Below are 57,671 nucleotides of genomic sequence, written 5' to 3'. Positions count from 1 at the left end.
AATGCTCCGACCGTAGCGATAGCGGTCATCAGAATCGGACGCAGCCTTGTTCCGCCTGCTTCAAGCAGCGCGTCGCGCACGCTCATTCCTTCGCGTTCCATATGGATGACGCGGTCGATCAGCACGATCGCATTGGTGACGACGATGCCGATCAGCATGAGCATGCCGATCAGCGCCGTGACGCTGATCGTTTCCTTGGCGACGAGCAGTCCCACCAAGGCGCCGATGACGGTGAACGGAAGCGAGAACAGAATCGTCAGCGGCGTCAGCGCGCCGCCGAATGTAATGACGAGGACGAGGTAGACGACGGCGACCGCAACGGCGATCGCAAGTCCGAGCTGCTTGAAGGATTCTCCGATGTCCTCGGTGACTCCGCCCATCTCGACGTCGACATTGGAAGGAAGCTTGAGCTCGTCGATGACCTTCTGCACATCCTTGGAAGCTTTGCTGATGTCGGATGAGGTGACATCGGCGGTGACGCTGGCGTAGATGCGGTCGCCTTTGCGGGTGACCGTATTCGGCGTGGTGCCTTCCTCGATCGTCGCGACGTCGCCGAGCCTGACGGCGCCTCCCAGCGGAGTCGGAATCAAGGCGTTTTCAAGCGCTGCTTTGTCCGCATAGGATTTGACCTCGGTTTTGACATGCACGTCGAGCTTCTCGCCATCCTTCTCGATGGTCGTCAAGACCGGCTGCTCGCGCACCGGACTGAGCGCCATCGCAAGCTGGCCGGCGGACAGGCCGTGCTGGCTCAGCTTCTTGGTATCGGCGGCGATGCGGTACTGCTCATACGTTTTCGATAGGCTCGTGTCCACGTTCGACAGGTTGGCGACCGACTTCAGCTTGTCGCTGATCTCGGTGACGACCGGCTCCAGCTCCTTCATGTCCGGTCCGTAGGCCGTGACCGTCAGGCTGCTGCCCCCGAGGCCGCCGCCTCCGAAGTCCTGCTGCTTCCACTCGCCTTTGCTCGTGTTTTTCTGCAGCAGCTCGACGACGGCTTTCTTTTCGTCCTCAAAATGCTTGAAGTCGCTGTTGTAGCGGATATTGAACAGCGCTTGCTTGGAAGCGCCCGGGCTGAACGGGTTGCTGCCGCCGATGGAATATTGGACGATCTCGACGCCTTCGCGGCCCATGATCTCCTTCTCCGCTGCCGTCGCGTACCCTTCCACATCCTCGGCCGTTTCTCCCGGAGCCGGATTGTAGGTAACGATCATGGAGTTGTCGCCGCCGCTCGAGATGAAGCTGACTCCGATAAGGGGCGTCAGGAACAAGCTGCCTACGAGAAGCAATACGGCAGCGCCGAACGACAGTCCTTTATGGTCCAGGCACCAGCGCAGGACACGCTTGTATCCGTTGGCCAGACGGCTCGGCTTGTCCTCATGCTTCGTGCCCTTGAGTCCATTGCGGAACATCATATGGGCCAGCATCGGAACGACGGTCACCGCGACGACCAGAGACGCGAGCAGAGAGAATACCATCGTAAGGGCGAACGGCAGGAAAATTTCGCCGATCATGCCCGATACGAATCCTAGCGGAAGGAAAACGGCGATCGTCACGATCGTGGACGCTGCGATCGGGACGAACATTTCCCGGGTCGCTGAGATGATCAGCTCCCGGCCGGTCAGCTTCTCGCTGGACATCGCCATCCGCCGGTATATGTTTTCGATGACGACGATGGAATCGTCCACGACCCGCCCGATCGCCACGGTCATGGCGCCGAGAGTCATGATGTTCAGCGTGATGTCGAACTCCTGCAGCACGAGCACGGCGATCAGCAGCGACAGCGGGATCGAGACGACCGAGATGATCGTCGAACGGATGTCGCGCAGGAAGAGCAGAATGATGAGGATCGCGAATGCCGCACCGAGAATGGCTTTCGTGAGCATCGTCTCCACCGAGTCCTTGATCGGCTTGCCCTGGTCGAGCGTTACCGTGGACGTGATTCCGTCGTATTTGGCCGTCAGCTCATCCATCTTGGATTTGACGGCATCCGTGACGTCGACCGTATTGGCATCGGCCGCTTTGACGATGGACACCCCGATGCTGTCCTTGCCGTTCGTCCGGGAAATGGAGTCGGCCTTGCCCGTAACGGCGACGTCGGCCACCTGGCTCAGCTTGACGGTCGGCAGCGTGATGCCGCCCGCCGCAGCCGCTCCGCCTTGGGAAGCTCCGGCGCCTAGGTCCGGTACGGCTTGGCCCGCGCCGCCGGCTGCGGCGCCAGCTCCTGCACCTGCACCGGCTCCTGCACCGGCTCCTGCACCGGCTGCCGAAGGAATCAACGGAATTTCGATGTTCAAGAGATCGTCCGCCGTCATGATCTGGCCGTCGACGACGATCGACTTCTCCGAGCTGCCGAAGGTGAAGATGCCGAGCGGAACGTTCACGGCAGCCGCTTTGATTGCATTCTGGACCGATTCCGGCGTCAGGCCGTACTTGGCCAGCTCCTCCGTTTTATAGCTGAGCTCCGCGTCTTCGACATGCTGGCCGGAGATTTGGACGGAGGCGACGCCTTCCAAGCCTTTGAGCTCCGGAACGATATCGTCCTCGACCGTTTTGGTCAGCGCGGCCAGATTTTCTTTGCTGCTCGAGATGCTGAGGGATGTCACAGGGAATGCATTGAGGCTCAGCCTCGATACGGAAGGATCCTGGACGCCGTCCTTGAGCTTCAGGCTGCCCAGAGCCTCGCGCACTTCCTGCTGCGCCTTCTCCATGTCTTTGCCGAAACCGTACTCGATGACGATGGAAGAAGCGTTCTCGTAGGAAGTGGAGCTGACCTCCTTCACTCCATCGAGATTGCGGGTCGCCTGCTCGACCGGTTTCGTAACGGATTCAAGCACTTCCTCCGGCGAGGCGCCCGGATAGACCGTCGTAACGCTGACGATCGGCACCGTAATGTCGGGCAGCGTCTCCATCTTCATGTTGGTCCCGGCGTAGACCCCGCCGAACACCACGATCAGCGTCATCAGCCACAGCGCGAATTTGTTGTTGATCGAAAATCGGATTATGCTCTTCAACCTGACTTCACTCCTCTATCGTATGATTTCTCTCTATGCGGTACAGCGGCAGCCAGCCGCGTTACGCCCTCAGCCTGTAGCCGATGCCCCACACCGTCTCGATGAATTTGGGCTCGGAGGGGACCTCCTCGATCTTCTCCCGCAGCCTGCGGACATGCACCGTCAAGGTGGCGATGTCCCCGATGGAGTCAAGGCCCCAGACTCTCTCGAACAGCTCCTCCTTGCCGAATACCCGGCCCGGATGGGAAGCGAGCAGCAGGAGCAGCTCATATTCCTTGTTCGTCAGAGCCGCCTCTTCTCCATTGACGAACACCTGGCGGGCGGACTTGTCGATGAGCAGCCCGCGGATGCGCAGCCTCTCTCCCTCGGCGGCCGTCGCCTTGCCGGTCAGCCGGTCGTAGCGGGACAGATGGGCCTGCACCCTTGCCACCATTTCGCCGGGGCTGAACGGCTTGGTCATATAATCGTCCGCTCCGAGCCCGAGGCCGCGGATTTTATCAATATCCTCTTTCTTGGCGGAAATCATGAGGATAGGGACATCCTTTTCCTTGCGCAGCCGGCGGCATATTTCGAACCCGTCCGCAAACGGAAGCATCAGGTCCAAAATGACGAGATCGTAGGGATGCTGGAGCGCGCGTGCGAGACCGGTGTCTCCCCGCTGCTCGATATCCGCCTCGAATCCGTGGCTCTCCAAATAATCGCGCTGCAATTCCGCAATGGAGCTTTCGTCTTCGATGATCAACACGCGTTTCATGGTTTCGCCTCCTTGGGACCGGCGGTTTCCAGAGGCAGCCGCATCATGAACGCCGCTCCTCCCTCCGCCCTGTTGCGCGCCGCTACGGAGCCTCCGTGTCCTTCTGCGATCTGCCTGACGATAGCGAGCCCGAGGCCGCTGCCGCCCGTTTCCGGATTGCGGGACATCTCCGCGCGGTAGAAGCGGTCGAACACGAAGGGCAGCGCCTCCTCGTCGATTCCGGGTCCGGTATCCTCGATAATGATTTCGGCAGCCTCAGCAGCCGCTTCGAGCCTCAAGACGACCTTTCGCTCATCCGAGCTTGCCAGCGACATGTACTTGGCGCTGTTGTCCAGCATATTGTCCAGCGCTCTGCCGAGCTTTTCCGGATCGGCCATCGCATGCATCGGACTGGGCCCGCCGCCGATATGGGCCGAGAGCAGGATGCCCGATTTCTCGAGCTCGAAGCTTTTTTCCTCCAGGTAATGCCGCAGAAAAGCCTTGAGGTCGATTCGCCGGAACAGAAATTCCTCCTTGTGCAGATCCAGCTTGGAGTAGAGGAAGAGCTCGTCGATCAGCCTGTCCATATCCTTCGCTTTGCGGAATACGGTCCGGAGATATCTCTCCTGCTTCTCCGGCGTGTCGGCGACTCCGTCGAGCATTCCCTCCACATACCCTCTGACGGCCGTAATCGGGGTCTTGAGATCATGGGAGATGTGGGACAGCAGCATCTTGCGGTTCTCCTCATACTGCTGCATCTGCTCGATCGTCAGCTTCAGGCGGCTTCGCATCTCCTCGAAAGCAGTCCCGACCTGGCCGATTTCGTTATTGCCGGACGGCAGCGGAACAGGCTCCAGATTACCTTCCTTGAGCGACAAAGCCGCATTTTTGAGCCGCGACAGCGGCCTGGTGATGGAGCGGGATACGATCAGCGCCATAAAGGCGCTCATCAGGCCGACGGCCAGCAGCAGCAGCATCGTGATCAGCGGCCTCAGATAGACCGGTATGGCTTCGCTGAGCCTGAACATCGCCGCCTTGCCGGGAGTTCCGTCCGGATAAGTGAACCCGGCATGGAACACTTCATAGCTGAAAGAACCGATCGTTAAAGGATCGCGAATATTGCCTTTCTGGCTGAGCAGCTTCTCCGGCTGCCCGCTGTCCAAGGCAAGCGACGAGGAATAAGCGATGGCTCCGTCCTTCTCCAGGACGAAGCCGCTGCGGACCTCGTTCATCCGGCTGTCGATCTGCTTGAGATAGGCATCGTCCAGCAGCTTGCCGGAATCATGCTGGAGCACATACCACAGCTCGCCGAACTGGACGGCTTGCCCGTACTCCTTGTCCCGGTTCTTTTCAAAGAAATCCCGCATATCCTGGTAGCCCATCATATACACCATGAATGACATGGCCGCAGTCACCAGCACGAGAGGAACGGCAGCCATGGCGATGTAGGACAGCAGCAGCTTGAAACGGATCGACATGGTGCTCCTCCCTCCGAGCGCCGTCTGCGGCAGCTTCAATGTCCATTCTAAAGGATAGATCTAAACCATTAGGGTACCATTTCTTACAAAATTATAAACTATGGCTTGGATACATCCCATTATGAACGAAGAATAGAACCGCAAAAAGCCGGGAGCAGCTCCCGGCGAATTCATTTCATGGCCTATCGAAACATGCGGATGCCGCCGCTGTGATCGGCGCGGGCCATGCCGCTCCCTCCGATTCTGGACAGCAGCCATACCCCCAGGGAGAATAGCCAAATGTACAGCAGCCAAGCGGCCGTGCCTTGCCCCTGGATGCCGTAACTCAACTCCGCGGCCATCCGATAGCCCTTGAAGGCGGCAATCAAGACAGCCAGCAGCAGCAGCCCCATCATGGCGGCTGGCAGGCGCTTCCTTTGCGCTCCGGCAGACAGCACTCCCGCGACGAACCAGCCGAAGAGCGCCGCGGAACAGCCGGCTACGAGCCACAGAACAATATTGTCGGCGTTCGGCTCGAAGAGAATCTTGCCTGCCAGGAGCAGAAATCCGGCGGAGGCGGCGGCCGCTGCCGCCCCCCATTTCGGAGCCGGCTTGCTTCTCTTGCGGCGGCGCCCTTCCTTCATGTACCAGCGGATGTAATCCCCGAGCAGCCAAACGCCGGGCAGCAGCAAGCCGAGCAAGGACAGCCCGTACTGCAGCCATTTATACAAGGGAAGCCCCGCTTCGATCCGGTACAGCGAGTGATGCCTCGCTACCAGCCATCCGTTCGTATGCGTCATCCCGTCGACGAAGAGATGCGACCAGAAGCCGATGAACAGGGAGACAAGAAGGAGCGCCCAGCCCGCGGCGCTTGCCGGCGTGTTGTCACGGCGTCCAAGCAGCGTTTCGGCATATCGGTCGACGCCGCCCAGCGACGGCAGAAGCTTCGGCAGGACAGGCTTCAGGATGTTCTCCCAAGCCGATAAGAAAGCCAGGCTCAACGGTATGCCCATCCCAATGAATCCGGTCAGCGAATGTCCGATGCTCCGGTAGGAGTTCATGGCGATGAAATATTCCATGTCCGGAATCATGCTGCCGAGAACGAGCCCGCTCAAGCTCAAGGCGGGCGCAAGCCGGCGCAGCGGCGCGGCGTAGAGCGGATGGGAAAAAGTGAACGGCATGAGCGCCTCCCTTCGGTGATAGCGGATGAAACATTGCTCCTCTTTCCTTTTTGACAAGCAACGGCTCAGGCTTCAGTCCAAAGGTCCTGCCTTGCCGAGCGGCCACAGCCGGAATACGATCTTGCCCTCCAGGCTGCTCATGCGGATCGGCCCCAGATCCCTGCTGTCCTCGCTATGCTCGCGATTGTCTCCCATGACGAATACCGTCCCTTCCGGCACCGTGAACGGAAGCCTCAGGCCTTCCGGGAAGGTCGCCCCCTTGGCGTAAGGCTCCGTCAGCGCGTCCTCGTTGAGATAGACGGTTCCATCCCGGAAATCAAGACGGTCGCCGGGCAGTCCGATTACCCTTTTCACGAGCCTGAGCGGGCTTTCCGGTCCATAGATGATGACGATATCCCCTCGCTGGGGGTTCCCGAACACATAGGCCAGCTTGTTCTCGACCAGCCTTTCGCCTTCCGTAAGAGTCGTCTGCATGCTGATGTTGCGCACTTCGGTCTGCGCAAAAGCGAACTGCTGGAGCAGCAGCGAGGCAAGAGCTGCCGTCAGGAGCGTCAGGAGCATCTCGGCCACGCGCCGGCGCTTGCCGGGCGGCCGCAGATCGCCCTGGGGAACGGACGGAACATCAGGCATATCGGTTCTCCTTCCGGGCTTGCCGTTATGCCCGCAGGCTGGCGGCAAGCGATAGAATCTGATTCATTGACGACAGGGCGGCCCCGAAAGTTTCTTCGATCAGGACGGACGGCCCGTTCCCCGGCCTCTGAATCGAAGGCATGGATCGGGAACAAGATGGCCGTCTGACGGAATCCGGCTTTTTGTCCGATAAAAAAAGCCGCGTCAGCGCGCGGCGGAACAACGGAATGAAGCGGCCGATCGGCCTTGAGGCCATCCGCCATTCAGCCGCGGAGGCTGGCGGAGAGCGGCAAACCCGGACCGGCCTTGTCGCGGCTGCCGGCAAAGAAGAGCAGCGTGCCGATCCATCCGCATGCGGAAGCGATCAGCAGCATGAGCGTGAGCTGGCCCGAGAAGGCGGTGCCGAGCAGCGGTCCGATCGACCCCCGGATGCCGAACAGCATGAGATGGAGGCCGAATACGGTTCCTTCGCGTCCGGGAGCCAGCCGGAACACGAAAGCGAGAATGCCGATATCCCAGATCGCTTCCCCGATTCCCTGCACGGCGTTGCCGACGATGACCGCCTCGTACGTGCCCCATAAGCCGTAAAGCATCGGAACGACCGCGTATGCGCATATGCCGCATAACAGCGTGTGGCGGATATCGAACCGGTCCAGCACCCGGCCGGCGATCAAATAGGTGAGCAGCAGCGCTGCAAAATACGCGACCCGCGCATAGCCCGCTTCGGTGCTCGTCAGATTCAGCACCTGAACCTGCACGATCTGGTACAGCGGATTGGCCAGCATGTTGCCGAAGCCGGCAAACGTCGTCGCGAGCAGGAATACGGCCAGCGGACGGTTCGAGCGCACAAGATCCCACTGGGAGCGGAAGCTGAAGCGCGCCGTAGGCACCGCTCTTGGAGGCTGCTTGCGCAGCTTCATCGTCTTGAAGAGCAGGATGGACGATACGCCCATGACGGAAGCGGCCATAAGCGGGCCGGCTGGCCCCGACGCATCCGCCCAGATGCCGACGAGATAGGCCAGCGGAATGGTGACCGCGCCTGCAGCCATTCGGACGTACCCCATCAGCCGGCCTCTCAGCTCGGAAGGATAGACCTGCGAGATGAGGGAGGCGTAGGCCGGCGCCTGGATGCCCATGAGCAGCTGGAAGATCACAGCCGCCGCGACGTATACGCCGGGCTCCGGGAACAAGGCAGGAAGAAACAGCAGCAGCCTGCCGATCAGGTTGGGCAGCACGACGAAAGGCATCGGCCGGCCGCTTCTCTCGACGAGGGAAGCCCATAACGGGGAGAACACTAGACCGATCGCCGGAGCGGCGGCCAGCAAGCCGGCTTGAAGATCGGATGCTCCCTGCTTGAGGGCGAACAGCAGGTAAAACTGGTTCATGACGACATTGAACAGGCTGAACAGGCAGGCTGCGGTAAGGTCGATCCGGGCATTCAGCCAGACGCGCGGACTCATGACCATGCCGAACTTCAATAGGCGGGCTCTTGAACTTCGCCCTTTTTCTTCCACGATGCACACCTTCGCTTCTCTCTCGGATGCCGGACGGAGGCGATGAAGCGCCTCTGCCATTATGCTCCATTATCCGCGATCTGTGGTCGGGTGTACACCCCTTTTAGAGGCGTTTTTCCTATATCCGGGCGATGAAACGGAGTCCCCCCCACAGGACGGCGCCAGCCGCCAATGCCAGTGCGTCCCGCATCGACAGCCGCAGCTTGAAGGCGGATCTTTTGATGCCGTCTCCCGCCCCGAACCCTTTGGCCTCCAGCGCATCCGCAGCTCTGTCCCCAAGCCTGAGGACCGACAGCATGTACGGCACGGCTGCCCGGTACAGCATGGAAGGAGGCACGCGGCCGGGACGGCTTGCGAACTTCCCTCTGGCGGCCCCGATCAGCGCATAGCGCTGCCATTCCTCGGCCAGCATCGGAATGAAACGGAACAGCAGGCTGATCGGAAGGGTGATCCGGGCTGCAGGCAAGCCGGCCTTGGCCAGCGGAGCCAGCAGCTGGTCCGCGGCCTTCTGCAGCCGGAACGGCGGCAGCAGGGCCAGCAGCGGCAAGCCGAGCAGCATGACCAGCATGAGCCGCAGCATTCTCAGCAGCATGTCCGCTGCAGGCTCCCATTGGAATTGAAGCGGCGCGAGGCCGATGCCCGCGACGGCTGCCAGCGTCAGCACGAACACTCCGTACCCTTTCACGGCTCCCGCGTAGATTCGGAGCGAGGAACGCAGCGGAACTAGGATGGCCAGCGCAATTGCCAGGGACACCCCGATTCCAAGCCAGCTTTTCTGGGAAAGGACGCCTGCGGCGACCATCAGATAGGAGGCGATGAGAGCGCGCGGATCAATCCTTTTCCCTAAGTCCTTGCCTTTCCTCTCTTGATCCGCTTTCCGAATCTCGGTTTGAGCTTTTTTCCCGGCCTCTTCCCGATCGCCGTTACATCCCGCGGCTTGATCTCCCGCTTGATCTTCCCGAGTGCCCGACAAATCTGTACCTTGCCTGCTCTCTCTCTTCCGCTCGGAAGCTCTCCCCGGAGCAACTGCAGGATTGTCGGAAGCAAGCCGGCCGGCCAGCTCCGACGGGCTGAGCCAGGGAACGGCGTCGGCTTCCAGCAGCCCGAAGCAGGCGGCCGCCTGCAAAGCCTGCGGAGCTCCGGCTTCCCGGGCGATCGACCGGGCATAGCGGGATGCCTCCATGACCTCGCAGACAACGCCGCCGTCCATGATGGCGACCTCGTCCGCGATCGGCAGCAGCGCGTCGAGGCTGTGGGCGGCAACGACGGCGCCGCCTCCTGCGGCGCGGTGCGCCTGCAGGATGGAGCACAGCCGCTCCGTGCCCTCGGCATCCAGCCCGGCCGATGGCTCGTCCAGCAGCAGCCACTCCGGCCTTCCTGCAACAATGCAGGCGAGCGCCAGCCTACGCTGCTGCCCGCCGCTGAGAGTCCAAGGATCCCTCTCCAGCAGCTCCATGTCCAGACCGGCCGCCTCCATCGCTTCCCTGATCCTCGAGCTCCTTTCCTCTCCGGCAAGCCTGTAGGGCTTCGCGGAATAATGAAGCTCCTCCACCACGCTTTTGGCGAACCACTGCGTCTCGGCCTGCTGGAGGGCAATCCCGAGCGACAGCAGGACGTCGCGGTTCGGACGCCGGCCGCTCCAGAGCGGCTCTTCTCCGAGCTGAACGACCCCTGACGCCAGCGGCCTGACACCTCCGGAGGTTTCCAGCAGCGTCGATTTGCCCGAACCGTTGCCTCCGACCAGCAGCGTCAGCCTGCCTCCGCGAAAACAGGCCGAGAAGCTGCGGCTTCCGTCCGCTCCGGCAATTCTCGGAACGGCTTCGCTGAGAATCAAGTCCCGGGGAACGGACCGCGGCTTCAGCTGTTCCAGCGAGGAAAAAATCTCCGGGGAGACGGCAGGGGGAGCAGCTCGGAAGGCATGAGAAGCCGTTCCATGCGTGCTCCACCGTTCCGCGAGCTCTTCCGCGTTCAACGGCATGACGCCCATGCCGAAGCCGAGCGCGTTCAATTCCATGGCCGTCCGCGCGGCGAAAGGAGCTTCCAGACCCGCAAGACGACAAGGCGGTTCCCCGGAAGCGAGCGGACTGAAAAAGCGTTCCGAGCTTCCTTCCCATACCATTCGTCCGTCCTTGAGCGCAAAAACCCGGTCTCCGGCTTCGAGCTCGTCCATGTTCTGCGTCACCCATACGATCGCGATGCCTCGCCGCTGCATGGCGCGGGCATGCTTCATCAGCAGGCGGGCCGAGTCGTTGTCCAGCATCGATGCCGCTTCGTCGAACAGCATGGCCGGGGATCCGGCTGCAAGCGCTCCGGCTGCCGCGAGCAGCTGCTTCTGCCCTCCCGAGAGGGTGGACACGGGAGCGTGCATCAAGGCGGACAGGCCAAGCTCGGCCAGCGCCTCCTCCGCCCTCGGAATGATATCGGCACCGTTCATTCCTGCATATTCCAGAGCCATGACGAGGTCTTCCCATGGCGTGGAGCCCGTTATGGCGGCATCTGGCTGCTGGAGGACGACGGGCAGCGGCCTGGCATCAAACGGCGAAGGCAGCATGCGGGTGATGCTCTGCTCCGCCTGCGGGTTTCTGCCGAGGCCGGCGAGGGTGCGCAGCAAGGTCGATTTTCCGCTTCCGTTGGCCCCTACGATATGTACCCATTCCCCTTGCCTGATCTTCATCGTAATGCCTTGCAGGAGCGGCTCCCGCTGCTCGGGAGCCTCGGGGTAGACGACGAGATCGGCGACAGACAGGAGCGTTCTCCCTTCTGCGCCCTGGAGCGTTTCGCTCCTTCCATCGCCTTCTCTCAAGAGCCCGGCTGTCTGCTCTCGATGAACCCTCTCCGGTTCCCGTTTGCCGGCCTCTGCCGGCACGGCCATTTCTTCGGATGCCCTGCTCATCATTTCCCGCCTTCCCAAATTTCCCTTCCCAACGAAGGCAAGCTGTGCTAAAATCCGTTTTGTTAACCTTCTGCGCTTCGTTCATGGTTAACATTATAACTTGATTCCACCGATTTGAGGAGTGAAATGTTTATGATGTCGTCATCCCAATCGCTGCGTCGGGCCGTATTCATCGCCCTGTTCGGAGCCCTGTTCGTCGTGTTCAATTCCATCACCATCAGCACCGGAGTGTCCTCGCTCGTTCCGTTCACCCTGCAGACGATGGCCGTCGCCCTCATCGGCGCGTTCCTCGGAGGCAAGGACGGCTTTCTGAGCATCCTGCTCGTCAACCTGCTCGCCCTGGCGGGCTTGCCCCTGTACCGGGCGCAAGGGGGACTGGCGCATATGACCGGACCTACCGGCGGCTTCATCTGGTTCTTTCCGATCTCGGCGCTGATCATCGGCCTGCTCGTGACGGCCATTCTTCGCAGCAAGGCGGGGCGCCATCCTGTCGCAGCGTTCGCGCTCATTCTCGTCGTCATGGAAACGTTCGGCTCGCTGTTCGTCTATGTAGGCGGCATCCCATGGATGATGCATGTCACGGGCTTCTCTTTTGATAAAGCGATGGCGGTCGGCTGTTATCCGTTCCTGCTGCCCGATCTGCTTAAAAATGTCGCCGCTGCCGCTATTACCGTCGCTCTGCGCTCCTATTTGCCCGTCATGCGGCTGAAGTCCCGCTCCCGCGCCTTTTCAGCCGGCAAGGCGGCCTGACGACCGGCATATCCCGCAGCCGCCGTCCGGACCTGAACAAATGCAAAGAGCCGCGCATCCAGCGCGGCTCTTTGCATTTATAGGCTTAAAGGGACAACCGGTAAATATTCAGGACGTCCTGCTTGTCCAGCTTGCGGAAGTTGCCGATCTGACGGCCTGGCGCCGCCTTGGCCGCCATTTCCTCCAGACGCTCTTCTCCGATGCCGTAATCGGCCAGCTTGGACGGAGCTCCGAGGGAAGTCCAGAACTCCCGCAGCCTGGAGATGCCTTCTTCGGCGATCTCCTTGTCGCTTCTGCCATCCGGCTCCACGCCGAACACATTGACGGCGAACTGACGGAACCGGCCGACGTTGTCGTCCAGCACATAGGTCATCCAGTTCGGGAACAGAATGGCGAGCCCGCCGCCATGCGGAATGTCGTAAACCGCAGACAGCGCATGCTCCATGTCATGGTTCGCCCAGTCTCCGAGCGTACCCATGCCGAGCACGCCGTTCAAAGCCATCGTGCCGCTGTATAGAATCGTCGCCCGATGCTCCAGATTGCCGAGGTCTCCGACCAGCTTGGGAGCAGTGCCCACGACAGCCCGCAGAACGGATTCGCAGAAGCCGTCCTGGACCGGCGTGAGCGGATCGTGATGGAAATACTGCTCGAACACATGGGACATCATGTCGACGATGCCGTATACGGTGTGATCCTTGGGAGCCGTAGCCGTGTAGGCCGGATCCAGCACGGAGAAGCGGGGGAACACATGCGGGCTGCCCCAGCCGTGCTTCTCCTCGGTTTCCTCGTTGGTGATGACGGAGCCGCTGTTCATTTCCGAGCCGGTAGCGGCAAGCGTCAGAACCGTGCCTAGCGGCAGGGCGTCCTGCACTTGAGCCTTGCGGCTGACGATATCCCAGAAGCTGCCGTCGTATTTGGCCGCGGCCGCGATCGCCTTGCCGCAATCCAGCGTACTGCCTCCGCCTGCTGCCAGCACCCAGTCGATGCCGTTCGTCCGGCACAGCTCGGCACCGCGGTGGACGGTCGACAGCCTCGGGTTGGGCTCGACTCCGGCAAGCTCGGTGACCTTGCAGCCGGCTTCGCCGAGCACGGTCATGATCTCGTCGTACAGGCCGTTTTTCTTGATGCTGCCTCCGCCATAGACGAGAAGCACGTTAGGGCCCAATTGAGCCGCTTCCTTGGCCATCTGCTGGAGCTGGCCTTCTCCGAAGTACAGCCGGGTGGGATTATGGTAGACAAAATTCCTCATTGATATCGTCTCCTTTCTATTCGTCGCAGCTTTCGGGATCCTCGGGCTTCGCGCCGTCGAGGGCGATCTTCTCGGCAACCGTATCCTGGATGATCGATACGACCATCTGAAGCAGGTAGTTGATATCGGCCTGGCTTTGCTGGAATTCGCCGACAATCGGAATCCCGTCCAGCTCGTCCTGCAGCTGATCCATTTCGGTTTCGATCTTCTGGACCATGGTCGAATTCTTGAACGTCTGCTCGAAAGCGACAAGCTCCTTTTGCTTCTTCTTGAGGCCGGCCATCAGAGACTGGACCCGGTCGTTGCCCTGGATCTGCTTCTCCGCGCGGCGGAACACCTGGACTTCCTCCGAAGAATAAATCAATCCCGCCAATTCGCGGGCCTTGTTCATGATATCGTCCCGTACGAGCAAATCCCGGGTATCGTACACTTCAACCGGGCAGTTCGGCCCGTGATCGTGAATGCTGGAATGCTTGACTCCCGCCATTGAAGGCGCGGTGCTGTTCTGCTCTGCCATTGCCAATCGCTCCTGTCTCATCCGCCTTGCGGCCAGAGAATTATGGTCCCCCGTGCAGGTTATTCCAAGGTTTTATTATACCAAAGTCGGCACTAAAAAACGACTGCCCTCACGGGCAGCCGCAGCTTCTTCCTTCTAGCCGATGATTTCGGCGGCATCGCCTGTCTGGGCGCCGCTTGCGTTCGCTTCATCGGTATCGATATGCATGTCCAGGGCGAAGCTCGGAGATACACGGGCGATCACGTTTTCGAACACGAGTCCCCGCTCTCCTCCTACCCGCACCTTCAGCTGCTGCTGGTCCTGGATGCCCCATTTCTCGGCGTCGTCGGTATGGAAGTGGATGTGGCGCGCCGCAACGATGACGCCTTCCTCGATTGTCACTTCACCGGCAGGCCCGGTAATCGTCACGCCGGCGGAGCCGCTGATGTTTCCGGACTCGCGCACGGGAGCCTTGATTCCTGTCGCAAAAGCATCCGTACGGGAAATTTCCAGCTGGGTCGCCTTGCGGGCGGGTCCCAAAATGCGGACCTTCGGGAACGAGCCCTTCGGGCCGCTGACCGCGACCGTTTCGTTGGCCGCGAACTGGCCGGGCTGAGACAGCGGCTTGAATTCGGTGAGCTGGTAGCCTTGGCCGAACAAAGCCTCGACATGCTCCTGGGATAAGTGGATATGGCGCGCGGAGACGCCTACAGGTACGGTTTTGCTCATGATCGTCTCATCCTTTCCGGAGGTTCTCTATATAGGGCGTTACCACTCATGGGGCAAGCTCAAGCGAAAAGGCATACGGCTCACGAAGGAGCGTATGCCTGACGTCGCTGATTTCATTATACGGATCGGCGGAAGCCGTGTCGAATGACCTTTTTTACAATTTGCGCAACATTGGGCGAACGGCACGATCCTATCTATACGGCCATTCATAGAATAGAGCATCCGATAGATTAGGAGTGAAGACAGATGCCAACGTTTGACAGCGTCCAGGTGACCGGCAGCTGCACCGTGCAGGGCGCCCTGCTGGTAGGCGGCAATCAGACCGTCCAGAACGACCTGCAGGTAGACGGCAACCAGACGATAGCCCAGGGCCTTCAAGTCAACGGTAGCCAGACCATCCTGAACCACTTGGATGTAGAGGGATCCGCTGCGATCGGCGGTACGGTGTCGGTATTCAGCCGTCTCATCATCGATGCTCTTCCTTCCGCTCCAGGCATCGCTTCCTCCCCGACGGCCGTCAACTATTACAGCTCCGGCTCCGCAGCTCAGCCCGGCCTTGTGCTTCCCGGATCGGACGGATCCGTCTATGTCCTGTTCGTCGACGTATCGGGCGCCGTGCCGGCGCTCGGAATTCAGCGGTTATAAGATCCGCGGGCCGCTGCCCTGCGATCCCGCCTCCTCCGCCGCCTTGCGGAGTTCCTGGAGATAGAGATCGCCATGGCGCTTATCCGGCTCCAGATAGGTTCCCTCCGCCCATTCGTTCCATGCATTGATGAACAGGAAATCGCTCTTGTACACTTCGGCAGCCCGTCTGATCTGACGACTCAAGTACCAGCCGAACTTCTCCGGACTTCCGCCCACGCAGCTTTGGCCTCCGGACTTCAAGCGGGGCGTGTTGTCCCATCCGACGAAGGCTCCCGGCATGATCGGCTCCCCTTCCCTGAGGCGCGACCTGTTCAAGATCAGATTCCAGACCTGGTCGTAGTCGAAGACATGATGATAGCCGTTATTGAAGTCGAATTTTCTCCACTGGATGTTGTTCGGGCTGGTGGCAAAGGTATAATGGGGCTCGAACTCGACGCTGGCGTCGAATCCGTGCTGCTTCGGCACCGGGAATCCGCCCAGCGTACGAATCCAGTACAAGCCTGGGAGCCCGCTTTCCTCTGCCCACCGGTTCCAGCAACGGCGCATCTCCTCCCAGCAAGGCATATTTCCAGGACGGTAAATGAGAAAGACCGGCTTGCCGTCTATTCGGATATATCTCGGATCGAGAAAGAAGTTCAACAAATAGTTGAAATGTTCCTTCCAATCCGATTCGGTCCCGTATTGCTGCTCCACGATGATATCCTTGTCGCCGCCGTCCCATTTCTTCGTCCAGGACTCGTTCGCCCAGGAAAAGCAAAAAGGGAAATTCGGCGTGCCCATCGATAAAATTTCTTCCATCGGCTGCTGCAGCAGCTTTTTCCCCTTGAACCAGTAATGATAATAGCAAAAGCCGTAAATGCCGAACCTCGCCGCCAGGCTAGCTTGCCACTCCCTCGCTTCAGGGGAGGTCAGGTCATAATAATAATCATGCAGCGGCTCCCTGGGTTGCTCATGTCCGGCGTAAAGCGGTTTGGCTTTGCGCGTATTGGTCCATTCGGTGAACCCTTTTCCCCAGCTCCGGTCGTTCTCCGGAATAGGATGGAATTGAGGAAGCAGATAGGCAATCAGCTTCACCTGTACGATCCTCCTAAGCCTGATACGCGGCTTTGAGCAGCTTCAGGGATATTTGCACATACGAATATTCATACCGGCTCCGTTCCAGAGCAGCGGTAGCTACCGCTCGTCTCTTGTCGGGATTGTGCCAGTAATGATGGATCAGCCGCGGCAGCTCTTCCTCCTTGGCGAATGGAATCATGTCTACTCCGGGCGCCATCACGGAAGAAGCGGCATCCGGAAGCCAGATGAATTGCGGCGTGCCGCAAGCCGCCATCTCCAGCATCGTTGCGGTGTCTTCCTCCCAGTTGATTGCCGCGGCGGCTCCGTTATAATAAAGCTCCGATGGAACTCCGGAATCCGCGGTTTCGACGCCCGGACAGCCTTCCCAGCCTTTGCCCATAGCGAGAATTCTGCCGCCTTCCAATGGACCCTGGCGGATAGCGGAGAGGCATTGCCGTCTTGCCGGCGTTGACTGACCTACCAGGAGCAGCCCGGATGCATGCCGTTCGTCCACATGGCGTTGGTAAAACCGCGCTGGATCCGCGCCAAAGGGAAGCACCCCGGCTTTTGTTCCAAGCCTGGACAGTGCCTCCGCATCTTCAACCTGCGGGACAAAGATTGCGGAGAAAGCCTGGAGCAGCCTTTGATCGGCGTGACTCGCGGCTTCGATTGACGTCATCCACCATACCTTCTTGATGTCGCTTCCCCTCAAAAAAGTCGCTGCTAGCGGAGTGAGCGTCTGTTCGCTGCCGGCCATGATCAGCACATCGGGCTGGTAGTCCACGATTTGGGCGCAAAAATCCTTTTCAGAATATTTCATTGGTATGACTTCTTTGGCGAACAGGCGCACATGCTCGGCGAGCAGAGGCTCCACCCTCCATAGGTCGGCAGGCAGCATGGACACGAGGAGAACTCTCATGGATTTATAATCCGGCGGGGACATCGAAAAACGCGGGTATCGGGTCAGGCTTGGGCCTTGTACCGGGGCTGGGCCTTGGAGCAGGCTTGGGCTCTGGAGCTGGCTTGAACCCTGGAGCCGGCTTGGGCGGACAGGGGCTGCAAATGCGTGCGCCTTCGACCTCATCGACTTCATGACTTGACGGACGGTTTTTCGGATCAGCTGATTTTGAAGCTGTCTTTGCCTCCGTTCATCCGCTTTGAGGGAACGTTTTTTTCCGGATCGCTTCATGCTTCAGGCAACCGTCCTTTTTACATTAGGGTATGCCGGGATCAACCCGCTGACTGAGGCAGCCATACCGATAAGAGCAAAAATGCTGAAAAAGCCCGGCCGCCTCCTCAATGGGGAAACGGCCGGGCTGAACGATGACGGACAAGCCTAGACAAAGTCCTTCAAAAGCTTGTCGAACTGCTCGCGGGAGAGCTTGAGGTCCTGATTCGCAAGACCCTGCTCCTGGAATCCGCTGACGAGGTTCTCGTACGAGCGGCGCTTCGTATCCTGGTAGATGAGGCCGGTAACCAAACCGTTCGTCTCCATGATTTTGGTCATGGCGGCGAGGCGGTTGGAAGGATCGTATCCTTCTCCGGCGGCTCCGTCCAGGTTGACGATGTTCTCCTTGAACCAGTCGTAGGTGTTGACTTTGTTGAAGGTTACGCATGGGCTGAACACGTTGATGAGCGAGAAGCCTTCATGCTTGATGCCGGCTTCGATGAGCGCGGTCAGCTGCTTGAGATCGCTGGAGAACGACTGGGCGACGAATGTCGCGCCTGCCGACAGGGCGATTTCGAGCGGCGACAGAACGGATTCGATGGAGCCTTCCGGCGTCGATTTCGTCTTGAAGCCTTCGGCGCTGCGGGGCGACGTCTGCCCCTTCGTCAAGCCGTAGATCTGGTTGTCCATGACGATGTACGTCATGTTGACGTTGCGGCGGATCGCATGGACCGTATGCCCCATGCCGATCGCAAATCCGTCGCCGTCGCCGCCCGAAGCGATGACGGTCAGCTCGCGGTTGGCCAGCTTGACGCCTTGCGCGATCGGGAGCGCCCGGCCATGGATGCCGTGCAGGCCGTAAGCGTTGATGTAGCCCGAGATCCGGCCCGAGCAGCCGATGCCGGAAATGACGGCCAGCTGCTCCGGCTCCAAGCCGACGTTGGCGGCAGCGCGCTGAATCGCAGCCTGGATGGAGAAGTCGCCGCAGCCCGGGCACCAGTTCGGCTTGACGTTGTTGCGGAACTCTTTAAATGTTGCCAACGGGGGTCAACTCCTTTTTAGATGCTTCGTACACTTCGGACGGCAGGAATGGATTGCCGTCGTATTTGAGCACGCTGCGAATTTTGTCCGCGTATCCGCAGTGCAGCTTGATTTGCGAAGCCAGCTGGGCCGTGGCGTTGTTCTCCAGGACGATGACCTGGGATGCCTGGTCCAGATAGGGAGCGAGCTGCTCCGTCGGGAACGGATGGATCTGGCGCACCTGCACATGGTTGGACGTGATGCCGTCCTTCTCCAGGCGCGAGCGGGCTTCATCGATCGTTCCGCCCGTAGACCCCATGCCGACGATCAGCAGGCGCGGCTTCTCATGGGGAGCGTCGACGCGGATGGCTTCCGGAATCTGCAGGGAGACCAGCTTGCCCAGACGTTTGTCCATCATGTTCTTGCGGTTCACGGCGCTCTCCGACGGCCTTCCCGTCTCGTCATGCTCGACGCCGGTCACATGATGCAGGCCGCCTTTGTCGCCAGGCAGCGAGCGCGGAGATACGCCGTCCTCGGTAAGCTCGTAACGCTTGAACAGCTGATGCTGCTCCAGCTCCGGCAGCTCGCGCTGCAGCTTGCCGCGGCGGATCTCGATGCGGTCGTAGTCGATCGGCTCGCAGCTTTGCTTGCCGAGGGACAGCTGCAGATCCGTCATGACGATGACCGGCACCTGGTATTCTTCCGAAATGTTGAAGGCCTCCACCATGTCGTAGAAGCAGTCTTCGATCGAGGCAGGCGCGATGACGACCTTCGGAATCTCGCCATGCGTGCCGTAGACCATGGCGTTGAGGTCGGACTGCTCCTGCTTCGTCGGCAGTCCCGTCGAAGGTCCTCCGCGCTGCGTATCGACGATGACGAGCGGCTGCTCGGTCATTCCGGCGAGGCCGATCGCCTCCATCATGAGGGACAAGCCCGGTCCGGCGGATGCCGTCATCGTGCGCACGCCGGCATAATTGGCGCCGATCGCCATCGTCACGGCCGCGATCTCGTCTTCCGTCTGGACTACCGTGCCGCCGAACTTTGGCAGCTTCTTGATCAGGTATTCCATGATTTCGGATGCCGGAGTGATGGGATAAGCGCTCATGAGCCTGCAGCCCGCGGCAACCGAGCCGAGGCCGATCGCTTCATTGCCGATCATGAACAGCTTCTGCTTGCCGTCGGCCGGCTCGAGAGCGAACTCCTCGAGCGGACCTCCCGCCTGCTCCAGCACGAATTCGGCGCCGCGCTTCACGGCTTCGACGTTCTTCTCGACGATCGCCGGGCCTTTGCGGCCGAATTCTTCTTCGACCGCTTTGTTGAACACCTCGAGCGGAAGGCCGAGCAGCGCCCAGGATGCGCCGGAGGCCACCATGTTTTTCATGAGCGAGGTGCCCAGATCTTCGGCAATCGATGTGATCGGCACGGCGAACAGGCGCGCGTCGCTTCCTTCCGGCAAGGCGGGATTGAATTTCGCGTCCGCCACGACAACGCCGCCGGGACGGAGCTCGGGCGCGTTGAGATCGATGCTTTCCTGGTCGAACGCGACAAGAATATCGAGATCATCCGAGATGGCCCGGATGGGAGATGTGCTGATGCGGATTTTGTTATTGGTATGTCCGCCCTTGATCCGCGAGGAGAAATGACGGTACCCGTATAAATAATAGCCGAGGCGGTTCAGAGCGGTGGAGAAAATCCGGTCGGTGCTCTCCACGCCTTCGCCCTGCTGGCCTCCTATTTTCCAAGACAGCTGACTGATCACTTGCGTCCAACTCCTCATCTGCTATGAGACCTTTTTCACAATCTCCATAAATTTTATGCCTCCACCTTTAAAAATGCAAGGCATTATCGAGAAAAGTTCTCATACAGGATTCCGATGGAACCTATAACAGAAACTGATAGTTGCCCGATGCCTCAGTCCCCCGGCAGCTCGCTCAGAAGGAAGGAAATCGCGTTTCCATTCATAAAAGCCGCGGCTTGCCGCGCTCCGAACTCGCTTACGAGAGCGGATCGCAGCGAGCGGACGTCGCCGGGATGCCGAAGGCCCTCCACGTAAAGCTCGATGCCGTCGAAGTCGGAACCGAGCATGATGTGCTTCTCTCCTCCCAAGGCGCATATATGCTCGATATGGCGAAGGATGTCGTCAATATGCACCTGCTCCGCGCTGCTGACGAAATAAGGCACGTAGGTCATGCCGATCCTTCCTCCCATGGCAATGAGCGCCCGAATCTGATCGTCGGTCAGATTTCTCGGGTGGGCGCAGACAGACTTCGCGTTGGAATGCGAGGCGATGAACGGCCTCTCGGTCCGGTCCGCCAGTTCCCAAAACCCTGTCTCCGTCAAATGCGACACATCCAAAATGATGCCGAGCTCGTTGCAATGCCGGATCAGCTGCCGTCCCTTCTCCGTGAGTCCGCCTTGTCGTTCTTCCATGACTCCGTCGGCCGCCCAGTTCCCATAGTTCCAGGTCAGGCCAAGCAAGCGGACTCCCAGCCTGCGCGCAATGCGCAGCATCGCGAAGTCTCCTTCCAGCCCGTCCGCTCCTTCCAGCGTCAGGAGGGCGGCGATCCGGCGTTCGGCAAGGCTGCGCTCAAGATCCTGCCTGCTCGCGACGAACCGGTAGGCATCATTGGAGACGATCTTTTCGTAAAAGAGGTCGATGCTTCTGAGAACGGCGTCGAATGTCTTCGGCCTGCTTTCCGTCAAATAGATCGCGTAGGCCTGAAGCATATAACCCGCTGCCAGCTGCCGGTCAAGCGTCACGTCGAGCTGCCGGCTGCCGGAGCCGCCAGCCGCTTGGCAGACGTCGAGCTCCGGATGACTCAGCAGCTTGCTGAGCACGTCGCAATGCAGATCCGCGACTCCGAGTACAGGGTGTTTCATGGCGCTGCAGCCTCCTGTTCCGTTTCTTGCTCTTGCATGATATGAATCCATGGCTGTTAATGGACGCAAAAAAACCTGCTTACACCGTAAACAGGTCGAATCGAATAAGTTGTCCGGTCGTCAGCGCGGCTCTACGATCAGCTTGATCGCTGTGCGGTCTTCGCCATCGATGACGATATCGGTGAAAGCGGGAATGCAGATGAGGTCCACCCCGCCGGGAGCGACGAAGCCTCGGGCGATCGCGACCGCCTTGATCGCCTGATTGATGGCTCCAGCCCCGATCGCCTGCAGCTCAGCAGCTCCACGTTCCCTTAGAACTCCAGCCAGTGCCCCTGCGACGGAATTTGGATTGGACTTAGCGGAAACTTTTAATACTTCCATGGAAAGTACCTCCTCGGGAATGATGGGTAGCTGCGGCTCTACACTACTTCCATACCTATTCGAGAGGGGACAAAAAATTCCTGCTTCCATTCCGATAGCCGTCTCCAGGATTCGCCACCGTTCTTATCAGTACATCGCTAGAGAGGTCTCGGTCAATCGAATTTTCTCCAGCTTTGCAGCCTGCCCGGTCGTTTCGTCCATCTGGACGAGCAGTCCGTGCAGATGCCAGTCGCCTTCATCAACGACAAATCTCGACGGAAGGCCGGTCAGGAACTTATGCAGCACAGCGCCCCGCTCCATGCCGAGGATGCCGTCCATCGGCCCGGTCATGCCGACATCGGTCAGATAGGCGGTGCCGCCCGGAAGGATCCGGTCGTCGTTCGTCTGCACATGGGTATGCGTACCGACGACGAGACTCGCTCTGCCGTCAAGATACCAGCCCATCGCGATCTTCTCGGAAGTCGCCTCCGCGTGGAAGTCGACCATGATGCAGCGGGTTTCTTCTTGCAGCAGCTCCAGCTGCTCGTCCGCCACGCGGAACGGATCGTCATTGGGCGGCAGGAATGTCCTGCCCTGCAGGTTCAGGATGCCGAGCTTCTTGCCGTTCGCCTTGATGACCGCCGCTCCGCGGCCGGGCGATTGAGGCGAGAAGTTGGCCGGACGGACGATCCGCTCCTCATCGTCGATCCACTCGAAGATGTCCCGGTTGTCCCAGGTGTGGTTGCCCATCGTAATGCCGTTGACGCCCCAGTCAAAAAACTCCTTGGCGATCGCGGCCGTAATTCCCCTGCCGGCCGCTGCATTCTCGCCGTTCACGATAATGATGTCGGGATTATATTTGGACCGGAGAGCGGGCAGCGCCTTGCGCAGCGCCGTACGGCCGACGTTGCCGACGATATCTCCGATGAACATGACTTTCAGCATGACTTGCCTCCTTCGGATTACAAAGAAAATCCCGCTCCGGAGAGCGGGATGATCCACGGTATTACTTGGCGTATTCGACCGCGCGGGTTTCCCGAATGACCGTGACCTTGATATGTCCCGGATAATCGAGCTCGCCTTCGATCTTTTTCGTGATGTCTCTGGCAAGGCGGAACGCCTCGGTATCGTCGACTTTCTCCGGCTGCACCATGACGCGGACTTCGCGTCCGGCCTGGATCGCGTACGATTTCTCGACGCCGTCGAACGATTCGGAGATGGCCTCCAGCTTCTCCAGACGCTTGATGTACGTCTCCAGCGTCTCGCGGCGTGCGCCTGGGCGCGCTGCAGACAAGGCGTCTGCCGCTCCGACCAGCATTGCGATGACGGAGGTCGCTTCGCAGTCGCCATGATGGGACGCGATGCTGTTGATGACGACCGGATGCTCCTTGTACTTGCGGGCCAGCTCGACGCCGATCTCGACGTGGGAGCCTTCCACTTCGTGGTCAAGAGCCTTGCCGATGTCATGCAGCAGTCCGGCGCGCTTGGCCAGCGTGATGTCCTCGCCAAGCTCGGCGGCCATCAGCCCGGTCAGGTAAGCGACTTCCATGGAGTGCTTGAGCACGTTCTGGCCGTAGCTCGTCCGGTACTTCAGGCGGCCGAGAATCTTGATGAGATCCGGGTGGATGGCGTGCACGCCCACTTCGAAAGTGGCCTGCTCCCCATACTCGCGAATCCGCTCGTCCACCTCGCGGCGGGATTTCTCCACCATCTCTTCAATGCGGGCCGGGTGAATCCGTCCGTCCGCAACGAGCTTCTCGAGTGCGGTGCGGGCGATTTCACGCCGAATGGGATCGAAGCCGGACAAGATGACCGCTTCCGGCGTATCGTCGATGATAAGGTCGATACCCGTCAAAGTTTCCAGCGCGCGGATGTTGCGGCCTTCGCGGCCGATGATCCGGCCCTTCATTTCTTCGTTCGGCAGCGTGACGACCGATACAGTCGTCTCCGCCACATGGTCGGCGGCGCAACGCTGGATAGCCAGCGAGATGATGTCTCGCGCCTTCTTGTCCGCCTCTTCTTTTGCCTGCTGCTCGATTTCCTTGATCATCTGGGCAGTTTCGTGGCGGACTTCCTGTTCCACGTTGGTGAAGATGATGGTCTTGGCATCCTCCGTGGTCAGGCCGGAGATCCGTTCGAGCTCGCTCTGTTGCTGTCTGTAGATGGAGTCGATCTGATCCTGTGTTTCTTCGATTCGTTTCTCCTTGTTGGCTACCAATTCTTCTTTGCGTTCGAGTGCTTCTAGTTTTTTATCCAGTGACTCCTCTTTTTGCAGCAGCCGTCTTTCGAGACGCTGATTCTCATTGCGTCTCTCCCGAATGTCTTTATCCGCTTCAGAACGGAGTTTATGGATTTCGTCTTTCGCTTCCAGCACCGTTTCCTTCTTCAGGGCATCCGCTTCCTTCTTCGCCTGTTCGACGATCTGGACGGCAGCCTGCTCTGCACTGGAAATCTTAGCCTCGGCAATCGACTTTCGGACGAAGTAACCAATCCCAAAGGTAATCGCGCCAACAACGAGAACGATCAAGATCCACCAAATAACGGGGCTCATCTTGTTCACCTCCTCGTTGCATTCACCAAGGCAGAAAATAAGCCGGGAATGATATTCAGTTGTTGCGATTCGGTTCCAAACCGTGTCTAAGACTGTAGAATGGAGACTTATAAACTTGAATCCATTTACGAAAGGAAATACATCCCTTTCACTCGCGGATGCACTATTATTGTAGCTTTACGCAATTTCAATTGTCAAGCCAGAGCGCTTCCGTCTCCAGTTCCTCTCCTGACGACACATGCCGCACGGCCTCCCGGACCAGATCGCCCTGGAAACCGCGGCGCAGCAAAAATCCCGTCAGCTTCAGCCGCTTATCGCGATCCTCTCCTTTGAGGCTCCGCCATTTCTTGGCTGCGGCCTTGAAAGCCGCTTCCCGCTCAGCCCCGGCATCGAGCGCCTCGATCGTCTCTCCAGCGGTCAGCTTGGACACCCCGCGCTGCTCCAGCTCCTGACGGATCAGCCGGCGCCCTTTCTGGCTGCTCTTCACCTTCTGGGCGGCGTACATTCTCGCATAATCGCGGTCATCGATGACTTTTTCCTGCTGCAGCCGGTCGATCGCATAGCGGATATCCGGTTCCATATATTCCTTGCGTTTCAGATAATCCGCCATTTCCTTGGCCGTCCTCATTTTGAATCCGGCATAATACAGCCCGGAGGCATAAGCCTTATACCGGTCTCCCTCCGACTGGATCGCCTCCAGCTCCCCGCTGCTGAGCACGCTTCCTTTCAGCAATCTATACTTGACGAGTATATCCTCGTGGACGGAAAACTCCGGCTCTTCATTCCCATCCAGGCAGATCCAGTAATAGGAACGTTTGCGGGAATCGGGTTCTACCTTGGTCACGACTTTCTCGCTGCTGTCCTGCATATGATGCCTCCTCCCTGATCCACGATCGGATGGCTTGAGCAAAAAAGCACCTCTGAACGATTCAGAGGTGCTTCCCTGTCAGGCCGGTCTATTCAATGTAAGATTGGCCCGGAATGCTCGCGGGACGGCTTAAACGTCCAGCTCCAGCTCGTCCAGCTCTTCATCTTCCTCTGCGGGAGGATTGATTCCGGCGGCTGCCCGTTCGGCGGCCGCATTGAGGTTATGCGCCTCGCGGATTTTGGCATCGATCGTATCCGCTACGGCAGGGTTGTCCTTGAGGAACTGCTTGGCATTCTCGCGGCCTTGACCAAGGCGGTCGCCGTTGTAGCTGAACCAAGCGCCGCTCTTGTTGACGATGTCCATCTCGACGCCGATGTCGATGATGCTGCCTTGACGGGAAATCCCTTCTCCGTACATGATGTCGATCTCCGCCTGCTTGAACGGAGGCGCCACCTTGTTCTTCACGACTTTGATCCGCGTGCGGTTGCCCACGACATCATTGCCTTGCTTGATGCTCTCGATGCGGCGCACGTCGAGACGAACGCTGGAGTAGAACTTCAGGGCGCGGCCGCCGGGAGTCGTCTCCGGGTTGCCGAACATGACGCCGACCTTCTCGCGAAGCTGGTTGATGAAGATCGCGATCGTCTTCGACTTGCTGATGGCGCCGGACAGCTTGCGCAGCGCCTGCGACATGAGGCGCGCCTGAAGGCCGACGTGGGAATCGCCCATCTCGCCTTCGATCTCGGCCTTCGGCACGAGAGCGGCGACGGAGTCGATGACGATGACGTCTACCGCGCCGCTGCGCACGAGCGCCTCGGCAATCTCGAGAGCCTGCTCGCCGGTGTCCGGCTGGGACAGCAGCAGCTCGTCGATGTTGACGCCGAGCTTGCTCGCATAAAGCGGATCGAGCGCATGCTCCGCATCGATGAAGGCGGCTTGTCCGCCCGTGCGCTGCACTTCCGCGATCGCATGGAGAGCGACCGTCGTCTTGCCGGAGGATTCCGGACCGTATACTTCAATGACGCGGCCCCGCGGAAATCCGCCGATGCCGAGTGCGATATCTAATGCGAGGGAACCGCTGGAAACCGTCTCAACGGTCATATGCGTGGACTCGCCTAGTTTCATAATGGAGCCTTTTCCGAATTGTTTCTCGATTTGGCGGAGAGCCATATCTAAAGCTGCGCGGCGATCTGACAAGAGATCCACATCCTTCATTCATCATTTTATAGTTCTATCATAGCCTGTTTGCATTCGTTTGCCAAGCTTTTTTTCGAACATACATTCGCTTTTTTTGTCCGCGGCGCCACCTCCGTATCCGCAGCGGCGTCCGGACAAAAAAGAACCGCAGCTGCGAAATGCAAGCTACGGTTCTTCCGTTAACTGTCTCCATTGTAGACCATTCCCGATGCCCAGACAAGAGCACCCGGAATGCAGCCGGAGCCGAGCGGGCGCTGCGGCCGGCATGTTCATCCGGACGCCCGGCGGATCAGGATTCCTTGAGCAGCGTCCACAACCGGTACAAGGCGTGCTTGGCTGCGCGCATCCGCACCATTTCCCGGCTGCCGCCGGCTTGCAGCGTGTATACGGAAGCTTCCATGCCCTTGCGCGAGATGCCGATGTAGACAAGTCCGACCGGCTTCCCCTCGGACTCTCCCGGACCCGCCACGCCCGTTATGGATACGCCCCAGTCGCTGCCGGTCGTCTCGGACACCCGCTGGGCCATCAAGGCTGCCGTCGCCTCGCTTACCGCCCCTGGCGCTCCCGCGCCTTCCAGCATCTCCAACGGAATGCCGAGCAGCCGATGCTTGAGCGCATTGGTGTACGTGACGATGCCTCCCAGGAACTCTCCGCTGCTGCCGGGCCTCGAGGTGATCAGCTCGGCGAACAGCCCGCCCGTGCAGCTCTCGGCGCTGCTGAGCCTGTGCCTGCGGTCGCGCAGAAGCCGCAGAACGGCTTCCTCCAGCGGGATATCCTCCTGCGCATACAGGTAGCTGCCGACCCTGGACTGGATCGTCGCGGCCATATCGTCGATCCGCTTCAGAGCCTCCGCTTCATCCGGCGATTTGGACGACAGGCGGATCGTCACCTCTCCCTCCTTGGCATAAGGAGCGATCGTCGGATCGGTCTGGGCTTCGATAAGATCGATCAGCTCATGCTCCAGCTTGGATTCGCCGATGCCGGCAAATCGGAGAATTCGGGAGTGAAGCGCCGCTCCACGGCCGTATTCCTGAAGGATCCAGCTTGTCGCGGGGCCTTCGAACATCGGCTTCATCTCCATCGGCGGTCCGGGCAGCAGAATATAGCGGATGCCGTCCTGTTCAAGGGCGTTGCCGACGGCGAGTCCCGCTTCGTTGTCCAGTGCGGCGCTTCCCTCGATCGAATTCGCCTGCCTCAGGTTGCTCTCCACCATATGGGCGCCGCGGCTCGCGAAGAAGGATTTCATTCTCGCCAAGGAAGGCTCGTGGATGACCAGCTTGCGTCCGAGCATGTCGGCAAGCACATCCTTGGTGAGATCGTCCATTGTCGGCCCCAGGCCTCCCGTGAAGACGAGCAGATCGGCCCGGGAAGAAGCGATTGCAATGGCTTCTTTCAGCCGGGAGGCGTTGTCGCCGACGACCGTCTGGAAAAACACGTCGATGCCCAGGGCTGCCAGCCCTTGGGACAAGTAGCGCGCGTTGGTGTTGACGATTTGGCCAAGCAGCAGCTCGGTTCCGACCGCGATGATTTCGGCTTTCATGTTGGCATTTCTCCTCCGGGATTGGGTTTGTCGCGATGATTGATAATGGGACAATCGGCGGGAACGCGCCCGTGCACAGATTCCTCGATGACGGTCAGGCGTTCCAAGGCAAATGGAAGGATGGTGCCGGCGGCCCCATCCTTTCAGCTTACAAGAAAGGCCCCCGATCCCAGAGGGGATCGATGGCCTTGTCCAGCCGGTTATTCAACCGGGATGAGATTGCGGTTTTTGATGAAGTAGTCGATGCCCGACCATACCGTAATCAATGCGGCAGCCCAGCTCAGGATCAGATCCAGAGGCAGGTCCAGGAATGCTCCCGGGAAATTGTTGAGCAGCAGCACGATGATCATGGCGATCTGAACGCCGGTCTTCCATTTGCCCCAAGTGCTTGCAGCCAGTACGGAGCCTTCCAGCAGAGCGATCTGCCGGAGGCCGGTCACGGCGAATTCGCGGCTGATGATGACGATAGCGAACAAAGCGCTCAGCTTATCCATCTCGACCAGCGAAATAAGCACGGCAGCGACGAGCAGCTTGTCGGCGAGCGGATCGAGCAGCTTGCCCAGATTGGTCACCATCTTGTTCTTGCGGGCCAAATATCCGTCCAAGCCATCCGTGCTGGCTGCGATAATGAATATCAGCGTGGCGATCATCTGCGTGTACGTAATTTGATAGTCCCCGAGCTTAATGGATCCCAGATCAAGACGGATCAGCAAAAAGAACATGATTACAGGCACGAGAAAAATACGCGCAAGCGTGATCTTGTTGGCCAAATTCACGCGGGTTCCCCTCCCTGACAAAACTCTAACCTAAAGTATGTACGCTACCCGGGAGGCCATTCTCAAAAGAACGGACATAGCCGGTCCCTATACGATAAAAGTATAAACGAACCGAAAACCCGCTGTCAAAATTGTTACCGGAAATTCGTGTACTGCAGCTCCAGCTCCAGGTTCGCGCCGCGGAGCAAAGCCATGACGGCCTGCAGGTCGTCGCGGCTCTTGCCGGTCACGCGCAGCTGGTCTCCCTGGATCTGGCTCTTCACTTTCAGCTTGGAGTCGCGGATAAGGATATTGATCTTCTTGGCGTCGTCCTGGCCGATCCCCTGCTTCAGCTTGATGCGCTGGCGCACGGTGCCGAGCGAGGCGGCTTCAATCTTGCCGAAGTCCATATTCTTGATCGGGACGTTCCTCTTGATCATCTTGGTCTGGAGAATGTCGATGACGCTCTTGAGCTTGTACTCGTCGTCCGACTGGACGACCAGCTCTTCCTTCTCCAGCTTGATGCTGCTCTTGCTTCCTTTAAAATCAAAGCGGTTCTCGATTTCCTTCTCCGCTTGGACAATCGCGTTGTTCAGCTCCTGCAGATCGACCTTCGATACGATATCAAACGAATTTTCGGAACTCATGGCAAATCCTCCTTACATGGCATTCCTCTTATTATAAAACATCCGGCTGCGAAAGTATAACCGGCGGGGACGCCGATGCATTTCCGCGGGACAAGCCTGCGGCTCTGCGCATCTATCCCATCGAATCGAATACAGGCAGCAAGGCCGTCACCATCGGCCTCCCTTTCAACCGCCGATCTTTACGTTCCAGCCTCTTAGGATCGTGCAATCGAAAAAGGCATCCCGCACAGGGATGCCTTGTCGTGCTGCTATTGGCTGTTTTCGGAATCCGAGCCGCTCGTGCCGTCGGTTGTTCCGGCCGAATCGGCATCGCCGCCGGATGCTGCATCTCCTCCGGATGCCGGCTCGAACTGGATCTTCTTCGAGCTTGGACGGTCTCCGTCGTCGATCAGCTGGCCGCCGACCGTAATCTCGGTATTGTCCGCGCGTCCGGTATTGAGATAAATGACGTCATCCACCGGTACGGACAGAGTGTCGCCGGCTTCGGCCGCTTTGTTGTACAGGAATTCGCCTTTTGGACCGCCTTTGCGAACTTCGATCCATGCGGTGCCGGTAAAGCTCAGTTCAATGGTGACGGCGCCGTTGGTCTTGTAGTAATCAATCTTGCCCGACTTGCGGTCGAACGTCACGGCCCCTTCCGGAGTCGGGGTCGGAGTAGGAGTCGGCGACGGAGTCAGGCTGGGCGACGGGCTCGCCCCTCCGGCAGCATCTCCCGGAGACGGCGATTGTCCAGGTCCGGGCGTATTCGTCGTGATCGGCGTTTCGTCCGCGGTGGGCGTCTGCCGGTCCGGCTTGATGACGAAAATCCAGATCAAGACGACGATCAGCGCCAGAAAAGCCCACATCAGCACGGAAAACCCCAGCTTGCCGACCCGTTCGGAGGTCGCCCTCGAGGTCGATGCCTTGCGCGGCGGCTGCGGGGCAGCGGCCGGCTCTACCGCCGAAGCCGCCGGCGCCGCAGGAAGCTCGTTCTTGTAATAGTTCAGAAGCTCGTCGGCGTTGAGACCGACCGCCTCCGCGTAGTTCTTGACGAATGCACGCGCATAAAAGCTGCCTGGAAGCGCGGCGTAATTGCCTTCTTCGATCGCGGTCAGGTAATGCTTGCGGATCTTGGTCATCTCCTGCACCTGGTCCAGGGAGAGTCCCATTTCTTCCCTTGCCGTGCGCAGGGTTTGGCCCAATTCAGACATGGTTGGCCATGCCTCCTCTCAAATTAAAAATCGTTATAATTGACGGTGAAGGAATCATAGGAGATTTCTTCGTCCGGCGTATTGCGAAGCTCGATAATAGTCGTAAAAGTGCTGTAATCATAATTGGATTCACGGATAAAGATGTCCGGATGTTCGATGACCTTGGTCGAGGGCATCTCCATGATTTCCTGGAGAAGGGCGTGATGGCGCTCGTTGGAGCGGATCGTGCTGACGATGCCGTCGATGATGAAGATATTGTCGGGATTCATTTCCTCGCTCGACAGCTGGCTGCGCACCGTCTGGCGGAGCAGCGTGGAAGAAACGAACGTCCAGCGCTTGTTGGAGCAGACGCTTCCGGCGATGATGGATTCCGTCTTGCCGACCCTCGGCATGCCGCGCAGTCCGATGACCTGGTTGCCGTCCCGCTTGAAGATTTCGCCGAGGAAATCGACGAGCAGTCCCAGCTCGTCCCGCGTGAAGCGGAACGTCTTGCGATCATCCGAATCCCGTTCGATATAACGTCCGTGACGCACAGCAAGCCGATCCACCAGGCTCGGAGGACGCAGCTTGTTGACGGTGATGTTCTCTACCTTGGCAAGCATCTTGCCGAGAATCTCGATTTTTTCGTCGTCGTTGGTCTGAAGCAGCATGCCGCGGGTGCGGTCCTCCACCCCGTTGATCGTAATGATGTTGACGTTGAGCATGCCGAGCAGGGAGGCGATATCCCCAAGCAGGCCAGGCCGGTTCTTATGTATTTTATACTCCATATACCACTGTTTGGATTCCATTAATCACACCGTCCTGAGGTAATGAGCTGTCTTTATGCCCTTCATTATAAGCCTACATTCTACATGATTCGGCAAGAAACCGCAATGATCATGCCGACGTTTTTTGGGCGGCGGAATCTTGATGTCCGCAGCCAAGTAGAAAAGCCCCCGAATGGGAGCTCTCCGCCAAAAGTCGATGATTAACCGTGATTGACCAGCTTCACCATGAGGCGGGCAATCGTCTTGCGCTCTTCCTCGTCTCCGACGTCCCAGATCTCCTTCAGCACGCGCTGCTCTTCGTTTTTCGGATCGACCTTCTCATCGAGAAAAGATCCGATCTCATAAGCGAGGTTGCCGAGGGTTTCCTCGGTAAGCCCCATCTTTTTGCCCTGCTCAACGCGGTCGGACAGGAATTCCTTCCATCCTTCAAAGCTCGAAAGTACAGTAGACATGCTTCGTCGCCTCCTTGGTCGAATAGAGAAAGAAATCATCAACGACCCTATTGTGTGCGGAGGCCATCTTCCCTATACGACGACCAGGGCTGGAAAAAAGTTGCGGCCGGACCACTCATGTGATCCAGCCGCCGTTCGGACTGATGACTTGACCGGTTATGTAGGATGATTCCGGCAAGGAAAGGAAATAGACCAGCGAAGCGATCTCATCCGGATGGGCCAGCCTTCCGGCCGGAATTTCCTCTTCCAGCGCCTGAAGCTCGCCTTGATCGAGATGGCTGTTCATTTCCGTGTCGACCGCTCCCGGAGCGACCGCGTTGACCGTTACTCCGGACGGCGCCAGCTCCTTGGCCAGCGATTTCGTGAACGCATTGACCCCGCCTTTGGTCGCGGAATACAGCACCTCGCAGGATGCCCCGGAGATGCCCCACACGGAGGATACATTGATGATTCTCCCCCAGCGCGCGCTCACCATCCGAGTCATGAACAGCTGCGTGCAGAGAAACAATCCCTTGAGATTGACCGCGGTCACGTCGTCCCATTCCTGCTCGGTGAGGTCCGCCAGCATGCCGTAATGCGAGATGCCCGCGTTGTTGACGAGAATATCCGGAAGCAGCCCTGCCGCTTCCAGCTTCTCCTTCATTCTGCCCAGACTCTCCCTGGATCGCACGTCGGCGGAAACCGTCATGACCCTGCCGCCGCCGAGAGCGATGCATTCCCGGGCCGTTTCATTGGCGCGTTCATGCGAATTCAAATAATGGATGACCACATTCATTCCTTCCGCGGAAAAGCGCCGCGCGATGGCGGCGCCTATGCCCCGGCTTCCCCCGGTAATGAGTACGGTCATCTCCTGCAAGCTTTTCAAGCTTCCGCCGGAGGCAGCACGACGGACACGGCCAGCTGGCCGAAGTCGAAATGCTCTCTCAGCCGGGCATTGGCATCGTCAAGCGTGATGCTCTCATAAGCCGGCAGCAGCTCGAACAGATCCTGTCCGCGGAATTTGTAGCGGGTGAATTCGCCTGCGATCGACTCGGGAGAATTGAGCATCCTCAGGTAGCTTCCGATGCGCTTGCGCTTCGTTCTCTCGAAAGCTTCGGCATCAAGGCCGCTCTGCTGCAACGACGCTACCGCTTCCTTGACCCGCGCGACGAGAGCGTCCGGGTCCTTGGTATCGCCTCCGATGATAGAGAAGCCGTAATCGGTGCTGCAGTTGTATTCATATCCGAATGAATCGGAGATGAGATTGTCGTCGTACAGCTGCTGATAGGTCGGGGAGCTGGATCCAAGAATGGTTTCCAGCATCAGCTTGGTCGTGACGTCCCGGCGCAGCAGCGCAGCGCTGTCCAGGCCGTTGGTTTTCTCCTTGAAGCCGAACAGGCACTTCGGCAGGGAAACCTGAAGCTGGATCGCTTTTCGCGGCGTATTCACGCCTTGCGGCTCGGGCTCGAAGAAACGCTTGATTTCGCCTAGAGGCTCATATGTCTTCGCAGCCTGGTTGGACCGCACCAGCTCGAATACCTGCTCCGCATCGACGCCGCCGACGATGAACAGCAGCATGTTGGACGGGTGGTAGAAGGTCTCGTAGCAGCGGTACAGCATTTCCTTGTCGATCTTGTAGATCGATTCCACCGTTCCGGCAATGTCGATATGGACCGGATGCACCTGATACAGCGCCTCGATCAAGCCGTAGTAGACGCGCCAGTCCGGATTGTCGCTGTACATGTTGATTTCCTGCGCGATGATTCCTTTTTCCTTGTCGACGTTCTGGTCCGTAAAGTAAGGATTCTGGACAAAATTGATCAGCGTCGTCAGATTGGCCTCGATCTGCTCCGTCGCCGAGAACAGGTAGACCGTCCGGTCGAAGCTCGTGAACGCATTGGCGGAAGCGCCTTGCGAGGCGAACGTCGCGAAAATGTCTCCGGTCGGCTCCTCGAACATTTTGTGCTCGAGAAAATGGGCGATGCCATCCGGCACGCGGGCAAGCGGTCCGTCGCCGATGCCGAAATGATTGTCTACCGAGCCGTAGCGGGTGGAAAAGGTCGCGTACGTTTTCTGGAACCCTTCCTTGGGCAGCACGTAAACCTGCAGCCCGTTGGGCAGCTGTTCGTGGTAAAGCGTTTCTTCGACGCCGGGATAACTGAGCTTCTGCATGTTGTCAGGCCTCCTTCTTGTCGCGCAGGAAGTAGATCGTATCCAGCTTGACGCCTTCCGCAACCCTCACGATGTCTTCGGGCGTTACGGCCCGCACTTCTTCGAGCAGCTGGCCGGCTGTCCTCTCCTTGCCGGAAAGAACGCTGTTGAAATCATACGAAATCATCTCGTAGGCGGAATCCTGGAGCTCCCGCAAGGAATTCGTCAGCATGGCTTTGGTCTGGCTGATCTCCAGCTCCGACAGCTCGCCGCGCTTCATGCTCTCCAGCTGCTCCTGGATGATGGCGACCGCTTTGTCGTAGTTGGCGATTTCAATGCCGGACTGAATCGTGCACAGCCCTTTATGGCCGTCCAGCCTCGAGGAGGCGTAGTAAGCCAGGCTTTCTTTTTCCCTTACGTTCATGAACAGCTTGGAATGCGGATAGCCTCCCAGAATGCCGTTGTACATCAATGCGGCGGCATAGTCGTCATCGCCGTAGGCGACTCCCGTGCGCAGGCCGAGATTCAGCTTTCCCTGAGCCACTTCAAGCCGTTCGACGACATTCTTCACCCCGTCTTGAGGGAAACGGATATCCGGGCTTCCGTACTTTGAGGGAGCGGTATCGGGAAGCTTGAACGAAGCCGCTGCGAGCTCCTTCACTTCCTCAAGCGTCGTATCGCCGACGACATATAGGTCGAAAACGGCCGTCTCCAGCCAGCGGCGGTAGGAATCGTACAGCGATTGCGGAGTGATGGCTCCCACGTCGGCGATGCGCCCGAGGGCATGCAGCCGGTAGGGCTCGTTGGCGCACATGATTTCCATGCAGCGCTCCGCCGCATAGCGGATTTTATCGTTGATGATGCTCTCCAGCTTTTTGGTGAGCGTAACCTTTTCGCTGTCGACATACTTGCTCCGGAAGGCTCCGTTGTCCAGAGCCGGCTGAGTGACCGCTTCTCCAAGCAGCTTCATGGAAGCGGCGAGCAGCGACTGCTCCGCGGCGACGAAGCGGTCGTTGATGACATCCATCCGGAATTGGACGATCTGGGAATTGCCCCGCTTGTAAATATCGAAACCAAAGCCGGCGCCGTACAAGTTGTCCAGCTGCTCCCGGAACTGGATCGTCTCCGGATGCGAGGCCGTGCCGCGCCGCAGCACGAACGGAGCGAGCGCGGTTTCCGTGACGGTGGATTCTTGCAGCGGAATGCCCGCGAATAAAGAGACGGCGAAGGTTTTGAACCTTTTGGTCGGCAGCACATGCAGCCGGATGCGGCCGTGGCTCCCTTGCTGAAACGCCATATCCGAACCCCTTTCCGCGCCATGTTGGCGATAGGTAATCTGTTCCATATTGTATGCCATTCCATTCTATCTCAGCCTAAACAGAAGAAGCAACCGGGGTCAGGCTTGCCCTGGCCGGCTGCTTCCGAGCTTTACATGCAGAAAATATGCTTGCCGATCGTCTTCACTTGCTGACGCGACCAGATCCATTTGGAGGTGGCGGTTTCCGGATTGAAATAGTACAGGCAGCCGTCCGAAGGATCCCAGCCGTTGATGGCGTCCTCAACGGCCTTCTTGGCCCGCTCGTTCGGCGTCAGCCAGATCTGGCCGTCCGCGACTGCGGTGAAAGCGAGGTTCTGGAAGATGACGCCGGATATCGAGTTCGGGAATTCAGGCGACTTGAGACGGTTGAGGATGACAGCCGCTACTGCAACCTGGCCTTCATAAGGTTCGCCGCGGGATTCCCCGTATACGGCATTGGCCATGATCTTGATGTCGTTGGCCGACAGGTTGAGCTTGTTCGACTTGCCGATGTCTCCGCCGGAATTTCCTGCGTTTCCAGTGTTCCCAGCGTTGCCGCCGGCGGCAGTGCCGGATTCTCCGCCCGGAAAATCGGCTGCCGTCGGCTTCCAGTTTTTCGTCGCTTCCCACAGCTTGAGCTTGGTCTTCGCTCCGACGACTCCGTCGGATTTCATGCCGAACTTCCATTGGAACCAGGTGACGGAGTTTTTCGTCTTCGGTCCGAAGCTTCCGTCGATCTTGCCCTCGTAATAGCCTAGATATCGGAGACGTCCTTGAAGCTCCACGACATCCTTGCCCGATGAGCCCTGACGGATGGTGGCGCTGCTGAACGTTTCGCTTGACCTGCCGGGCAGCTCGTCCTTGAGCGTATAAAGGCTGAGCACCAGCAGCATGGCCGCGATCGTCATGACGATCAAACGTATCTTCATAGTCGGGATCTGCCTTTCTCTAGCGGGATGCGCCTTAAGCGATGCACGGCCTTGCGTCCGCTTCGCCAAAGCGTTTGACAGTCCCTAGTATGAGAAAGCAGGTCTCCTTCTATGCATGTTTCTGGCTCGCCTGGAACTGGTCCGCCGTCATCAGCACCTCGCGCGGCTTGCTGCCCTCGTAAGGGCCGACGACGCCTTTGGCTTCAAGCTGATCCACAAGCCTGGCGGCCCGTGTATAGCCTACCCGCATGCGCCTCTGCAGGAGCGATACGGAAGCTTGCTGGGCATCGACGACGATCTGCATCGCCTGATCGAAAAGCTCGTCCAGCACTTCTCCGTCTCCCGCAGCGTCGCTGTCGTCCAGCTCAGGCACGAGGTCCTCCTTGTATTCCGCCGCGGCCTGGGATCTTGCGTAATCGACGACGGCTTCCACCTCGGAATCGGACAGGAACGCCCCTTGAACCCGGATCGGCTTGGACATGCCGACAGGCAGGAACAGCATGTCCCCCCGTCCCAGCAGCTTCTCCGCTCCGACCATGTCGAGAATCGTCCGGGAATCGACCTGCGACGAGACGCCGAAAGCGATCCGGGAAGGAATATTGGCCTTGATCACGCCTGTGATGACGTCCACGGACGGACGCTGGGTCGCGATGATGAGATGGATGCCGGCCGCCCTTGCCATCTGGGCGAGTCGAGTGATCGAATCCTCGACATCCTTGGCCGCGACCATCATCAGATCCGCCAGCTCGTCGACGATGACGACGATGTAAGGCAGCACGGCGGCAGGGTTGTCCTTCATCAGTCCGTTGTAGCCTTCTATGTTGCGGGTGCCCGACTTCGAGAACAGCTCGTACCGCTTCTCCATCTCCACGACGATCTTCTTGAGCGCCAGCGAAGCTCGCCTCGGATCGGTGACGACGGGAGCAAGCAGATGCGGAATGCCGTTGTACATGTTCAGCTCGACCATTTTGGGATCGATCATCATGAACTTCACTTCGTCCGGAGCGGCTTTGTACAAGATGCTCGTGATGATGCCGTTGATGCAGACCGACTTGCCCGATCCGGTAGCTCCCGCGACAAGCAAATGGGGCATCTTGGCCAGATTGCCGACGATGGACTGACCGGCGATGTCCCGGCCGAAAGCGATCGACAGCTTGGACGCCGCGCTGGAAAACGTCGGCGTCTCCATGACTTCGCGCATGGTCACGACTGCGACTTCGGCATTCGGAACCTCGATTCCAATGGCGGATTTGCCCGGAATCGGCGCTTCCATCCGGATATCCTTGGCAGCCAGCGCGAGCGCGATGTCATCGGTAAGGCTGACGATCCGGCTTACTTTGACTCCTGTCGCGGGCTGGACCTCGTATCTCGTGACCGCAGGTCCAGGCACGACATCCAGCACCTTGGCCCGGACCCCGAAGCTCTCAAGCGTCGCCTCGAGCTTGCGGCGCGAGTCGTTCAGATCGCCGGTATCGGCGCCTCTGCCCGAGCTGGCGGGTTTAGCCAGCAAGGAAAGCGGCGGCAGCCGGTATGGCTTCGTTTCCCGCACTGCTGAAGCCGCTGCTGGCGATGGCTCCCCATCTCCTTCGGGACCTGCCAATGCCTCCGATATCTCGGCAGGATGGCGGGAAGGCGCTGGAGCGGGGAAATCGTCTTCCGCCAGCCATTCGCCGGAGTCCGTTCCATCGGCTTCTGCATCCAGGCCGCCCGTCTGAGCGCCTGGAACCGGAACGGCGGGAAAGGCATTTCCCTGGAAGGATGCATCCTCCCAATCCTCTCCTTCTTCGTCCTGATCGTCCCAAGGAGGCGGATCGGCTGCGGGCAGCACCCGTTCTTTCGATTCCCTGCCTTTGATAGAGACGGCCGGAGCGCCGGCGGGCTTGCCGGCCGGCTCTTCGTCGATCAACCAGTCCCCTTCCTCATCAGCTTCTTGCCCTTCCTGGTTTTGACTCCCCCAGCTGAAAAAGAGAGAGCGTCCTTTGCGGGGCGACGGAGACACCGTCGTGCTTCCATAGTCATCGTCATCGTCGCCGTTCAGCCCGAGGGCGAGATGATCGGCAGCCGCAGTCCTGCCGACCGTAGAGGCCGATGGCTGCGAAGCCGCGGCAGGAGGCCTCGGCTTGCGCGGCCTTGCCGATGCTTTGGCCTGCAGCAGCTTGATCATATGGACAGCCCGGATGCGGATCATGCGGCCGATATCGACATAGGAGCGTCCCGTTATGAGCATCAAGGAGATGGCGAACATGACGATGAGAAGCAGCTTGGCTCCAAAGTAGCCAAATAGCGTATAGAGCAGGGAATATTGAATCGCTCCGAGATAGCCGCCGCTGATCGATCCGGCAGCGGGCGCCGCCGCTGATCCGCCCGCAATGAGCACGCCTTCCCTAATATCCTGGCCGAGCTGCTGCATGATGGCCGATCCGCTGATGAGGTCGCCCGGACCGAGCTTGCGGTCGATCTCCGACATCGAGCTCATGAGCGTGAATGCGAACACGAGCAGAAGAATTCCCGTCCGGCGGTAAGTCCAGCCGGTCGGCCAGGAACGGGTGACCATCACGTACAGTCCGACTGATATCCCGACAATCGCAAGCACAAAATAAAACTTGCCCAACAACAGCTCGAACAGCTTGGACAGCGATCTGCCGACCGTAGCTTCGCCGGATAAGGCGATTACCGAAACCGTGATGAGCAATATTCCATAAACTTCATATTTTAAATTTTCGCCGAAAGTGCGTCTTTTGCGCCGACGTTTCTTGGCCAACATCCCTCACCTCTGGTTCACTATTATACCATAGGAGGTGAAATGTTCCTATCGCCCGAGACGCCTGGAATGATTTCGACAGGCCGGTCTTCTCGATGAAAAGGAAAACCTACTTATTTGCTCCCGGAGCCGTAATGAATCAGCGTGCCTGGACTATAGGCCGGATTCAAATAACATTCCAGATCCGCCTGAACGATTCGAATCAGCTTTCCCGCGCCGGGAGCGATCGGTTCGACCTGCAGCAGCATGCCTTCATGCTGGATTTCGAGCTTTGAAGCCCGCTCCTGCCGGATTCCTTCCAGCACCTGCTCCAGAGGCATGATCGTATACAACGTCATTGGGGCAGCCCTCCCCCCGCTCCGATATCCGCCGCTCGGGAAGCTTCCATGATCGCGCTCTCTGCAGCCGCGATCGGCAGCGTGTTTGCCGCAGCCGGCTTTGCTGCTTGAATCAGCCGGTTCAGCTCCCGCAGAGCTTGCCCAAGACCACCGACTTCATCAATCAAGCCGTGCTTGACGGCATCTTCACCGATCACGGTCGTGCCGATGTCGCGAGTCAATTCGCCAGTCTTGAACATCAGCTGCTTGAATGTCTCCTCCTTCACCTTGGAGTGGGAAGTGACGAAGCGGACGACCCTCTCCTGCATTTTTTCCAAATACTCGAACGTCTGCGGGACGCCGATGACAAGCCCGTTCATCCGGATGGGATGAATCGTCATCGTAGCCGTCTCCGCGATGAAGCTGCGGTTGCCGGCGACCGCGATCGGCACGCCGATGGAATGCCCGCCGCCTAGCACGAGCGTGACCGACGGCTTGCTGAGGGAGCTGATCATTTCCGCGATGGCCAGCCCCGCTTCGACGTCGCCCCCGACGGTATTGAGGACGATGAGGATCCCCTCGATCTTATTGCTTTGCTCAGCGGCCACGAGCTGAGGAATCAGATGCTCATATTTCGTCGTTTTGTTCTGCGGGGGCAGAACCATATGCCCCTCGACCTGGCCGATGATCGTCATGCAAAATATGTTGGATGGATCGGCGGCAGGAACGGACATCTGCCCCAGCTGCTGGATCGCCTCCAGCTTGGCTTTGTCCGCAGCGCTCGGCTCCGCCTGCTCCGAGGCGATCGCTTCCTCGTACTTGTTCAACTTAACCCCTCCTGATTGCCGGAATAGCTGCCATCGTAGTATGGGGTGCAGCCCTTTGTCCCATTCAGCCAGAGGAAAATACGGATATTCAACCGGTTTCAAGAGGAGGTACGGAGAGGGTTCGGGTGAGGGTTACGGAGAGGATTATGGAGAGGATTATAGAGAGGATTATGGAGAGGATTATGGAGAGGATTATGGAGAGCGTCAGGGAGAGCGTTATAGAGGGCGTCAGGGAGAGCGTTACGGTGAGCGTTACGGTGAGCGTTTCGGAGAGCGTTACAGACTTTGGCGGCGAAAATTGCAGATAGAGTTGCCGAATTGGGAACAATCCGCCCTGTAGGCAAAAAAGCCTGCCTCCGAAATCGGAGGCAGGCTCATGGGTCGAATTAAACTTCCATGATGATCGGAAGAATCATCGGACGGCGGCGCGTCTGCTCGTAGAGGAAACGGCCAAGAGCATCCTTGACGTTCGTCTTGAGCGAGGCCCATTCGTTGACCTTGTCGTTCATCAGCTTGTTGAGGGTCGTCGTTACGATCCGGTTCGCCTCGTCCAGCAAGCCTTCGGATTCACGGACGTAGACGAAACCGCGGGAAATGATGTCCGGGCCAGCCTTGATCGTGCCGTCCTGCTTGCTCAGCGTGACGACGACAACGAGAATGCCGTCTTGCGACAGCAGCTTGCGGTCTCGCAGAACGATGTTGCCTACGTCGCCGACTCCCAGGCCGTCGATGAGCACGTTGCCGGATGGAACTTTGGAGCCCTTGCGGCCTTCGCCGTTCTGGAACTCCACCGTGTCGCCGATATCGATCAGGAAGATGTTGTTCGGCTCGACGCCGACTGCCTCGCCAAGCTTGGCGTGCTGGCGCAGCATCCGGTACTCGCCGTGGATCGGAATGAAGTACTTCGGCTTGATCAGGTTGAGCATCAGCTTCAGCTCTTCCTGGCTGCCGTGGCCGGATACGTGGACGCCCGATACGGAGCCCGGTCCGTAGATGACGTTGGCGCCCAGACGGAACAGCTCGTCCACCGTACGGCCTACATCCTTCTCGTTGCCCGGAATCGGTGTCGCCGCGATGATGACGGTGTCGCCCGGCAAAATGTCGATCTTGCGATGCGTCGAGCGCGCCATGCGGGTCAGAGCCGACATCGGCTCGCCTTGGCTGCCTGTGCAGAGGACGACAACGCGGTCTGCAGCCATCTTGTTCACTTCTTCGGGCTCGATGATCATGCCTTCAGGCACGATCAGGTATCCGAGCTCAACGGCAATCGTCACGACGTTGACCATGCTGCGGCCGACGATGGCGACCTTGCGCTTCGTCGCCATCGCGGCGTTGAACACCTGCTGGATCCGGTGCACGTTGGATGCGAAGGTAGCGACGACGACGCGCTGCTGGGACTTGCGGAAAATTTCCGTCAGCTCCACGCCGACGTTGCTCTCCGAAGGGGTCATGCCCGGACGCTCCGCGTTCGTGCTGTCCGACAGCAGAGCGAGCACGCCGCGCTTGCCGATCTCGGCGATGCGCTGCAGGTCGGCGAACTGGTCGTTGACCGGCGTAAAGTCGAACTTGAAGTCGCCCGTATGGACGACAGTGCCTTCCGGCGTCTCGAGGCATACGCCGACCGAATCCGGAATGCTGTGGTTCGTCTTGAAGAACGTCGTGCGGATCTCGCCGAGCTCAAGCTCGGAGTCGGCATTGATGAGAATCCGCTTCGTCTCTCCGAGCAGTCCCGCTTCCTTCAGCTTGCTCTCGATCAGGCCGAGCGTCAGCTTCGTTCCATATACCGGAACGTTCAGATGGCGGAGCACGTACGGAAGGCCGCCGATGTGGTCTTCGTGTCCGTGGGTGATGACGATGCCGCGGACTTTGTCGCGGTTATCGGTCAGATACGTGATGTCCGGGATGACGATGTCGATTCCGAGCATGTCCTCTTCCGGGAACTTGAGGCCTGAGTCAACGACTACGATGTCATTGCCGTATTGGATGACATACATATTCTTGCCGATCTCGCCGACGCCGCCGAGGGCGAAGATGAGCAGCTTGTCCTGGGTATTCTTTTTTGACAAGGGATTTCTTACCTCCTATGTGATGTGAAGATAGAATGAGATCTATGGTTAAGAAAAACTCTTCCATGAGATGCACGGACTCCACCCGCAATGCCGCCACGCGGCCGGGCTTGACTCGATATTCACTTTGCCGCACCATTCACTTAGGAATATTATACATGATGCAAAAGATGGAACACAAGCCGATTGGAAATTCCAGCCGCAATATTTGTCTCCGCCGCAAATCATCATCCGGAGCCGGGATTGCAAGCGCGGATGAAAAGGGTGACAGGATGCATCCGGTCAATACGACAAAAAAACCGATGCGCAGCTAGGCGCATCGGTTGCAGAAAACGATCTTCTATAAGCCAAGCAGCTGGACCAAGGCGGAAGTTTCGGCTTCGTCCGCTTCGACGAGCGGCAGCCGGACACCGCCGACAGGCAGTCCTTTCAGCTCAAGCGCCTTCTTCACGAGAACGGGATTCGGAGCCTTGAACAATCCGTTGAACACCGGAAGCAGCTTCCGGTGCGACGCGGCGGCTTCGGCCGGACGGCCGGCCAGATAGGCTTCGATCATCGCCTTCATCTCGGAGCCGACGATATGGCTCGCTACGCTGACGACCCCGTAGGCGCCGACCGCCATCGCCGGCAGCGTCGCGCTGTCGTCGCCCGTATAGACACGGAATTCGGCAGGAGCTCCGGATATGATCTCCGAAACATGATCCAGCGAATGGCATTCCTTGGTCGCAACGATATTGGCCGCATCGCGAGCGAGCCGGATCGTCGTCCGCGCATCCATGCTCGCCACGGTCCGGCCAGGCACATTGTACAGCATGACGGGAAGCGCGGTCGCTTCGGCGATCGTCCTGAAGTGGCGGTACATGCCCTCCTGGCTTGGCCGGTTGTAATAAGGCACGACCAGCAGAATGCCGTCCACTCCCGCCTGCTCGGCCAGCTTGGTCAGGTGGACGGAATGGGCCGTATCGTTGCTGCCGGTGCCGGCGATGATGCGGGCACGCCCGGCCGCATGCTTGACGGCGAAGCGGAACAGCTCCAGCTTTTCGGCTTCGGCAAGCGTCGGAGACTCGCCGGTCGTACCGCTGACGACGATGGAATCGCTTCCCTGCGCTTCGATAAGATGGTCGATGAGCAGCCCCGTCGTCTTCCAGTCGATGCTGCCGTCATTGTGGAACGGAGTTACCATTGCCGTAATCAATCTGCCATAATCCATCTCTGTTCCTCCCCTGTTCCAGCGGACAACCATGACGGCCAGACCCGCTGCTTCTGTCTCGCTCTCAAGAGCGGCAGGCGGATGCCGCCCGCCCGCCCAACTCTATCCTATAAATGAAGCTCGAACTTCGCATGCAGGGCGCGCAAGGCGTTGCCCATATGCTCCTCCCGGACGAGCACCCAGATCGTCGTATTGGAATCCGCCGACTGGAGAATCGGAATGCCTTGCTCCGTCAGCGCCTCGACGATGCGCGCCATGACGCCGGGAACGCCGTTCATTCCGCCGCCGATGACGGACACCTTGGCGCAGCCGTTCACCGTCTGCGGCTCGAAGCCGAGCCCTTGCAGAACTTGGACCGCCTTGTCGGCGTCACGGTCGAATACCGTATAGAGAGCTCCGGCGGGCGTCACGTTGATGAAGTCGACGCTGATCCCGCTGCGGGCCATCGATTGGAACACCTGGAGCTGCATATCCGCTATGCCTTCAACCGTCCGGACGGATATCTGCGTGACGCCCTGGACATGAGCGATTCCCGTCACGTGGCGGTCGCGCAGCGGCGACGCGATGCTCAGAGCCGTCGGCATATCCGTCACGAGCGTCCCCTCGTCATCCGAGAATGTTGAGCGGACACGGAGCGGAATTCTGGCCTGCTGGGCGATCTCGACCGCCCGGGGATGGATCACCTTGGCCCCTTGGCGCGCCATGTTGCATATCTCGGCGTAACCGACTACGGTAAGCGGCTTCGCGTCTTTTACAATTCTTGGATCTGCGGTCAGAATCCCGTTCACGTCGGTATAAATATCGACGATCTCGGCATGCAGCGCCGCCCCGAGCGCCGTGGCGGACGTATCGCTTCCTCCGCGGCCGAGCGTCGTCAGGTCTCCCTGTCCGTTCTGTCCCTGGAAGCCGGTCACAATGACCACTTCTCCCCGGTCCAGATGCCCGATCATGCGGTCGGTGCGGATTTCCTCGATGCGGGCTTCGCCGAACTGGCTGCCGGTCACGACTCCGGCTTGGCCGCCCGTCAAGGCGACGCAGGGAATTCCCCTGGATGCCAGAGCCGTGCTCAAGACGACGGCCGAAATGATTTCTCCGCAGCCCATGAGCAGATCCCGTTCGCGAGCCGGAATCTCTCCGCCCTCTTCACTGGCGAGAGACAGCAGCGTATCCGTCGCATACGGATCCCCGCTGCGCCCCATCGCCGATACGACTACGACTAGACGATGGCCTTCGCCCAGCTCGCGCTGGATATGACGGACGACCAGCTCCCTGGTCTGCTTGGTCGCCACCGAAGTGCCGCCGAATTTTAAAACCCGTACCCCCATGGATGACATCCCTTCGCTGAAGCGGCTTCTTCCTTGAAGCCGCTCCTCTCCCTGATAGCATGCAGTTGAAACCCTTTATGGCTGAATCATAGAAAAGCCGCCAGCGGCAGCATGCTGCCGGCTGGCGTTCTCTTGTTCCGCGCCGCATAACGGCTGGAGAATTCCCGGCCGGCTGTCTTGAAAGCCGGTTCTCCGCACCTGTCTTTGTTGAAACCGGCTCCTCCATGGAGGAGCCGGCACGGTCTGGCTTATTAGCAACCTTATGCACTCGCCGCAGCCGCGATGTCTCCATCGGTCTCCAAAGGCGCCATGCCTAACTTCTCTCGATGAGGACGGGCTGCATCTGCTTGCCTTGCAAGGCATGCTCGCATGCTTCCATGGCAAGGTCCATCTTGGCGACGAGCGAATTCGGCTTGTTCACCGGATCATCCTGGCCGAACGGCACGAAGTAGATGCTCTTCGCCGCCATCAGCTTCGCGATGTTCGCCATGTTCAGCCCAAGGCCGTCGTTGGTCGAGATTCCGATGACGACCGGCCTGCCGTTGCGCATCTGCGCCTTGGCCGCCATCAGGACGGCGCTGTCGGTCAGAGCGTTCGCAAGCTTGCTCGTCGTATTGCCCGTGCATGGAGCGATCAGCAGCACGTCGATCCGCTTGGAAGGCCCGAGCGGCTCGGCCTGGACGATCGTCGAGATGATCTCATTGCCGGTAATCTCGAGCAGCTTGCTCTTCCACTCCTGGGCTGTACCGAAGCGGGTGTCCGTCGTCATCAGGCTCTGCGTGACGATCGGCACGACGTTGGCGCCGGCATCGACGAAGCGTTGAATCTGAGGCATGACTTCCGCGAACGTGCAGTGAGAGCCCGACAGGGCATAACCGACCGTTAGTCCGTTCCAGTTCATCATTCATTCCCCCGCGCGCTGATGTCTTCCATAATCAGCTGAGTGACACAATCAGCTATGATTCGGCCGGCAGTCACAGGGGCAACGATTCCCGGCAATCCGGGAGCAAGAATCGCCTTCAGTCCGCGCTTCTCCGCAAAGCGGAAATCCGTACCGCCGGGCTTGGAGGCCAGGTCGATAATAACGGCGCGGGAGGGCATTCTAGCAATCATTTGCGCTGTGACTATCATAGTTGGAATTGTGTTAAAAAGCAAGTCGATATTGGCTGCGTGATCGAGCAAATCCCTTGTGTAGAAAGGCTTTGCGCCCATTTCCTGCGCTCTTGCGAAATGCTCGGGACGGTGCACTCCTGCAAGCACCCGGGCGCCCAGGCCCTGAAGGGTACGGATAAGCGTAAGTCCCGTCCGCCCGAGGCCGAGCACCATGCACGAGGAGCCGTGAATGGTGATGTCCGTATTCTCAATAGCCATTTTGACGGCGCCTTCCGCCGTCGGAATCGAATTCGATATCGCCACGTCGTCCCGCTCGAACAGCTCCACAAGCTCGATTCCGCGGCTGGCGCACAACGACTTCAAATAAGGCCTCGCCATGCCGGCATAGACCTTGCAATGGTCTGGGACACGCGCAAGCTGCGCATCCGTCAGGCGCAGTTCGGAATTGCTGAAAGCAGCGGGTATAATGCCGTTGTCGTCCGTCCCTACAGCAGGCAGAAGAATGGCGTCTGCCTTGTCGAACAGCTCGTCGCGAAGCTCATTGTCCACGGTTCCGTCCGGAAGGGTTCGGAGTCCGTCAAATCCGGACACCGTAACGGCTGCATCCAGTTCCGACAGCCTGCGGATGACCTCTAGCTGCCTTGCGTCGCCGCCGATCAGCAGCACCTGAACGCCGGTCAGCATGCTGGCGTCACTTCCTCTCACCTTGATCGCCCTTAAGCGGCACATGGCCGGCTGCACCGGCCCATGCCGCTGCACTCACTCAAGCTTGGGAAAGGCTCCCCCGCCTCCGCTCCAGCCGCTTTCGTGCGTCTAGACCATGGTATGCCGCGGCGCATACGAGGGTTACTGCGGAATCGGGCTTTCCTTCCCGGTGCCCGGCCGCCTCCTCCCGAGCGGACACATAGGCAAGGACGGCAGGTCGGACTGCCCGAGAAAATTGAGGTCCGGTACATGCAAAAGGCTGTCCGGCGCCACCCCCATGGGTGGCGCCGGACAGCCTTTTAGTCGGGATGAGAAATCTAGGACAACGGCTTCATACGCCCGTATGTCCGAATCCCCCGGCCCCGCGAACCGTCTCGCTCAGCTCTTCGACCTCGGAGACGGATACGGCCGCAACGGCCTGGAATACCATCTGGGCGATCCGCTCGCCCCTGTTGATCGTGAACGGCTGCTGGCCCAGGTTGACCAGAAGCACCTTCACTTCTCCGCGGTAGTCGGCATCGATCGTTCCCGGAGAATTAAGCACCGTAATGCCATGCTTGTACGCAAGCCCGCTCCGAGGCCGGATCTGGGCCTCCAGCGTTTCCGGCATCGCCATGGCGAAGCCGGTCGGAACAAGCGCGCGCTCTCCTGGCTGAAGCAGCAACGGATCCGCTACAGAGGCATGCAGGTCGAAGCCTGCCGCCGCTTCCGACATCCGCAGCGGCAGAGGCACATCCTCGTTGCCGGGAAGACGCTTAAACTGCACCGGAAACAAATTGGTCCCTCCTCAGCTTGGCGGCCGGCCCTTCTTCGGAGCCGACCATAGCCACGGCGAACGGAACCTTCAGCATCGAAGCCGTCACGGCGCGGATATCTTCCATTTTGACCGCTTCGATCCGCTCGATCATCTCGTCGAGCGTATAGTGGCGGCCGAGCATGAGCTCGTTTTTGCCATTGCGGTTCATCCGGCTGCTCGTGCTTTCCAGGCTGAGGATCAGACTTCCCTTGAGCTGCTCCTTGCCCCTCGTCAGCTCCGCATCGGTGAGGCCCTTGGCCGAGACGTCGCCGAGCAGCTCCATCGTCAGGTCAAGCACATCCGCGGTCTGGCGCGGAGCCGTTCCGGCGTAGACGGTGAACAGTCCCGAATCGGCATAGGAGGTATGGTAGGAATAGACCGAATAGGCGAGTCCCCGCTTCTCGCGGATTTCCTGGAACAGCCGGGAGCTCATGCCGCCGCCGAGGGCGTTGTTGAGCAGGATCATCGCGTACAGGTTGTCGTCGGAAATGGAACAGCCCGGGAACGTGAGACAGATATGGTTCTGCTCCGTTTTTTTCGGGCGGAACAAGTACTCTCCCTTGAACTCGGGAGCCTCCAGGCTCCGTCCAAGCCCGCTGTCGGAGAAGCTGCCGAACTTGGCCTCCAGAAGCTCCAGCAGCCCCTTTTCCTCGATGTTGCCCGCGACGCTGATGACCGTGTTCTCCAGCGTATATTGTTCCTTCATATACCCGCGCAGGTCGGCCGGCCCCATGGAAGTCAGCCGCTCTTCGGAACCCAAGATGGAATAAGCGAGCGGATGGTCCCCGTAGGAAGCCCGGGAAGCCTCGTCATGGACCTTGTCGTCCGGCGTGTCCTCGTACATGGCGATCTCTTCGAAGATGACGTTCTTTTCCTTCGCCAGTTCTTCCTCGTCGAACCTGGAGTTGAAGAACATGTCCGCGAGAGCATCGACCGCAAGCGGCAGATGCTGGTCGAGCACCTTGGCGAAATAGCATGTATATTCCTTTGCCGTGAACGCATTCACATTGCCCCCGATGCCGTCGAACAGGTCGGCGATATCCTTGGCGCTGCGTGTATCCGTGCCTTTGAAGAGCATATGCTCGATAAAATGGGAGATACCGTTGTTGGACGGCGTTTCGCTGCGGGATCCCGTCTTGACCCAAATGCCGAACGATACGGAACGGCAGGTGGGAATCGGTTCCGCGACAACGCGCAGACCGTTGCTGAGTCTATATATATTCACCGGATCTCCTCCTTGAGTTTGATTATCATCATAACAAAATTAAGGTTTGGCCTCAACCGGAGCCTCGATCCGCTCCTCCGAAATCGTTTCGCTGACGGGCACAAGCAGCAGTCCTTTGCGTTTTGCCGCCTTGATCATGCCTTCGAGCGCATCTCTCGAGCTTGCGGTCGGATGCATCAGAATAAGCGATCCCGGCCCGATGCCTCGTGCGATCTTGTCGACGACCGAGCCCGGCGAAGGCTTGCGCCAATCCACCGTATCCAGCGTCCACATGACCGTCCTCAGTCCTTGCGCGCGCGCGGCTTTGATCGTCGAGGCGTTGTAGCTACCCGATGGCGGGGCGAACAGCCGGTTGCTTGCGCCGAGCGTATCCTTGAGCAGCTGCTCGGTGCGCGTGATCTGCGACGTCTGCTGCTCCATTCCGAGCTTGCTCATATCGGGATGAGAGTAGGCATGATTGGAAATCTCGTGGCCTGCCGCCTGGATTTTACGCGCTTCCTCCGGATATTTTTTCAGCCAGGATCCATCCAGGAAAAAGGTCGCCTTGACTCCGTACCGGTCGAGAGTCGCCAGCATCGGCTCCAAATATTCATTGCCCCACGCGACATTGATCATGAACGAGGCCGTCGGCTTCGCGGGATTGCCCCGATAGACCGGCTCCAGCGGATAGTCCTCCACGCTTACCTTCGGCTTGACCGCCTTGTACACATATTGAACAGGGGCATCGGGACGAAGCTTCGCTTGCCGGTAGGTGGCCTCGATATCGACTTCGCGCCCGTCATAGCCCGGTATCGCCCGGAACCAACGGTCGACCTTGGCATCCACCGGCGGGATATAGCGCTTTTCCGCCTCCTGCTTGATTTCCGTCCGCAGCGCCTCTTCGTTGTCTGTCAGCAGCATGGCCGACCGGATTTCACCGCTTTTGATCGCCTGAACGTACCCTCCGGCGCCGCCATAACTGACCGCAAGCAGGACGACGGCTGCGCCGAAGGCGGCGGACAAGCCCCATTGCCGCAGTTTCATCGCTACATCCCTCCACTCTTCTCCATGATTCCTATGAATAAGAGGGACAATTTATGCGGCTTGGACTCCGCGGGTCGGGGAATGTTCCCAAGAACAAAAGGCGTACGGACATGGCCGCGCAGGCAAATAAAAAAGAACCAGAGAGTGTCTCTGGCTCTGAGTTTTCGACGGGCTGCAATTCCAGCCGGAATCAGGCTTGGGAAGGAGCCTCGGCCGTAAGCACCGCTTTGCGGGACAGATTGATGCGTCCCTGCTGGTCGATCTCCGTGACTTTGACGGTGATGACGTCGCCGATGTTGACGGCGTCTTCCGTCTTGGCTACCCTCTCCGTCGACAGCTGGGAAATGTGGACCAATCCGTCCTTGTTCGGGAGAATCTCCACGAACGCCCCGAACTTCTCGACGCGCTTCACCGTGCCGGTGTAGATTTCGCCGACGACGACTTCCTTGACGATGCCTTCGATGATGGCGCGGGCGCGCTTGTTCATCTCTTCGTTGGAAGAAGCGATGTAGACCATGCCGTCCTGCTCGATATCGATTTTGACTCCCGTCTCCTCGATGATCTTGTTGATGATCTTGCCGCCTGCGCCGATGACATCGCGGATCTTGTCCGGATTGATGCGCAGCGTCATGATCTTAGGCGCGTATGCCGACAGGCTCTCGCGCGGCTTGCTCATCGTGGCGTTCATCTTGTCCAGGATATGCATGCGGCCTACGCGGGCCTGCTCCAGAGCCTGGGTCAGAATCGCGCGGTCGATGCCGTCGATCTTGATGTCCATCTGGATGGCCGTTACGCCTTCAGCGGTGCCGGCGACCTTGAAGTCCATGTCCCCGAGATGATCTTCCATGCCTTGAATGTCCGTCAGGATGGAGAAATGCTCTCCGTCCTTGATCAGCCCCATCGCCACGCCGGCTACCGGCGCCTTGATCGGTACGCCTGCGTCCATCATGGCCAGGGAGCTGGCGCAGATGCTCGCTTGCGAAGTGGAGCCGTTGGATTCCAGCACCTCGGATACGAGGCGGATCGTGTACGGGAAATCGGCTTCCGAAGGAAGAACCTTGGAAAGGGCGCGTTCGCCGAGGGCTCCGTGTCCGATCTCGCGGCGTCCAGGCGCGCGCAGAGGGCGTGCTTCGCCGACGCTGAACGGCGGGAAGTTGTAATGATGCATGAAGCGCTTGGTCGTCTCCGGGCTGATGCCGTCGAGAATCTGGACATCGCCGAGCGCTCCCAGGGTGCAGACGCTGAGCGCCTGCGTCTGGCCGCGCGTGAAAAGGCCTGTGCCGTGCGTGCGGGGCAGCACCGATACGTCGCAGTCGATGGGACGGATCTCGTCGAGTCCGCGTCCGTCCGGACGAATCTTGTCATGCGTAATGAGGCGGCGCACTTCTTCCTTGACGATGTCGTACAGCGTTTCCTTTACGTCGCCCATGAGCTCCGGAGTTTCCGCATAGACTTCCTGGAAGTGGGCGACCGCTTCGCTGTTCGCGAGATCGATCGCTTCCTGGCGGGCATGCTTTTCCTCGATGCGGATCGCTTCGATCAGACGTGCGGAAGCGAACGCCCGGACAGCGTCGTTGACTTCGGAATCGACGGTATGGAGAACAACCTCCATCTTTTCCTTGCCGCATTGAGCCGTCAGCTCGTCGATCGTAGCCACGATGTTCTTGATTTCTTCATGGCCGAACATGATCGCTTCCAGCATGACTTCCTCCGTCAGCTCGTTGGCTTCGGCTTCCACCATCATGATGGCGTCTTTCGTGCCGGAAACAACGAGTTTGAGATCGCTGGCTTCTTCCTGCTCGACCGTCGGGTTGATGATGAACTTGCCGTCCACTCGGCCTACGATGACGCCTCCGATCGGTCCGTTGAACGGAACGTCGGAAATGCTCAGCGCAGCGCCTGTGCCGATCATCGCGGCAATTTCAGGCGGGCAATCCTGATCCACGCTCATGACGAGGTTCAGCACTTGAACATCGTTGCGGAACCCTTCCGGGAACAGCGGACGGATCGGACGGTCGGTCAAGCGGCTCGAAAGGATAGCCTTCTCGCTCGGGCGTCCTTCGCGCTTGATGAAGCCTCCAGGAATCTTGCCCACGGCGTAGAGGCGCTCCTCATAGTTGACCGTAAGCGGGAAGAAGTCCAGATCCTTCGGACCCGAAGAAGCGGTAACGGTACAGAGGACGACGGTATCGCCATATCGTACCGTAACGGCAGCATTGGCCTGCTTGGCCAGGCGGCCGCTTTCGAGGGTCAGCTGGCGACCCCCCAGTGTCATTTGAACCTGGTGCATGATATCCCTCCTAATCTAGAAAAATATTCGGCGCAGCCTCGGGTTATCCTGCCCGGCGCGGACGCCCGACCTTCTCCTGAAGCCTTGTCCGGATATGTAAAAATACACTTGTCGAATTGATTATAAAAAGCAACCGGGCTGCAGCCCTTCCGGGAATCCCGGACAGCTGGACAACCAGGTTGCTTCTTCAACAGCTTCTTAGCGGCGAAGACCGAGCTTCTCGATCAGAGCGCTGTAACGTCTAACATCCTTGTTTTTCAGGTATGCCAGCAGCTTGCGGCGCTGACCGACCATTTTCAGAAGACCGCGGCGCGAGTGATGATCTTTCTTGTGCGTCCGCAGGTGATCCGTAAGGTTCACGATGTTCTGAGTAAGGATTGCGACCTGAACTTCAGGAGAGCCGGTGTCGCTTGCATGCGTCTTGTGCTCTTCGATGAGCTCTTGCTTGCGTTCTTGCGTAAGTGCCATCCTAGTTCACCTCCAATTACGTAATAGGTTGCTTGAGTAGCCGCCGTCAGCCTCGCCGCCGCCGGTGAGAGCGGACAGGCCAAGCCAAGGCCGTGATGGCCGGAGCAATTCCGGACAACATTAAACAGTATAGCATCTACGGGTAACAAAGTAAACGCCTGCCGCTCGGAAGCTCTTCCGCAGCGCCGCTCAGTCCTCCAGCAATTCCCTGGCGCGAGCCTTGTCTCGGCCAAGCTGGGAGACGAGCTCGTCGATTCCCGAGAACTTCTGTTCCGTTCGCAGGAAATGAACGAAGTCGATCTCCAGCCTGTTCCCGTACAGATCTCCCTCGAAATCAAGCAGATGGGCTTCAAGAACGGGGACGATCTTGTCCTTGTTGAACGTAGGCTTCATTCCGTGGTTCAGCACCGCATCATGGACAGCAGGCTCCCCCCCTAGGGGAGAAGGAATCCTGACCTTGACCGCATAGACGCCAAGCCGAGGCAGGACGTAAGGCTGGTCCGGACTCAGGTTGGCCGTGGGGAAGCCGAGCAGCCTTCCCCTGGCATCACCGTGCACGACGATGCCGCTGACCCGGTAAGGCCTTCCCAGCAGCTCGGCCGCGAGATCGACGCGGCCGTCCTCCAGCGCTTCCCGCACATAGGTGCTGCTGACTTTGAGCCCGTCCCTCTGTGCGGCCGGAACAATATCGACCGTGAAGCTTCCGCTTCCCAGCTCAGCCAGCATGTGCGGGGTTCCTGCGCCGCGGCTTCCGAACGTGAAGTCGAAGCCGACGACGGCATGGCTGACGCCGAGCGGCACCAGCACCTCCCTAGCGAACATCTCGGGACTGATGGCGGCAAAGGCAGGGTCGAATTGCATGATGAAGACGGCATCCGCCCCTGCTTCCCGGAACAGCTCCAGCTTCGCGTCGAGCGGCGTCAGGCATTCGGCGAAGCCGCTGCCGATGCCGAGCACTTCGCGGGGATGCGGGTGGAACGTCATCACCGCGGCGCGGGTTCCCGATCGGCGGGCCTCTTCGACAGCACGGTCGATCACATGGCGGTGCCCGAGATGGACGCCGTCAAAATGCCCGATAGCCAGGCAGCACGGCGCCGGGGAAAACGCCGGTTCATTGCTGCCGTTGATCGGGTAGCTCAGTTCGTAAATCTCCACTTCCATTCACCCGCATTCCTTTTAATCTTCAGGAAGCCTGCAGCCCCGGTTCCAGAGAAATCCCGGATCCCGGCTCTGCGGCCCGCATGGCGATCCGCTATTCCGAATCGGGCCGGGCGAACACCTTCACCGGCTTCACCATGCTTCCGTCTTCCGTAATTTCAAACACGCCGGCAAAGGAGCCGTCCTGGCCATAAAGCCGGAATTGGCTTCCTTCCGCAGGACGCTCGTCCAGCCACTCGACCGGAATCCGGCGGCCTTGCAGAGCTTGGCGCATAGCCGGCGGGGCGGCGCTGGAGCGCGGCATGTGGGCAAGCGCCGCTTCCGCAGGAAGCAGGCGCTGCTCCAGCGTCCCCTGCTCCATCAACAGCTGGGCTTGTTCAAGCGTCAGGCAATCCTCTTCCGAAAAGCCCGCCGACAGCGTGCGCTTGAGCTCCGCCATGGCGGCAGGCACCCCGAGCTTGCTGCCGATATCTTCGCACAGCGTGCGAATGTACGTCCCTTTGGAACAGACGACCCGGAACCGGACGAGCGGATGCGGCCTGTCCAAATCCATGGACAGCACATCAAGCGAATGAATCGTGGCTTGACGGGGCTTGCGCTCCGCCGTCTTGCCTTCCCGCGCCAATTCATAGAGCCGCTTGCCGTCAACCTTCACGGCCGAATACATCGGCGGCAGCTGCATGATTTCGCCCAGGAAGGACATCAGGGCTTGCCTTATATCCTGCTCGCTCAATGCGACTGAGTCCACTTGCTCCAGAATCTCGCCGGTCAAGTCGAGCGTATCCGTAGAAATGCCGAGCTGCAGGACGGCCTCGTAGGCTTTGGGCAGCTCCTGCATGTATTCAACCACGCGTGTCGCTTGGCCGACGCATAAAGGAAGCACGCCGGTCACCATAGGATCCAGCGTGCCCGCGTGGCCGATGCGTTTGGTCCGGAGCAGCCTGCGGCATTTGGCCACCACGTCGTGGGACGTCCAGCCGGCAGGCTTCCAGATTGCCAAAATTCCATCCATCAGTCTTTCAGTTCCTCCCTTATGACGGCCAACAGGGAGCTCATCGCTTCCTCTATCGGGCCGTCAATGCGGCAGCCGGCCGCCCGGATATGGCCGCCTCCGCCGAAGCGGGAAGCGATTGCCGCCACATCAAGCGTGCCTCCGGAGCGCAGGCTTGCCTTGACGCTTCCGTCGCGCAAGCCTTTGAACAGGATGCCAGCCTCTACGCCTTCGACATTGCGGGCATAATTGACAAGGCCCTCCAGATCCTCCGGCGCAGCGCCTGTCTCCTGCATGTCTTCGGGCGAGATATGCATCGTGCAGACGCGGTCGCCATAATGAAATTCCATCCGGTTCAGCCCTAGCCGAAGCAGCTTCAGCTGAGGCAGCGACATGCGTTCCAGCAGCCGATCGGCGATGGCATGGCCGCCCGCCCCGGCTTCAAGAAGCTCCGATGCTGCCTGCATGACCCTGGTATCTGTATTGGAATACCGGAAGCCTCCCGTATCCGTAAGCAATCCGGTGTAGAGCATTTCCGCCGCCGGCTGCTCCAGAGGCATGCAAGCGGTCCGGACGAGCCCGTACAGAATCTGTGCCGTGGCCGCGGCATCGGGAACGACGAGATTGACGGCTCCGTATCCGTTATTAGTAGGATGATGATCGATATTGAGCAGCTCGTACCCGTCTTCGAACCATTCCGCAATTCGTCCGATCCGTTTGAAATCGGCGCAGTCGACGGCAATGATCCGCTTGAACTTCCGCCCTTGGTTTTCTCCATAGCGGAGAATGCCTTCCGAGCCGGCCATGAAGCGTAGCCTGTCCGGCACGAGGTCTTCATTGGCCAAGACAGCCTTCTTGCCCAGCTTGCCGAGCAGCCAGGCCGCAGCAAGCGTGGAGCTCACCGCATCCCCGTCAGGCTGAACATGGGAGACAACCAAGTAGTCGTCTCCCTCGTTCATGAACTGCAGAGCAGCTTCGTATAGATCCTGCCCCGCCCCGGTCATTGGCCTCCGTTGTCACGGTTGATGTCCGTGAGCAGAGACTCAATGCGGCTGCCGTACTCGATGCTGCTGTCGAATTTGAAGAGCAGCTCCGGCGTATGGCGCAGACGGATTCGCTTGCCGAGCTCCGAACGGATGAATCCGGTGCCGCGCGCGAGCGCCTTCAATGTTTCTTCCTTTTGATCGTCGCTTCCGAGCACGCTCAGGTACACTCTCGCCTGGGACATGTCGTTCGTGACTTCGACGCCGGTCACCGTGATGAAACCGATGCGGGGATCCTTGAGCTCAGCCTGGATGATCTGGCTGAGCTCCTTCTTGATCTGTTCCCCCACCCGGCCTACGCGGATCTTAGCCATGGTGAATCACCTCTTTAACGTTCTACCTTTTCCTGCACGAAGGCTTCGATAACGTCGCCCTCTTGAAGATCATTGAAGCGCTCGACTGTAATGCCGCACTCGTAGCCTTGAGCGACATCCTTCACATCATCCTTGAAGCGCTTGAGCGTGTCGATTTTGCCTTGGTATACGACGATGCCGCTGCGGACGATGCGGGCTTCAGCCGAACGGGAAATCTTGCCGTCGATGACCATGCAGCCTGCGATCGTGCCGACCTTGCTCACCTTGAACAGGTTGCGCACTTCGGCGTGGCCGATGACGACTTCCTTGAAGACCGGATCCAGCATGCCCTTCATGGCCTGCTCGATTTCTTCGATGACGTTGTAGATGATGTTGTGCAGGCGGACGTCGACCTTCTCCTGCTCGGCAGCCACGGCGGCCTGAGTCTCAGGACGGACGTTGAAGCCGATGACGATGGCGTTGGAGGCCGATGCCAGCGTGATGTCGGATTCCGTAATCGCGCCGACGCCGTTGTGGATGCTCTTCACGCGGACGCCTTCCACTTCGATCTTCTCGAGCGAGCCGCGGAGAGCTTCCAGGGAGCCTTGAACGTCGGCTTTGATGATGACGTTGAGGTCCTTGATCTCGCCTTCCGTAATGTGCTTGTAGAGATCGTCCAGCGTAACGCGGGAATTCGCTCCCATTTCCGACTGGCGCTGCTTGATCGAACGGCGTTCCGCGATGTCGCGGGCTTTGCGCTCGTCCTCGAACACCATGAACGGATCGCCGGCTTGCGGAACTTCCGTCAGGCCCGTAATCTCGACCGGAGTCGAAGGATCGGCTTCCTTGAGGCGGCGTCCCTTGTCGTTGATCATGGCGCGCACGCGGCCGAACGTATTGCCGGCTACGAATGCATCGCCGATCTTCAGCGTCCCGTGCTGCACGAGCACGCGGGCTACCGGGCCTTTGCCCTTGTCGAGCTCGGCCTCAAGCACGGTGCCGCGGGCGCGTTTGTTCGGGTTGGCCTTGTAGTCGTTGACCTCGGCCACGAGCAGGATCATTTCCAGCAGCTCTTCGAGATTGATGCGCTGCTTGGCGGAAATGTTGACGAAGATCGTGTCTCCGCCCCACTCTTCCGGTACGAGCTCGTATTTGGTCAGCTCCTGCTTGATCGTATCCGGATTCGCATCCGGCTTGTCGATCTTGTTGACCGCCACGATGATCGGGACATTCGCCGCTTTGGCGTGGTTGATCGCTTCGACCGTCTGCGGCATGACGCCGTCATCGGCCGCCACGACGATGATCGTGATGTCCGTCACTTCGGCTCCGCGGGCGCGCATCATCGTGAACGCGGCGTGGCCCGGAGTATCGAGGAACGTAATTTTCTTATTGTTGATTTCGACCTGGTACGCGCCGATATGCTGCGTGATGCCGCCGGCTTCGCCGCCGGTCACGTTCGTGGAGCGGATTGCGTCCAGAAGCGTCGTTTTGCCGTGGTCGACGTGGCCCATGATGGTCACGACCGGAGCGCGGGCGATGAGATTCTCTTCCTCGTCCTTCTCTTCGACCGTCTCGAAATCGTCTTCCTCGACCGGAATCTTGATTTCGACTTCCTCCACTTTGAACTCGGATGCGACGAGCTGGATCGTCTCGATATCCAGTTCCTGATTGATCGTCGCCATGACGCCAAGGAAAATGAGCTTCTTGATGACTTCGGAAGCGTCCTTGTGGAGCAGCTTGGCGAGGTCGCCGACGGTCATGCTGCCGCGGACGATGATTTTCTTCGGCGTATTGTCGATTTTCTCGCGTTGAGGCTGCTGGCCGCCGCGGCCGCCTTTGCCGCCTCTGCCGCGGCTCTTGTAGCTGCCGCCGCGATCGTCGAAGCGACCGCCCGCGCCTTGGCCGGGCTTGCCGCCGCCTCTGCGGTTGTTGTTGCCGCCGGGACCGCCTGTGCGTCCGGCTCCG

At 59.2% G+C, this 57,671-nt stretch carries 52 protein-coding genes (1 of these 52 running past the window's edge); 4 read left to right on the top strand and 48 right to left on the bottom strand.

The window, feature by feature from the left end; genetic code table 11:
• The 7 genes from PHU01S_RS15900 to PHU01S_RS15870 all read right to left on the bottom strand — a co-directional run.
• Window positions 1–3,011, bottom strand: partial view of an efflux RND transporter permease subunit gene (locus tag PHU01S_RS15900; protein WP_127508430.1) — the 5' portion only. It extends 187 nt beyond the left edge of the window; 3,011 of the gene's 3,198 nt are visible here — the first part of the coding sequence; the start codon lies at window positions 3,009–3,011; the stop codon falls past the left edge of the window.
• A gap of 61 nt (window positions 3,012–3,072) precedes the next feature.
• Entirely contained in the window at window positions 3,073–3,765 is a 693-nt protein-coding gene (locus tag PHU01S_RS15895) for a response regulator transcription factor (RefSeq protein ID WP_021880049.1), read from the bottom strand.
• On the bottom strand, window positions 3,762–5,222 hold the full coding sequence (locus PHU01S_RS15890) for a sensor histidine kinase (RefSeq protein ID WP_048749787.1): 1,461 nt from the start codon (window positions 5,220–5,222) through the stop codon (window positions 3,762–3,764). The genes PHU01S_RS15895 and PHU01S_RS15890 overlap by 4 nt, the downstream gene beginning before the upstream one ends.
• A gap of 182 nt (window positions 5,223–5,404) precedes the next feature.
• The gene (locus tag PHU01S_RS15885) at window positions 5,405–6,382 is read right to left on the bottom strand and encodes a DUF4184 family protein (protein WP_164763085.1); all 978 of its coding nucleotides are present in this window, start codon (window positions 6,380–6,382) and stop codon (window positions 5,405–5,407) included.
• Between the two features lie 72 nt (window positions 6,383–6,454).
• Window positions 6,455–7,012, bottom strand: coding sequence for a signal peptidase I (gene lepB / locus PHU01S_RS15880; RefSeq protein ID WP_127508423.1), 558 nt, complete (start codon window positions 7,010–7,012; stop codon window positions 6,455–6,457).
• A gap of 263 nt (window positions 7,013–7,275) precedes the next feature.
• The gene (locus PHU01S_RS15875; protein ID WP_083436652.1) at window positions 7,276–8,586 is read right to left on the bottom strand and encodes an MFS transporter; all 1,311 of its coding nucleotides are present in this window, start codon (window positions 8,584–8,586) and stop codon (window positions 7,276–7,278) included.
• Between the two features lie 58 nt (window positions 8,587–8,644).
• On the bottom strand, window positions 8,645–11,422 hold the full coding sequence (locus tag PHU01S_RS15870) for an ATP-binding cassette domain-containing protein (RefSeq protein WP_127508420.1): 2,778 nt from the start codon (window positions 11,420–11,422) through the stop codon (window positions 8,645–8,647).
• A 129-nt stretch (window positions 11,423–11,551) separates the two neighbouring features.
• On the opposite strand from PHU01S_RS15870, the gene PHU01S_RS15865 reads away from it, so the two are divergent.
• A complete protein-coding gene (locus PHU01S_RS15865; protein ID WP_232316814.1) occupies window positions 11,552–12,169 on the top strand; it encodes a biotin transporter BioY in 618 nt (205 codons plus the stop codon).
• Window positions 12,170–12,254: 85 nt separating this feature from the next.
• On the opposite strand, the gene PHU01S_RS15860 is transcribed toward PHU01S_RS15865, so the two are convergent.
• From PHU01S_RS15860 to pduL, 3 genes are all read right to left on the bottom strand, one after another.
• The gene (locus PHU01S_RS15860; protein WP_048746419.1) at window positions 12,255–13,418 is read right to left on the bottom strand and encodes an iron-containing alcohol dehydrogenase; all 1,164 of its coding nucleotides are present in this window, start codon (window positions 13,416–13,418) and stop codon (window positions 12,255–12,257) included.
• A 16-nt stretch (window positions 13,419–13,434) separates the two neighbouring features.
• Window positions 13,435–13,935 (bottom strand): YlbF/YmcA family competence regulator, encoded by a 501-nt coding sequence (locus tag PHU01S_RS15855; protein ID WP_048746421.1) that lies wholly within the window; start codon window positions 13,933–13,935, stop codon window positions 13,435–13,437.
• A gap of 135 nt (window positions 13,936–14,070) precedes the next feature.
• A complete protein-coding gene (gene pduL, locus PHU01S_RS15850; RefSeq protein ID WP_049867519.1) occupies window positions 14,071–14,643 on the bottom strand; it encodes a phosphate propanoyltransferase in 573 nt (190 codons plus the stop codon).
• 246 nt (window positions 14,644–14,889) lie between these two features.
• Here pduL and PHU01S_RS15845 point away from each other — a divergent pair, with 246 nt between their 5' ends.
• On the top strand, window positions 14,890–15,288 hold the full coding sequence (locus PHU01S_RS15845) for a hypothetical protein (RefSeq protein WP_021879375.1): 399 nt from the start codon (window positions 14,890–14,892) through the stop codon (window positions 15,286–15,288).
• On the opposite strand, the gene PHU01S_RS15840 is transcribed toward PHU01S_RS15845, so the two are convergent.
• The 23 genes from PHU01S_RS15840 to PHU01S_RS15730 all read right to left on the bottom strand — a co-directional run bounded on the left by PHU01S_RS15840 (window position 15,283) and on the right by PHU01S_RS15730 (window position 39,979).
• Entirely contained in the window at window positions 15,283–16,362 is a 1,080-nt protein-coding gene (locus PHU01S_RS15840) for a glycosyltransferase WbsX family protein (protein WP_127508417.1), read from the bottom strand. The genes PHU01S_RS15845 and PHU01S_RS15840 overlap by 6 nt on opposite strands.
• 13 nt (window positions 16,363–16,375) lie before the next feature.
• Entirely contained in the window at window positions 16,376–17,263 is an 888-nt protein-coding gene (locus tag PHU01S_RS15835; RefSeq protein ID WP_048746427.1) for a glycosyltransferase family protein, read from the bottom strand.
• Window positions 17,264–17,680: 417 nt separating this feature from the next.
• Window positions 17,681–18,553: a 2-oxoacid:ferredoxin oxidoreductase subunit beta gene (locus PHU01S_RS15830; protein WP_021879379.1), complete on the bottom strand. Its 873-nt coding sequence runs from the start codon at window positions 18,551–18,553 to the stop codon at window positions 17,681–17,683.
• A complete protein-coding gene (locus PHU01S_RS15825; protein WP_048746429.1) occupies window positions 18,540–20,291 on the bottom strand; it encodes a 2-oxoacid:acceptor oxidoreductase subunit alpha in 1,752 nt (583 codons plus the stop codon). Before PHU01S_RS15825 ends, PHU01S_RS15830 begins: the two co-directional genes overlap by 14 nt.
• 152 nt (window positions 20,292–20,443) lie before the next feature.
• Window positions 20,444–21,412, bottom strand: a complete 969-nt coding sequence (locus PHU01S_RS15820) for a dipeptidase (protein WP_048746431.1) — start codon at window positions 21,410–21,412, stop codon at window positions 20,444–20,446.
• Window positions 21,413–21,532: 120 nt separating this feature from the next.
• Window positions 21,533–21,793 (bottom strand): stage V sporulation protein S, encoded by a 261-nt coding sequence (locus PHU01S_RS15815; protein WP_048746433.1) that lies wholly within the window; start codon window positions 21,791–21,793, stop codon window positions 21,533–21,535.
• Between the two features lie 126 nt (window positions 21,794–21,919).
• Window positions 21,920–22,714 (bottom strand): TIGR00282 family metallophosphoesterase, encoded by a 795-nt coding sequence (locus tag PHU01S_RS15810; protein WP_174806375.1) that lies wholly within the window; start codon window positions 22,712–22,714, stop codon window positions 21,920–21,922.
• 64 nt (window positions 22,715–22,778) lie between these two features.
• Window positions 22,779–24,323 carry a ribonuclease Y gene (gene rny / locus PHU01S_RS15805; protein WP_048746436.1) on the bottom strand — a complete coding sequence of 515 codons (1,545 nt, stop codon included), beginning with the start codon at window positions 24,321–24,323 and terminating at the stop codon, window positions 22,779–22,781.
• Between the two features lie 187 nt (window positions 24,324–24,510).
• Window positions 24,511–25,191: a RecX family transcriptional regulator gene (locus tag PHU01S_RS15800; RefSeq protein WP_048746438.1), complete on the bottom strand. Its 681-nt coding sequence runs from the start codon at window positions 25,189–25,191 to the stop codon at window positions 24,511–24,513.
• Window positions 25,192–25,320: 129 nt separating this feature from the next.
• Window positions 25,321–26,388 (bottom strand): recombinase RecA, encoded by a 1,068-nt coding sequence (gene recA / locus PHU01S_RS15795; protein ID WP_048746440.1) that lies wholly within the window; start codon window positions 26,386–26,388, stop codon window positions 25,321–25,323.
• 289 nt (window positions 26,389–26,677) lie between these two features.
• Window positions 26,678–27,928, bottom strand: a complete 1,251-nt coding sequence (locus PHU01S_RS15790; protein ID WP_127508414.1) for a competence/damage-inducible protein A — start codon at window positions 27,926–27,928, stop codon at window positions 26,678–26,680.
• Between the two features lie 200 nt (window positions 27,929–28,128).
• On the bottom strand, window positions 28,129–28,704 hold the full coding sequence (pgsA, locus tag PHU01S_RS15785; protein ID WP_048746444.1) for a CDP-diacylglycerol--glycerol-3-phosphate 3-phosphatidyltransferase: 576 nt from the start codon (window positions 28,702–28,704) through the stop codon (window positions 28,129–28,131).
• A 134-nt stretch (window positions 28,705–28,838) separates the two neighbouring features.
• Window positions 28,839–29,330, bottom strand: a complete 492-nt coding sequence (locus PHU01S_RS15780) for a YajQ family cyclic di-GMP-binding protein (protein WP_021879390.1) — start codon at window positions 29,328–29,330, stop codon at window positions 28,839–28,841.
• 248 nt (window positions 29,331–29,578) lie between these two features.
• Window positions 29,579–30,520 carry a helix-turn-helix domain-containing protein gene (locus PHU01S_RS15775; RefSeq protein WP_049867526.1) on the bottom strand — a complete coding sequence of 314 codons (942 nt, stop codon included), beginning with the start codon at window positions 30,518–30,520 and terminating at the stop codon, window positions 29,579–29,581.
• A gap of 23 nt (window positions 30,521–30,543) precedes the next feature.
• Entirely contained in the window at window positions 30,544–31,308 is a 765-nt protein-coding gene (locus tag PHU01S_RS15770; protein WP_048750012.1) for a DUF3388 domain-containing protein, read from the bottom strand.
• 179 nt (window positions 31,309–31,487) lie between these two features.
• Window positions 31,488–31,739 carry a DUF3243 domain-containing protein gene (locus tag PHU01S_RS15765; protein ID WP_048750011.1) on the bottom strand — a complete coding sequence of 84 codons (252 nt, stop codon included), beginning with the start codon at window positions 31,737–31,739 and terminating at the stop codon, window positions 31,488–31,490.
• Between the two features lie 115 nt (window positions 31,740–31,854).
• Complete coding sequence (gene ymfI / locus PHU01S_RS15760) at window positions 31,855–32,586, bottom strand: elongation factor P 5-aminopentanone reductase (RefSeq protein WP_048750013.1); 732 nt, start codon at window positions 32,584–32,586, stop codon at window positions 31,855–31,857.
• Between the two features lie 14 nt (window positions 32,587–32,600).
• On the bottom strand, window positions 32,601–33,890 hold the full coding sequence (gene yfmH, locus PHU01S_RS15755) for an EF-P 5-aminopentanol modification-associated protein YfmH (protein WP_049867527.1): 1,290 nt from the start codon (window positions 33,888–33,890) through the stop codon (window positions 32,601–32,603).
• Window positions 33,891–33,894: 4 nt separating this feature from the next.
• Window positions 33,895–35,166 carry an EF-P 5-aminopentanol modification-associated protein YfmF gene (gene yfmF, locus PHU01S_RS15750; RefSeq protein WP_048748602.1) on the bottom strand — a complete coding sequence of 424 codons (1,272 nt, stop codon included), beginning with the start codon at window positions 35,164–35,166 and terminating at the stop codon, window positions 33,895–33,897.
• A gap of 131 nt (window positions 35,167–35,297) precedes the next feature.
• Window positions 35,298–36,095, bottom strand: coding sequence for a spore cortex-lytic enzyme (gene sleB / locus PHU01S_RS15745; protein ID WP_048748601.1), 798 nt, complete (start codon window positions 36,093–36,095; stop codon window positions 35,298–35,300).
• Between the two features lie 109 nt (window positions 36,096–36,204).
• Window positions 36,205–38,859 carry a DNA translocase FtsK gene (locus tag PHU01S_RS15740; RefSeq protein WP_164763084.1) on the bottom strand — a complete coding sequence of 885 codons (2,655 nt, stop codon included), beginning with the start codon at window positions 38,857–38,859 and terminating at the stop codon, window positions 36,205–36,207.
• A 110-nt stretch (window positions 38,860–38,969) separates the two neighbouring features.
• Complete coding sequence (locus PHU01S_RS15735; RefSeq protein WP_127508411.1) at window positions 38,970–39,194, bottom strand: YlzJ-like family protein; 225 nt, start codon at window positions 39,192–39,194, stop codon at window positions 38,970–38,972.
• The gene (locus PHU01S_RS15730) at window positions 39,191–39,979 is read right to left on the bottom strand and encodes a ClpP family protease (RefSeq protein WP_232313233.1); all 789 of its coding nucleotides are present in this window, start codon (window positions 39,977–39,979) and stop codon (window positions 39,191–39,193) included. Before PHU01S_RS15730 ends, PHU01S_RS15735 begins: the two co-directional genes overlap by 4 nt.
• Window positions 39,980–40,125: 146 nt before the next feature.
• Here PHU01S_RS15730 and PHU01S_RS15725 point away from each other — a divergent pair, with 146 nt between their 5' ends.
• Window positions 40,126–40,308 (top strand): hypothetical protein, encoded by a 183-nt coding sequence (locus tag PHU01S_RS15725; RefSeq protein WP_127508408.1) that lies wholly within the window; start codon window positions 40,126–40,128, stop codon window positions 40,306–40,308.
• 78 nt (window positions 40,309–40,386) lie between these two features.
• Here PHU01S_RS15725 and PHU01S_RS15720 read toward each other — a convergent pair whose 3' ends face one another.
• A complete protein-coding gene (locus PHU01S_RS15720) occupies window positions 40,387–42,066 on the bottom strand; it encodes a ribonuclease J (protein ID WP_048748600.1) in 1,680 nt (559 codons plus the stop codon).
• Between the two features lie 158 nt (window positions 42,067–42,224).
• On the opposite strand from PHU01S_RS15720, the gene PHU01S_RS25835 reads away from it, so the two are divergent.
• A complete protein-coding gene (locus PHU01S_RS25835; protein WP_157060348.1) occupies window positions 42,225–42,380 on the top strand; it encodes a hypothetical protein in 156 nt (51 codons plus the stop codon).
• Between the two features lie 26 nt (window positions 42,381–42,406).
• On the opposite strand, the gene dapA is transcribed toward PHU01S_RS25835, so the two are convergent.
• From dapA to infB, 14 genes are all read right to left on the bottom strand, one after another.
• Window positions 42,407–43,276 carry a 4-hydroxy-tetrahydrodipicolinate synthase gene (dapA, locus tag PHU01S_RS15715; protein WP_048748599.1) on the bottom strand — a complete coding sequence of 290 codons (870 nt, stop codon included), beginning with the start codon at window positions 43,274–43,276 and terminating at the stop codon, window positions 42,407–42,409.
• A gap of 107 nt (window positions 43,277–43,383) precedes the next feature.
• Window positions 43,384–44,601: an aspartate kinase gene (gene dapG / locus PHU01S_RS15710; RefSeq protein ID WP_048748598.1), complete on the bottom strand. Its 1,218-nt coding sequence runs from the start codon at window positions 44,599–44,601 to the stop codon at window positions 43,384–43,386.
• A gap of 313 nt (window positions 44,602–44,914) precedes the next feature.
• Window positions 44,915–45,502, bottom strand: coding sequence for a dipicolinate synthase subunit B (locus tag PHU01S_RS15705; protein ID WP_049867528.1), 588 nt, complete (start codon window positions 45,500–45,502; stop codon window positions 44,915–44,917).
• Window positions 45,502–46,398, bottom strand: a complete 897-nt coding sequence (gene dpsA, locus PHU01S_RS15700) for a dipicolinate synthase subunit DpsA (protein ID WP_048748596.1) — start codon at window positions 46,396–46,398, stop codon at window positions 45,502–45,504. Before dpsA ends, PHU01S_RS15705 begins: the two co-directional genes overlap by 1 nt.
• Window positions 46,399–46,750: 352 nt before the next feature.
• Entirely contained in the window at window positions 46,751–47,194 is a 444-nt protein-coding gene (gene dut / locus PHU01S_RS15695; protein ID WP_021878673.1) for a dUTP diphosphatase, read from the bottom strand.
• Entirely contained in the window at window positions 47,175–48,440 is a 1,266-nt protein-coding gene (locus tag PHU01S_RS15690) for a M16 family metallopeptidase (protein ID WP_021878674.1), read from the bottom strand. Before PHU01S_RS15690 ends, dut begins: the two co-directional genes overlap by 20 nt.
• Before the next feature lie 39 nt (window positions 48,441–48,479).
• The gene (locus tag PHU01S_RS15685) at window positions 48,480–49,463 is read right to left on the bottom strand and encodes a polysaccharide deacetylase family protein (protein WP_048748595.1); all 984 of its coding nucleotides are present in this window, start codon (window positions 49,461–49,463) and stop codon (window positions 48,480–48,482) included.
• Window positions 49,464–49,653: 190 nt separating this feature from the next.
• A complete protein-coding gene (pnp, locus tag PHU01S_RS15680) occupies window positions 49,654–51,753 on the bottom strand; it encodes a polyribonucleotide nucleotidyltransferase (protein ID WP_048748594.1) in 2,100 nt (699 codons plus the stop codon).
• A 198-nt stretch (window positions 51,754–51,951) separates the two neighbouring features.
• Window positions 51,952–52,221 carry a 30S ribosomal protein S15 gene (gene rpsO / locus PHU01S_RS15675; RefSeq protein ID WP_021878678.1) on the bottom strand — a complete coding sequence of 90 codons (270 nt, stop codon included), beginning with the start codon at window positions 52,219–52,221 and terminating at the stop codon, window positions 51,952–51,954.
• 189 nt (window positions 52,222–52,410) lie between these two features.
• On the bottom strand, window positions 52,411–53,382 hold the full coding sequence (locus PHU01S_RS15670; protein WP_127508401.1) for a bifunctional riboflavin kinase/FAD synthetase: 972 nt from the start codon (window positions 53,380–53,382) through the stop codon (window positions 52,411–52,413).
• A 91-nt stretch (window positions 53,383–53,473) separates the two neighbouring features.
• The gene (truB, locus tag PHU01S_RS15665) at window positions 53,474–54,391 is read right to left on the bottom strand and encodes a tRNA pseudouridine(55) synthase TruB (RefSeq protein WP_049867530.1); all 918 of its coding nucleotides are present in this window, start codon (window positions 54,389–54,391) and stop codon (window positions 53,474–53,476) included.
• A complete protein-coding gene (locus PHU01S_RS15660) occupies window positions 54,391–55,329 on the bottom strand; it encodes a DHH family phosphoesterase (protein ID WP_246029251.1) in 939 nt (312 codons plus the stop codon). The genes truB and PHU01S_RS15660 overlap by 1 nt, the downstream gene beginning before the upstream one ends.
• A 41-nt stretch (window positions 55,330–55,370) precedes the next feature.
• Window positions 55,371–55,727: a 30S ribosome-binding factor RbfA gene (gene rbfA / locus PHU01S_RS15655; RefSeq protein WP_048745314.1), complete on the bottom strand. Its 357-nt coding sequence runs from the start codon at window positions 55,725–55,727 to the stop codon at window positions 55,371–55,373.
• A gap of 14 nt (window positions 55,728–55,741) precedes the next feature.
• On the bottom strand, window positions 55,742–57,671 hold a 1,930-nt coding region (gene infB, locus PHU01S_RS15650; protein ID WP_127508398.1), incomplete at its 5' end, for a translation initiation factor IF-2.

Origin of the sequence: Paenibacillus humicus NBRC 102415, assembly GCF_004000905.1 — a bacterium.
Classification (GTDB): Bacteria; Bacillota; Bacilli; order Paenibacillales; family Paenibacillaceae; genus Paenibacillus_O; species Paenibacillus_O humicus.
The sequence above is the reverse complement of the archived record's forward strand: the minus strand, read 5'-3'. Positions and strand labels throughout refer to the sequence as shown.

What these genes read in the sequence shown, in the direction of transcription:
- lepB (WP_127508423.1), bottom strand. Translation starts at nt 7,012, where the DNA reads ATGCCTGATGTTCCGTCCGTTCCCCAGGGCGATCTGCGGCCGCCCGGC.
- PHU01S_RS15815 (WP_048746433.1), bottom strand. Translation starts at nt 21,793, where the DNA reads ATGGAAGTATTAAAAGTTTCCGCTAAGTCCAATCCAAATTCCGTCGCA.
- PHU01S_RS15820 (WP_048746431.1), bottom strand. Translation starts at nt 21,412, where the DNA reads ATGAAACACCCTGTACTCGGAGTCGCGGATCTGCATTGCGACGTGCTC.
- PHU01S_RS15780 (WP_021879390.1), bottom strand. Translation starts at nt 29,330, where the DNA reads ATGAGTTCCGAAAATTCGTTTGATATCGTATCGAAGGTCGATCTGCAG.
- PHU01S_RS15790 (WP_127508414.1), bottom strand. Translation starts at nt 27,928, where the DNA reads ATGAAAGCCGAAATCATCGCGGTCGGAACCGAGCTGCTGCTTGGCCAA.
- dapG (WP_048748598.1), bottom strand. Translation starts at nt 44,601, where the DNA reads ATGGGGGTACGGGTTTTAAAATTCGGCGGCACTTCGGTGGCGACCAAG.
- sleB (WP_048748601.1), bottom strand. Translation starts at nt 36,095, where the DNA reads ATGAAGATACGTTTGATCGTCATGACGATCGCGGCCATGCTGCTGGTG.
- PHU01S_RS15845 (WP_021879375.1), top strand. Translation starts at nt 14,890, where the DNA reads ATGCCAACGTTTGACAGCGTCCAGGTGACCGGCAGCTGCACCGTGCAG.
- PHU01S_RS15775 (WP_049867526.1), bottom strand. Translation starts at nt 30,520, where the DNA reads ATGTCTGAATTGGGCCAAACCCTGCGCACGGCAAGGGAAGAAATGGGA.
- PHU01S_RS15885 (WP_164763085.1), bottom strand. Translation starts at nt 6,382, where the DNA reads ATGCCGTTCACTTTTTCCCATCCGCTCTACGCCGCGCCGCTGCGCCGG.
- PHU01S_RS15860 (WP_048746419.1), bottom strand. Translation starts at nt 13,418, where the DNA reads ATGAGGAATTTTGTCTACCATAATCCCACCCGGCTGTACTTCGGAGAA.
- yfmH (WP_049867527.1), bottom strand. Translation starts at nt 33,890, where the DNA reads ATGCAGAAGCTCAGTTATCCCGGCGTCGAAGAAACGCTTTACCACGAA.
- PHU01S_RS15800 (WP_048746438.1), bottom strand. Translation starts at nt 25,191, where the DNA reads ATGCAGGACAGCAGCGAGAAAGTCGTGACCAAGGTAGAACCCGATTCC.
- pduL (WP_049867519.1), bottom strand. Translation starts at nt 14,643, where the DNA reads ATGAGCAAAACCGTACCTGTAGGCGTCTCCGCGCGCCATATCCACTTA.
- PHU01S_RS15865 (WP_232316814.1), top strand. Translation starts at nt 11,552, where the DNA reads ATGATGTCGTCATCCCAATCGCTGCGTCGGGCCGTATTCATCGCCCTG.
- PHU01S_RS15670 (WP_127508401.1), bottom strand. Translation starts at nt 53,382, where the DNA reads ATGGAAGTGGAGATTTACGAACTGAGCTACCCGATCAACGGCAGCAAT.
- PHU01S_RS15735 (WP_127508411.1), bottom strand. Translation starts at nt 39,194, where the DNA reads ATGACGTTGTATACGATCATGCCTCTGGAGCAGGTGCTGGAAGGAATC.
- ymfI (WP_048750013.1), bottom strand. Translation starts at nt 32,586, where the DNA reads ATGACCGTACTCATTACCGGGGGAAGCCGGGGCATAGGCGCCGCCATC.
- rny (WP_048746436.1), bottom strand. Translation starts at nt 24,323, where the DNA reads ATGAGCCCCGTTATTTGGTGGATCTTGATCGTTCTCGTTGTTGGCGCG.
- PHU01S_RS15855 (WP_048746421.1), bottom strand. Translation starts at nt 13,935, where the DNA reads ATGGCAGAGCAGAACAGCACCGCGCCTTCAATGGCGGGAGTCAAGCAT.
- PHU01S_RS15705 (WP_049867528.1), bottom strand. Translation starts at nt 45,502, where the DNA reads ATGAACTGGAACGGACTAACGGTCGGTTATGCCCTGTCGGGCTCTCAC.
- PHU01S_RS15685 (WP_048748595.1), bottom strand. Translation starts at nt 49,463, where the DNA reads ATGAAACTGCGGCAATGGGGCTTGTCCGCCGCCTTCGGCGCAGCCGTC.
- rbfA (WP_048745314.1), bottom strand. Translation starts at nt 55,727, where the DNA reads ATGGCTAAGATCCGCGTAGGCCGGGTGGGGGAACAGATCAAGAAGGAG.
- PHU01S_RS25835 (WP_157060348.1), top strand. Translation starts at nt 42,225, where the DNA reads ATGATGCAAAAGATGGAACACAAGCCGATTGGAAATTCCAGCCGCAAT.
- PHU01S_RS15895 (WP_021880049.1), bottom strand. Translation starts at nt 3,765, where the DNA reads ATGAAACGCGTGTTGATCATCGAAGACGAAAGCTCCATTGCGGAATTG.
- PHU01S_RS15875 (WP_083436652.1), bottom strand. Translation starts at nt 8,586, where the DNA reads ATGGCAGAGGCGCTTCATCGCCTCCGTCCGGCATCCGAGAGAGAAGCG.
- dpsA (WP_048748596.1), bottom strand. Translation starts at nt 46,398, where the DNA reads ATGCTGACCGGCGTTCAGGTGCTGCTGATCGGCGGCGACGCAAGGCAG.
- truB (WP_049867530.1), bottom strand. Translation starts at nt 54,391, where the DNA reads ATGGATGGAATTTTGGCAATCTGGAAGCCTGCCGGCTGGACGTCCCAC.
- rpsO (WP_021878678.1), bottom strand. Translation starts at nt 52,221, where the DNA reads ATGGCACTTACGCAAGAACGCAAGCAAGAGCTCATCGAAGAGCACAAG.
- yfmF (WP_048748602.1), bottom strand. Translation starts at nt 35,166, where the DNA reads ATGGCGTTTCAGCAAGGGAGCCACGGCCGCATCCGGCTGCATGTGCTG.
- PHU01S_RS15835 (WP_048746427.1), bottom strand. Translation starts at nt 17,263, where the DNA reads ATGAGAGTTCTCCTCGTGTCCATGCTGCCTGCCGACCTATGGAGGGTG.
- PHU01S_RS15770 (WP_048750012.1), bottom strand. Translation starts at nt 31,308, where the DNA reads ATGGAATCCAAACAGTGGTATATGGAGTATAAAATACATAAGAACCGG.
- PHU01S_RS15740 (WP_164763084.1), bottom strand. Translation starts at nt 38,859, where the DNA reads ATGTTGGCCAAGAAACGTCGGCGCAAAAGACGCACTTTCGGCGAAAAT.
- PHU01S_RS15660 (WP_246029251.1), bottom strand. Translation starts at nt 55,329, where the DNA reads ATGAACGAGGGAGACGACTACTTGGTTGTCTCCCATGTTCAGCCTGAC.
- PHU01S_RS15870 (WP_127508420.1), bottom strand. Translation starts at nt 11,422, where the DNA reads ATGATGAGCAGGGCATCCGAAGAAATGGCCGTGCCGGCAGAGGCCGGC.
- PHU01S_RS15890 (WP_048749787.1), bottom strand. Translation starts at nt 5,222, where the DNA reads ATGTCGATCCGTTTCAAGCTGCTGCTGTCCTACATCGCCATGGCTGCC.
- dapA (WP_048748599.1), bottom strand. Translation starts at nt 43,276, where the DNA reads ATGGATTATGGCAGATTGATTACGGCAATGGTAACTCCGTTCCACAAT.
- PHU01S_RS15765 (WP_048750011.1), bottom strand. Translation starts at nt 31,739, where the DNA reads ATGTCTACTGTACTTTCGAGCTTTGAAGGATGGAAGGAATTCCTGTCC.
- pnp (WP_048748594.1), bottom strand. Translation starts at nt 51,753, where the DNA reads ATGCACCAGGTTCAAATGACACTGGGGGGTCGCCAGCTGACCCTCGAA.